Origin of the sequence: Amycolatopsis sp. NPDC024027 (assembly GCF_040638975.1) — a bacterium.
In the GTDB taxonomy this organism is placed as follows: domain Bacteria; phylum Actinomycetota; class Actinomycetes; order Mycobacteriales; family Pseudonocardiaceae; genus Amycolatopsis.
Window position 1 is genome coordinate 502643 of sequence record NZ_JBEZYY010000003.1, and the last position, 57671, is coordinate 560313.

45 protein-coding genes (2 of these 45 running past the window's edge) are annotated in these 57671 nt (G+C 72.8%); 22 read left to right on the plus strand and 23 right to left on the minus strand.

What is annotated here, in order from left to right; all coding sequences use genetic code 11:
- Positions 1-1010, minus strand: the 5' portion of a protein-coding gene (locus tag AB0F52_RS11605; protein WP_360168081.1) for a long-chain-fatty-acid--CoA ligase. The gene continues 571 nt to the left of window position 1, outside the view; 1010 of the gene's 1581 nt are visible here — the first part of the coding sequence; it begins with the start codon at positions 1008-1010; its stop codon lies off the left edge, out of view.
- A gap of 108 nt (positions 1011-1118) precedes the next feature.
- Positions 1119-1559: a hypothetical protein gene (locus AB0F52_RS11610; RefSeq protein ID WP_013225797.1), complete on the minus strand. Its 441-nt coding sequence runs from the start codon at positions 1557-1559 to the stop codon at positions 1119-1121.
- A gap of 65 nt (positions 1560-1624) precedes the next feature.
- Here AB0F52_RS11610 and AB0F52_RS11615 point away from each other — a divergent pair, with 65 nt between their 5' ends.
- Positions 1625-2398: a maleylpyruvate isomerase family mycothiol-dependent enzyme gene (locus tag AB0F52_RS11615; RefSeq protein WP_360168085.1), complete on the plus strand. Its 774-nt coding sequence runs from the start codon at positions 1625-1627 to the stop codon at positions 2396-2398.
- Position 2399: 1 nt separating this feature from the next.
- Here AB0F52_RS11615 and AB0F52_RS11620 read toward each other — a convergent pair whose 3' ends face one another.
- Together AB0F52_RS11620 and AB0F52_RS11625 are read right to left on the minus strand one after the other, a co-directional pair.
- Complete coding sequence (locus AB0F52_RS11620) at positions 2400-3077, minus strand: alpha/beta hydrolase (protein ID WP_360168088.1); 678 nt, start codon at positions 3075-3077, stop codon at positions 2400-2402.
- Positions 3078-3109: 32 nt separating this feature from the next.
- Positions 3110-4318, minus strand: a complete 1209-nt coding sequence (locus tag AB0F52_RS11625; protein WP_360168091.1) for an MFS transporter — start codon at positions 4316-4318, stop codon at positions 3110-3112.
- Between the two features lie 84 nt (positions 4319-4402).
- Here AB0F52_RS11625 and AB0F52_RS11630 point away from each other — a divergent pair, with 84 nt between their 5' ends.
- Complete coding sequence (locus tag AB0F52_RS11630; RefSeq protein ID WP_360168094.1) at positions 4403-5299, plus strand: LysR family transcriptional regulator; 897 nt, start codon at positions 4403-4405, stop codon at positions 5297-5299.
- A gap of 4 nt (positions 5300-5303) precedes the next feature.
- Here AB0F52_RS11630 and AB0F52_RS11635 read toward each other — a convergent pair whose 3' ends face one another.
- Positions 5304-5876 carry a hypothetical protein gene (locus AB0F52_RS11635; RefSeq protein ID WP_360168097.1) on the minus strand — a complete coding sequence of 191 codons (573 nt, stop codon included), beginning with the start codon at positions 5874-5876 and terminating at the stop codon, positions 5304-5306.
- 162 nt (positions 5877-6038) lie between these two features.
- Entirely contained in the window at positions 6039-6707 is a 669-nt protein-coding gene (locus tag AB0F52_RS11640; protein WP_360168100.1) for a TetR/AcrR family transcriptional regulator, read from the minus strand.
- A 129-nt stretch (positions 6708-6836) separates the two neighbouring features.
- Here AB0F52_RS11640 and AB0F52_RS11645 point away from each other — a divergent pair, with 129 nt between their 5' ends.
- Positions 6837-7745 (plus strand): SDR family NAD(P)-dependent oxidoreductase, encoded by a 909-nt coding sequence (locus AB0F52_RS11645; protein WP_360168103.1) that lies wholly within the window; start codon positions 6837-6839, stop codon positions 7743-7745.
- Positions 7746-7894: 149 nt separating this feature from the next.
- On the opposite strand, the gene AB0F52_RS11650 is transcribed toward AB0F52_RS11645, so the two are convergent.
- Genes AB0F52_RS11650 through AB0F52_RS11665 form a run of 4 tightly spaced genes read right to left on the minus strand, consistent with a single transcriptional unit; the run spans position 7895 to position 12119 of the window.
- On the minus strand, positions 7895-9070 hold the full coding sequence (locus AB0F52_RS11650; RefSeq protein WP_360168106.1) for a mandelate racemase/muconate lactonizing enzyme family protein: 1176 nt from the start codon (positions 9068-9070) through the stop codon (positions 7895-7897).
- A 1-nt stretch (position 9071) separates the two neighbouring features.
- On the minus strand, positions 9072-9899 hold the full coding sequence (locus AB0F52_RS11655; RefSeq protein ID WP_360168109.1) for a carbohydrate ABC transporter permease: 828 nt from the start codon (positions 9897-9899) through the stop codon (positions 9072-9074).
- The gene (locus tag AB0F52_RS11660; protein ID WP_360168112.1) at positions 9899-10846 is read right to left on the minus strand and encodes a sugar ABC transporter permease; all 948 of its coding nucleotides are present in this window, start codon (positions 10844-10846) and stop codon (positions 9899-9901) included. The genes AB0F52_RS11655 and AB0F52_RS11660 overlap by 1 nt, the downstream gene beginning before the upstream one ends.
- 4 nt (positions 10847-10850) lie before the next feature.
- The gene (locus AB0F52_RS11665; RefSeq protein ID WP_360168115.1) at positions 10851-12119 is read right to left on the minus strand and encodes an extracellular solute-binding protein; all 1269 of its coding nucleotides are present in this window, start codon (positions 12117-12119) and stop codon (positions 10851-10853) included.
- Between the two features lie 152 nt (positions 12120-12271).
- Between AB0F52_RS11665 and AB0F52_RS11670 the strand changes: the two genes are divergently transcribed.
- Together AB0F52_RS11670 and AB0F52_RS11675 are read left to right on the plus strand one after the other, a co-directional pair.
- Complete coding sequence (locus tag AB0F52_RS11670; protein WP_360168118.1) at positions 12272-13030, plus strand: FadR/GntR family transcriptional regulator; 759 nt, start codon at positions 12272-12274, stop codon at positions 13028-13030.
- Between the two features lie 26 nt (positions 13031-13056).
- The gene (locus AB0F52_RS11675) at positions 13057-13413 is read left to right on the plus strand and encodes an L-rhamnose mutarotase (RefSeq protein ID WP_360168121.1); all 357 of its coding nucleotides are present in this window, start codon (positions 13057-13059) and stop codon (positions 13411-13413) included.
- A gap of 149 nt (positions 13414-13562) precedes the next feature.
- On the opposite strand, the gene AB0F52_RS11680 is transcribed toward AB0F52_RS11675, so the two are convergent.
- From AB0F52_RS11680 to AB0F52_RS11715, 8 genes are all read right to left on the minus strand, one after another.
- The gene (locus tag AB0F52_RS11680) at positions 13563-14759 is read right to left on the minus strand and encodes a glycosyltransferase (RefSeq protein ID WP_360168124.1); all 1197 of its coding nucleotides are present in this window, start codon (positions 14757-14759) and stop codon (positions 13563-13565) included.
- Positions 14756-16219: a serine hydrolase domain-containing protein gene (locus AB0F52_RS11685; protein WP_360168127.1), complete on the minus strand. Its 1464-nt coding sequence runs from the start codon at positions 16217-16219 to the stop codon at positions 14756-14758. The genes AB0F52_RS11680 and AB0F52_RS11685 overlap by 4 nt, the downstream gene beginning before the upstream one ends.
- A gap of 2 nt (positions 16220-16221) precedes the next feature.
- Positions 16222-16908, minus strand: coding sequence for a hypothetical protein (locus AB0F52_RS11690; RefSeq protein WP_360168130.1), 687 nt, complete (start codon positions 16906-16908; stop codon positions 16222-16224).
- Positions 16905-18113, minus strand: a complete 1209-nt coding sequence (locus AB0F52_RS11695; RefSeq protein ID WP_360168133.1) for a cytochrome P450 — start codon at positions 18111-18113, stop codon at positions 16905-16907. Before AB0F52_RS11695 ends, AB0F52_RS11690 begins: the two co-directional genes overlap by 4 nt.
- A 28-nt stretch (positions 18114-18141) precedes the next feature.
- Positions 18142-19014 (minus strand): TauD/TfdA family dioxygenase, encoded by an 873-nt coding sequence (locus tag AB0F52_RS11700; RefSeq protein WP_360168136.1) that lies wholly within the window; start codon positions 19012-19014, stop codon positions 18142-18144.
- Positions 19015-19037: 23 nt separating this feature from the next.
- Positions 19038-27524: an amino acid adenylation domain-containing protein gene (locus AB0F52_RS11705; protein WP_360168139.1), complete on the minus strand. Its 8487-nt coding sequence runs from the start codon at positions 27522-27524 to the stop codon at positions 19038-19040.
- On the minus strand, positions 27521-31345 hold the full coding sequence (locus AB0F52_RS11710) for an amino acid adenylation domain-containing protein (protein ID WP_360168142.1): 3825 nt from the start codon (positions 31343-31345) through the stop codon (positions 27521-27523). Before AB0F52_RS11710 ends, AB0F52_RS11705 begins: the two co-directional genes overlap by 4 nt.
- Before the next feature lie 192 nt (positions 31346-31537).
- Complete coding sequence (locus AB0F52_RS11715; protein WP_360168145.1) at positions 31538-32224, minus strand: SDR family oxidoreductase; 687 nt, start codon at positions 32222-32224, stop codon at positions 31538-31540.
- Positions 32225-32302: 78 nt separating this feature from the next.
- On the opposite strand from AB0F52_RS11715, the gene AB0F52_RS11720 reads away from it, so the two are divergent.
- The gene (locus tag AB0F52_RS11720) at positions 32303-32872 is read left to right on the plus strand and encodes a TetR family transcriptional regulator (protein ID WP_360168148.1); all 570 of its coding nucleotides are present in this window, start codon (positions 32303-32305) and stop codon (positions 32870-32872) included.
- 139 nt (positions 32873-33011) lie between these two features.
- The gene (locus AB0F52_RS11725) at positions 33012-33887 is read left to right on the plus strand and encodes an expansin EXLX1 family cellulose-binding protein (RefSeq protein ID WP_360168151.1); all 876 of its coding nucleotides are present in this window, start codon (positions 33012-33014) and stop codon (positions 33885-33887) included.
- On the opposite strand, the gene AB0F52_RS11730 is transcribed toward AB0F52_RS11725, so the two are convergent.
- Positions 33850-34791, minus strand: coding sequence for a sigma-70 family RNA polymerase sigma factor (locus tag AB0F52_RS11730; protein ID WP_360168154.1), 942 nt, complete (start codon positions 34789-34791; stop codon positions 33850-33852). The genes AB0F52_RS11725 and AB0F52_RS11730 overlap by 38 nt on opposite strands.
- Positions 34792-34908: 117 nt before the next feature.
- Between AB0F52_RS11730 and AB0F52_RS11735 the strand changes: the two genes are divergently transcribed.
- On the plus strand, positions 34909-35772 hold the full coding sequence (locus AB0F52_RS11735; protein WP_360168156.1) for an alpha/beta hydrolase: 864 nt from the start codon (positions 34909-34911) through the stop codon (positions 35770-35772).
- A gap of 24 nt (positions 35773-35796) precedes the next feature.
- Here AB0F52_RS11735 and AB0F52_RS11740 read toward each other — a convergent pair whose 3' ends face one another.
- Positions 35797-36285, minus strand: a complete 489-nt coding sequence (locus tag AB0F52_RS11740) for a MarR family transcriptional regulator (protein WP_360168159.1) — start codon at positions 36283-36285, stop codon at positions 35797-35799.
- A 109-nt stretch (positions 36286-36394) separates the two neighbouring features.
- Between AB0F52_RS11740 and AB0F52_RS11745 the strand changes: the two genes are divergently transcribed.
- Complete coding sequence (locus AB0F52_RS11745; protein ID WP_360168162.1) at positions 36395-37576, plus strand: FAD-dependent monooxygenase; 1182 nt, start codon at positions 36395-36397, stop codon at positions 37574-37576.
- A gap of 5 nt (positions 37577-37581) precedes the next feature.
- Here AB0F52_RS11745 and AB0F52_RS11750 read toward each other — a convergent pair whose 3' ends face one another.
- Positions 37582-38049, minus strand: coding sequence for a hypothetical protein (locus tag AB0F52_RS11750; RefSeq protein ID WP_360168165.1), 468 nt, complete (start codon positions 38047-38049; stop codon positions 37582-37584).
- A gap of 109 nt (positions 38050-38158) precedes the next feature.
- Positions 38159-38356, minus strand: a complete 198-nt coding sequence (locus AB0F52_RS11755; protein WP_360168168.1) for a hypothetical protein — start codon at positions 38354-38356, stop codon at positions 38159-38161.
- 173 nt (positions 38357-38529) lie between these two features.
- Between AB0F52_RS11755 and AB0F52_RS11760 the strand changes: the two genes are divergently transcribed.
- From AB0F52_RS11760 to AB0F52_RS11810, 11 genes are all read left to right on the plus strand, one after another.
- Positions 38530-39732: an ROK family transcriptional regulator gene (locus AB0F52_RS11760; RefSeq protein ID WP_360168171.1), complete on the plus strand. Its 1203-nt coding sequence runs from the start codon at positions 38530-38532 to the stop codon at positions 39730-39732.
- Between the two features lie 324 nt (positions 39733-40056).
- A complete protein-coding gene (locus AB0F52_RS11765; RefSeq protein ID WP_360168174.1) occupies positions 40057-41259 on the plus strand; it encodes an ROK family transcriptional regulator in 1203 nt (400 codons plus the stop codon).
- Positions 41256-42752 (plus strand): sugar ABC transporter ATP-binding protein, encoded by a 1497-nt coding sequence (locus AB0F52_RS11770; RefSeq protein WP_360168177.1) that lies wholly within the window; start codon positions 41256-41258, stop codon positions 42750-42752. Before AB0F52_RS11765 ends, AB0F52_RS11770 begins: the two co-directional genes overlap by 4 nt.
- A complete protein-coding gene (locus tag AB0F52_RS11775; RefSeq protein WP_360168180.1) occupies positions 42749-43768 on the plus strand; it encodes an ABC transporter permease in 1020 nt (339 codons plus the stop codon). The genes AB0F52_RS11770 and AB0F52_RS11775 overlap by 4 nt, the downstream gene beginning before the upstream one ends.
- Positions 43769-43790: 22 nt before the next feature.
- The gene (locus AB0F52_RS11780; RefSeq protein ID WP_360168183.1) at positions 43791-44846 is read left to right on the plus strand and encodes a substrate-binding domain-containing protein; all 1056 of its coding nucleotides are present in this window, start codon (positions 43791-43793) and stop codon (positions 44844-44846) included.
- A gap of 30 nt (positions 44847-44876) precedes the next feature.
- Positions 44877-46025, plus strand: a complete 1149-nt coding sequence (locus AB0F52_RS11785) for a Gfo/Idh/MocA family oxidoreductase (protein ID WP_360168186.1) — start codon at positions 44877-44879, stop codon at positions 46023-46025.
- Entirely contained in the window at positions 46022-47026 is a 1005-nt protein-coding gene (locus AB0F52_RS11790; RefSeq protein ID WP_360168189.1) for a sugar phosphate isomerase/epimerase family protein, read from the plus strand. Before AB0F52_RS11785 ends, AB0F52_RS11790 begins: the two co-directional genes overlap by 4 nt.
- 9 nt (positions 47027-47035) lie before the next feature.
- Positions 47036-47890, plus strand: a complete 855-nt coding sequence (locus AB0F52_RS11795) for a TIM barrel protein (protein ID WP_360168192.1) — start codon at positions 47036-47038, stop codon at positions 47888-47890.
- Positions 47891-47925: 35 nt separating this feature from the next.
- Positions 47926-48894, plus strand: a complete 969-nt coding sequence (locus tag AB0F52_RS11800; protein ID WP_360168195.1) for a multicopper oxidase domain-containing protein — start codon at positions 47926-47928, stop codon at positions 48892-48894.
- On the plus strand, positions 48891-52838 hold the full coding sequence (locus AB0F52_RS11805; RefSeq protein WP_360168198.1) for a ThuA domain-containing protein: 3948 nt from the start codon (positions 48891-48893) through the stop codon (positions 52836-52838). The genes AB0F52_RS11800 and AB0F52_RS11805 overlap by 4 nt, the downstream gene beginning before the upstream one ends.
- 59 nt (positions 52839-52897) lie before the next feature.
- A complete protein-coding gene (locus tag AB0F52_RS11810; RefSeq protein ID WP_360168200.1) occupies positions 52898-54745 on the plus strand; it encodes a copper-binding protein in 1848 nt (615 codons plus the stop codon).
- 539 nt (positions 54746-55284) lie between these two features.
- On the opposite strand, the gene AB0F52_RS11815 is transcribed toward AB0F52_RS11810, so the two are convergent.
- Entirely contained in the window at positions 55285-56223 is a 939-nt protein-coding gene (locus tag AB0F52_RS11815; protein ID WP_360168302.1) for a zinc-binding dehydrogenase, read from the minus strand.
- An 81-nt stretch (positions 56224-56304) separates the two neighbouring features.
- Between AB0F52_RS11815 and AB0F52_RS11820 the strand changes: the two genes are divergently transcribed.
- Positions 56305-56892: a helix-turn-helix domain-containing protein gene (locus tag AB0F52_RS11820; RefSeq protein WP_360168203.1), complete on the plus strand. Its 588-nt coding sequence runs from the start codon at positions 56305-56307 to the stop codon at positions 56890-56892.
- Between the two features lie 60 nt (positions 56893-56952).
- Positions 56953-57671, plus strand: partial view of an alpha/beta hydrolase gene (locus AB0F52_RS11825; RefSeq protein WP_360168206.1) — the 5' portion only. It continues 19 nt past the right edge of the window; only the first 719 of its 738 coding nucleotides appear in the window; it begins with the start codon at positions 56953-56955; its stop codon lies beyond the right edge, outside the window.

Below are 57671 nucleotides of genomic sequence, written 5' to 3' on the forward strand. Positions count from 1 at the left end.
CCGTCGGCGTCGAACTCGGCCGGTGGGCAGGGGCGGCCGGTGTCCGGGTGCAGGATGGCCACGTCGCCGGCCGGCCGGCCCAGCGAGCCCGGCGGGGTGTCGTCGGTGCGGGCGAAGCCCACGCCGCCTTCGGTGGAGCCGAACGCGTCGACGACCTTGCAGCCGAAGCGCTTCTCGAACGCGGCGAGGTCGGCGCTCGCCCCTTCGTTCCCGTAAACGAGGCGCAGGGGGTTGTCGGCGTCGTCCGGAAGCGGCGGCGTGGCGACCACATAGGACAGTGGCTTGCCGACGTAGTTCGCGTAGGTCGCCCCGAACTTCCGCACGTCGGGCAGGAAGCCGGAGGCGGAGAACCGGCGGCGCAGGGCGATGGCCGCGCCGGCCGCGAGCCCGACGGCCCAGCCGGCCATGATGGCGTTCGAGTGGAACAGCGGCATCGTGACGTAGACGGTGTCCGATGTGGACAGCCCGAAGCGCTCGGCGAGCATCGCGCCGGGGAACGCGATCTTGCCGTGGGTGCAGCGCACCGCTTTCGGGTCGCCGCTGGTGCCGGAGGTGAAGATCAGCATCAGCAGATCGTCCGCGGCCGCGGGGACGGGCTCGGCCGGTTCGTTCGACGGCGCCCAGGATTCCAGGTCGCGCACGCCGATCCCGCCGAGGTCCAGTCCGGCCAGCAGGGACCGGTACTTCCGCTCGGCGAGCACGAACTGGCAGTCGGCGAGCCGGATGTCCCGCGCGAGGGCTTCCCCGCGCCGGGTCGGGTTGAGCCCGACCAGCACCGCTCCGGCGAACGCGCAGGCCCCCAGGAGCAGGGAGAACGCCGGCACGTTGTCGGCCAGGACGCCGACGTGGGGCGGTTCGTCCGGGCGCAATGCGTCGCGGAGCCCGGCCGCCCAGCGCGCGGAGGTTCGGACGTGCTCGGCCCAGGAACACGTTTCGTCTTCGAACCGCAGTCCCGGACGCTCGTCTCCCGTGCGGGCCAGCAGCAGGTCGGTCACCGTCGGGACGCTCATCCGCGCACCTCCAGGCGGGCAGAAGTGAAACAGGTTCTACTTCTACCACGGCGGCGGCCGCGGGGTCCACCGCGCCGGTCAGCGCCGATCAGCGGCGGTCAGCGCCGATCAGCGGCGGCCGGTGGCCAGGATGACGAGGAACTGGCCGCCGCCGGGCTGGACGTCGGCGGTGACCGGCAGCCCCGGTACCAGCCGGGAGAACCGGTCCACCAGCCAGTCCGCCGCTTCCCGGGCGTCCTGCTCGGTCGGGCAACGGGCCACCATCTCCCGGCCGCCCTTGCGCTCCAGCCGCCCGGCCACGGTGATCAGCGGCGCGGGTTCGGCCACGTGCAGGCGGTCCGGCCAGGCGATGACCACCTTGACCGCCCCCTTGCGGGTGTTGCACCCGCGGTGCGCGAGCCGCTCGGCGACCTTGGCCTTGCGGTCGGCGGTCCGGCTGTCGACGCTGGGCCCGCGCGGGTCGTTCACCGACATGCCGGGGTCGACCGGCTCGTCGCACACCCAGCAGCGCCAGCCGTCGCGCTCGGCCACGTCATCGAGGAGGCTCACCGGGGAAACCTAGCAAGCACGGTGAGCAGCGGAACACCTGCGTCCCTCCGGGAGTTGACGGTGGCATGACCCAACTCGTGGACCGCACGATCACCGCTCTCCGTTCCGAGCACGACACGCTCGCCGCACTCGTCCGCGGCCTCACCGACGACCAGCTGGCCGCGCCCAGCGGTGCCGCGGAGTGGACCGTCGCCCAGGCCCTGTCCCACCTCGGCAGCGGCGCCGAGATCGGCCGCGCACCCCTCGCGCGGGCCGCCGGCGAGACCGTGGCCGCCGAAGACAACCAGACGATCTGGGCCCGCTGGGACGGGTCCACGCCGCGGGCGCAGGCCGAAGGCTTCCTGGAGCACAACAGCCGCTGGCTCGAAACGGTCGAGGCGTTCACGCCCGAGCAGCACTCGTCGCTGACCGTCGACCTCGGCTTCCTGCCGGAGCCGGTGCCGCTGGTGACCGCGCTGGGCATGCGGCTGAGCGAGGTGGCCAACCACTCGTGGGACGTGCGCGTCGCCTTCGACTCCGGTGCCGGGGTCGATGCGGACTCGGCCGCGGTGCTGGTCGACCTCATGACCGGGCCCATCGGATTCATGCTGAGCTTCCTCGCGAAGCCGGCCGAGCTCGCGGACCCGGTGTCCCTCGCGGTTCCCGGCGCCGGCCTGGTGATCGACGACGCGGTCACCGTGGTGGACCACCTCGAGGCGCCGTCCGCGACGTTCGCCGGGCCGGCGGAGGCGTTCATCCGGCTGGTCAGCGGCCGCCTCAAGGCGCCGTACGACAAGGGCGTCACCGTCGAAGGCGCCGTCACGCTCGACGAGCTGCGCCGGGTGTTCCCCGGCTTCTGAGTCACCGGTAGCTCTCGAGGAGGCCGGCCAGTGCGGCGGGGCGGCTGAGCGCGACGCAGTGACCGGCGGCGATCTCGTCCGGGACGATGCCGAGCCGCTCGGTCGCCAGCCTGCGCAAGAAGTCCGGCGGGAAGCAGCGGTCCTCGCGGCACAGCACGAACCGGGTGGGCACCGCCGGCCACGCGTCCAGCGGCCACGGTTCCCGCATCGCGGTGGGGGACGGGTGGGCCCGCTCCCTGCCCAGCGCTTCGTCCGCGAGGGCCCGCGGGACGTCGTGGTAGAAGCTGACGTGCGGGTCGGCGTGGCCGGTGCGGCCACCGTCGCGCGCCGCCTGGGTCCGCACCGCCTCGCCGCACCCGGTGTTCCGGCCCCAGTCCTCGGGCGATTCGCCGGGCGCCGGGATCATCCCGGCCACCAGGACCAGCAGGCCGGCCGCGAGCCGGTCGGCGACCAGCGGTGCGGTGAACCCGCCGAACGAGTGGCCGACGACGACCAGGTCCGTCCGGTCGCCGACGGCTTCGACCACCGCGTCGGCGTAGTCGGTGAGCGTGGCCGTCGCGTCGTCGGCGGGCAGGTCCGGGGCCACCACCTCGTGGCCCCGGGCCCGCAGCTCGGCGCCGACGAGGTGCCAGGACCAGCCGGCGTCGCCGCCACCGTGGATCAACACGTACGTGCTCATGGGATGGCCTTTCCGTTGTGGTTGTGCGGGGTTCAGACGCGGGCGGCGGTCCGGCGCCGCAGGGCCGGTCCGAGCGCCCGCTGAGCGGCGAACAGGGCGAACCCGCCGACCGCGCAGGCCGCCCCGAGGACGACCGGCCCGGCCGGCTGGAGCAGTGCGGTTCCGGCCAGCGGGCCGAGCACCGCGCCGACGCTCCAGGTCGTCGAAGCCAGGCCCAGGTACCCGCCGCGCAGCTCGGCCGGGGCGAGGCCGGCGAAGGTGTCGCCGAACCGGACGGCGATCCCGATCTGCCCGAGCGTCCAGATCAGGACCGAGCCGGCGAAGGCGGCGGTGCCCGTGCTCACGGCGCCGAGCCCGGCGCCCAGCCCGACCAGGAGCATCGAGGCGGCCGACACCGTGGTGCCGTTGCGGCCGGCGAGCCACCGGACCGCCGGCGGCTGGAGCGCCACGACGCCGATCCCGTTGAGGGCCAGGACTCCGCCGTAGGCCGCCGGGCCGAGACCGCCGGTCGCCATCAGCAGCGGCAACGTCGTGAACGTCTGCAGGAACAGCGTGAAGTAGCCGGTGTGGAGCGCCAGCATCGCGAGCATCAACCGGTCGCGCAGCACGACGGGCAGCAGCGGCCGCCGCGTCCGCACCGATCCCGCCGGCCGGGTTTCCGGTACCCGGCGCCAGACGATCAGCGCCGCGGCCAGCGAGGCCAGCACGTTGATCCAGAACAGCAGCCCGTACCCGTACTTGGCGAGGAACCCCGCGGCGATCGTGGCGACCGAGAAGCCGAGGTTGGCCGCCCAGTAGAGCACGCCGAACGCGCGGATCCGCTGGGGTGCCGGCAGATCGGCCACCGCGGCCGACCCGGCCGGGCGGAACAGCTCGATCGTCAGCCCGACGCCCACGGCGGCCGCCCAGATCCCGGGCAGCGAGTCCGCCGAGCCGAGTGCGGTGAGCGCCGCGGCGGCCCCGATGAAACCGGCCAGCATGGTGTTGCGCCGGCCGATCCGGTCGCCCAGCCAGCCGCCGAGCAGCTGGGAGCCGATGTCGCCCAGCCCGACCGCCGCGACCACCGAGCCGGCGGTCGCGGGGGAGAGGTGCTGCGCCTGCGTCAGGTACAGCACCAGGAACGCCCGCACCACACCGCCGGCCCGGCCGACGAAGTGCGTGGCCGCCAGGGCCCAGACGAGCTCGGGGAGGCGGGGCCGGCCCGCCGTGGTCGCCGGATCGATCGTGCTCGTGGTCGTCATGGGAACCACGCTAGGTCCGTGAAGACATCACGAAAAGCGATGAATTCCGATCGAATCGATCGCCATCGGCTATGTTAGGCCGCTATGGCCGACTTCGAGCTTCGTCACCTGCGGACCATGGCCGCCATCGCCGAGGAAGGCACGTTCGGGCAGGCGGCGGCCCGGCTCGGTTACACGCAGTCCTCGGTGAGCCAGCAGATCGCCGCGTTGGAGAAGGCCGTCGGCGGCCCGGTCTTCGACCGCCCCGGCGGCCCGAGGCCGGTCCGGATCACCCGGCTCGGCGAGGTGGTCCTGGCCCACGGCCGCGAGCTGCTGGCGAAGGCGGCGACGCTGACCGACGCCGTCGGCCGGTTCCGAGCGGGCCACGGCCGCATCGACATCGGCACCTTCCAGAGCGTGTCGAACCTGATCCTGCCCGCCGTCATCCGCCGGCTGCTGGACGAGCACCCCGGCTGCGACATCAGGCTGTCCGACGTGCCGCCGGAGGACCCGCGGATCGGGGAGCTCGACCTGCTGTTCCACGACGGCCCGGTCGACGGCGACATCGAGCACGTCAAGCTGTTCGACGAGCCCTACCTGCTGGTGACGGGCGCCGGTGCGGTTCCCGGCGGCGGCCCGGTGCGGGTGAAGCTGCTCGACGAGGTCCCGATGGTCGCCTGGCCGCTCACCCACCACCAGCGGTGGCTGGAGCGGACGTTCGCCCGCGCCGGCGCGCAGCCGCGGTTCGTGTTCCGCACGACGGGCCACGAAACCATCCTGTCGATGGTGCGGGCGGGCATCGGCTGGGCGGTGCTGCCGTGGCTCGCCCTGCACGGCCAGGACGCCTGGGCCGACGAGCAGCTCGCCATCCACCCGCTGAAGCCGTCGCCCACCCGCGAGCTCTCCCTGCACTGGCCGGCCGGGCGCACCGAATCCCCGCTCGCGGTCCGGGCGCGGGAGATCGCCGTGGAGGTCGCGCGCGACCTCGCCGAGCGGATGTGAGACGTCAGAAGTGGATCAAGGTGCGGGCCGAGGCGGCGGCGTCGGTGAGCTTCGTGCCGGTGCCGGTGACGAAGTAGAGGCCGGCCGGGGCGTTGCACTGGAGGGTCACGCTGAACCCGCCGGTGACCGGGTTCGAGGCGTAGTCGGAGCACAGCTGGCCGGTGCCCGCGTAGATCTGCGCGAGCGTGTGTGCCTCGTGGGCGGCGTCGGTGAGGGTGGTGCCCATGCCCTGCCGGAAGGTGAGGCCGGCCGGGCCGGTGCACTGCAGCGTCACGCCGAAGCCGCCGAGCTGGGTGCTGCTGCCGTTGTAGGACGTGCACTTCAAGGCGGCGATGGCCGGGTCCTGCACCAGTGAGGTGGCTTCGGCGGCCGCGGCGGTCAGCGTGGTCCCCAGGCCGGCCACCACGCGGAAGGAGCTGCCGACGCAGGTCAGGGTCTGCTCGTAGCCACCGAGGACGGCGCGGTTGGTGTAGGCGGAGCAGGAATCGGCGGCGGCCGCGGTGGCGGGGACGGCGACGGCCGAGCCGACGGCGACAGCGAGGGCGCCGAGCGCTCCGAGGCAGCGACGCACGAACATGCGGAACTCCTTTGCCGGGCAAGGCGCCGCCGGTCGGAAATCGGTGCGGCGCGGGTATGTCGGGTCTACCACCCGCGCGCACGGTGTTTTCACGGCATTTGTGACGACACGGCCGTTCCGGCACCCGCACTGGTCCGGACCACCCGCGACGGTGCGGGGAAATCAGCCGTTGCGGGCCATGGCACCGGTGATCAGCAGGGCCAGCCCGTGCTCCAAGGCCGGCGCCAGGTCCAGCCGGAGCGTGGTCAGCGCCGGGTCCGCTTCGTACGCCGCGAGGGCGCTGGGCGACGGGCGGCAGTGGGTCCACAGGCCGCCGGCCAGGATCATGGCCAGCAGGCACACCGATGCCGCTTCGCCGCCGACTTCGGGCACGGCCTGCCGGAGCAGTCCGGCCATCGCGTCCAGCCCGCCGAGGGCGGACCGCTTGAACCGCACCACGACGTCGGTGGACACGTTGTGCTCCAGGACACCCGCCTGCGCGCCGATGAGGTCGCACAGCACCGTGCGGCGGGCCAGCGAGCGGGAGACCAGCGCCGCGAACGCCTCGGCCCGCTCCCGGGCCGGCCGGTCGGCGGCGACCCCCGCGGCCACCTCGTCGGAGACCTCGGCCAGCCAGTCCCGCAGGGCGCGGTCGAGCAGTTCGAGCAGCACGGCCTCACGGGATTCGAAGTAGCGCAGGACGTTCGACTTGGCCAGGCCGACCCGCCGGCTGAGCTCGTTGAGGCTCACCTCGGCCACCGGCATCTCGTCGAGCATCTTCAGCGCCGTGTCGAGGATGGTGCGGCGCCGCTCCTCTCGCTGCTCCGCGCTGCGCGCCCGCTGGAACGTCATGAGACCAGCGTAACGCGCGGGCCGCGAGATTGGAGACCGGCAGTCTCTTGACAATAGACCGGCGGTTCCTTAGCGTCGGAGTCATAACAGACCGACGGTCCGAAAGGGCCGCGACCCGGGAGGACCGTCATGAGCGACAACTGGACCGAGCACGAGGTCCCCAGCCAGCGCGGCCGCGTGGCCGTGATCACCGGCGCCAACACCGGCCTCGGGTTCGACACGGCGAAGGTGCTGGCCGAGCGCGGGGCGACGGTGGTGCTCGCCGTCCGCGACGTCGAAAAGGGCAAGCAGGCGGCCGCGCGGCTCGGCGCGGCGGCCGACGTCACGGTGCAGGAGCTGGATCTGTCGTCGCTGGAGTCGGTCCGGGCCGCCGCGGCCGACCTGCACACCACGCTGCCGAAGATCGACCTGCTGATCAACAACGCCGGCGTCATGTACCCGCCCCGGCAGACCACCCGGGACGGCTTCGAGCTGCAGTTCGGCACGAACCACCTCGGGCACTTCGCCCTGACCGGCCTGCTGCTGGACCTGCTGCTCCCGGTCGAGGGCTCGCGCGTGGTGACGGTCGCCAGCATCGCCCACCGCCTCCGCGCGGGGATCCACTTCGACGACCTGCAGTGGGAGAACTCCTACGACCGCGTCGCGGCCTACGGGCAGGCCAAGCTGGCCAACCTGATGTTCGCCTACGAGCTGCAGCGCCGCCTGGCCCCGCACGGCACGACGGCGTCGATCGCCGCGCACCCCGGCGTGGCCCGCACGGAACTGGTGCGCAACTTGCCGCCGCTGCTGCGCGCGCTCTTCCCGGTGGTGGCCCCGCTGATCACCCAGAGCTCGGAGCGCGGCGCCCTCCCGACCCTGCGCGCGGCCACCGACCCGGCCGCCCTCGGCGGCCAGTACTACGGCCCGGCCGGCCCGGGCGGCTACCGCGGGCGTCCGCAGGTGGTCGCCTCCAGCCCGCAGTCCTACGACGCAGCGATCCAGCGGCGGCTCTGGGCGGTTTCAGAGGAGCTGACCGAGGTCAAGTTCCCCGTCGGCTGAGCCGCGCGTGATTCCGGAGCCGCCACGCGTGATCCGGGAGCCGCCACGCGTGATCCGAGGGTCGACACGGCGGCCGACCCCGTGTCGACCTGCCAATCACGCGTGCCGACCCGTCTAACACGCGTGTCGGCCTTTCGATCACGGGGGCCTCAGGCCTCCACCGTCGCGCGGTCGCCGTTGCCGGACGCCGGGAACAGGTAATGACCGGCGCGGTCCGGGCGGATGTGCGTCCCGTCGGACCCCGGGTCCGGGAGCCGGTGGCCGGCGGCCGCGATGGCTGCTTCGTCGAGGCGGATGCCCAGGCCCGGGCAGTCGCTCAGGATGAACGCGCCGTCGCCGATTTCGTGGGCCAGGGAGACGCCGAGCGGGGGGCGCAGGTCCTGCAGCTCGGTGACCAGGTGGTTGGGCACCGCGGTCGCGGCGTGCGCCAGCCCGACCGGGGTCGTCCCGATCGGGCTGACCGGCAGGTCGTGGGCGTGGGCGAGGGCGGCGACCCGCAGGAAGTGGGTGACGCCCCAGCCCGCGGCCGTCTGGACGATGTCGACCGCGCCGGCCGTGATCAGCGGCCGGTGCTGTTCCAGCCCGGTGAGGTTCTCCCCGGTGGCGACCGAGGCGCGGACGCCGCGGCCGACGGCCGCGTGGCCGTCCACGTCCCAGCGCCGCACGGGTTCCTCGATCCAGGTCAGGTCGAGGGTCCGTTCGAGCTCGCCGACGTGGCGCACCGCCTGCTTGCGCGTCCAGTTCTCGTTGACGTCCAGCATCAGGCCCGGGCGGTCACCGCCGCCGGCCTCGACGAGGACGTCGCGGACGAGGCCGAGGCGGCGGCGGTCGCGGTCGATGTCCAGGCCGCCCTTGAGCTTCGCCGCGCGCAGCCCGTGGCCGGCGTAGGTCCGGTACAGCTCGGCCAGCTCGTCGTCGTCCAGGGCGATGTCGAGACCCGAGGCGTAGGCGGGCACACGGCGGTCCCGCCCGCCGAGCAGCCGCCAGAGCGGTTCGCCCGCCAGCTGCGCCTTGATGTCCCACAACGCCGTGTCGAAGGCGCCGATGGTGCCGAACACCGCGCCGGCGTGCCCGGCCTTGAACATCCGCCGCAGCATCCGGTCGTAGAGCGCGGTCACGCCACGCGGGTCTTCGCCCTCGAGCGCGGCGAAGACGGTCTCCGCCAGCACGTGCGAGCCGAGCCCGACGCCGGTGACGCCTTCGTCGGTCTCGACGACGACGATCGGCATCCGGACGACACCGTCGGCGTGGACGCCGTTGGCGTCACCGATCGGGCGGCCCCACTCCTGCACGGTCGTGAGGGCCCGGAAACCAGTGATGCGCATTTCATCCCTTCGTGGACCCGGCGGTGACCCCGTCGGCGATCTGGCGTTGCAGGAACAGGTAGACGAGCAGCACCGGCACCGCGGCGATCAGCACGCCCGAGGCGAACGTGGGGATGTCGGCCGAATACTGCCCGCGCAGCGCGGTCACCCCGACCATGAGGGTCCGGTGCTCCACCGACGGCATCAGCAGCAGCGAGATCAGCACGTCGTTCCAGCAGAACAGCGCGTTGAGCACCCCGACCGACAGCAGCGCCGGGGCACCCAGGGGGAGCATGATCCGCCAGTAGACGCCGTAGACGGTCGACCCGTCGACGCGGGCGGCGTCGACGATCTCCGCCGGCACGGCCGAGTAGAAGCTGGTCATCAGGAACACCGTGAACGGCAGGAACTGCGCCACGTAGGCGAGCACCAGCCCCGGGTAGGTGTCGATGAGCCCGGTGCCCGCCATCAGCCGCGCGAGCGGGACCATGATCACCTGGAACGGCACGAACAGCGCGGCGAGGATGCCCAGGTAGACCGCGGACGACCCGCGGAAGCGCAGGCGGCCGAGCGCGAAGCCCGCCATCGACCCGAGCAGCAGCAGGACCGCGACCGAGCACGCCACGACGACGACCGAGTTGAGGAAGTACCGGGACATCCCCACGCTCGTCCACGCCCGGCTGATGTTGTCCCAGCGGAGTGCGCCGGCGGGCGCGAACCGGTCGAGGGTGTATTCGCGGCGGTCCTTCATCGCGACGTTCGCGGTGAACACCAGGGGATAGATCGTCGCCAGGGCGAGCGCGGCCATGGGGATGGCGGCGAGCCACTTCGTGAGCCGGGAACCCCGCATCAGTCCTCCTTTCCGGCGCGCCGCAGGATGCCGATCTGCGCCAGCCCCACCACGAGCATGATCAGGAACAGCACCGTGGACGCCGCCGAGGCGAGCGCCGGCTGGTTCAGGTGCCCCTGCTGGAACCAGACGTAGAACTCGGGCAGGTAGGTCGACCCGGCCGGGCCGCCGTTGGTCATCACGTACAGCAGGCCGAACATCGAGGTCAGCATCCCGATCATCGTGGTGACGAAGACGAACTGGATGGTGCGGGACAGGCCGGGGACGATCACGTGCCGGATGGTCTGCAGCAGCGACGCACCGTCCACTTTGGCCGCGTCCAGCAGCGAGGAGTCCAAAGTGGAGAAACCGGCGAGGAAGACGACCAGTGCCATGCCGAACGTCGCCCAGACGTGCACCCCGACGACGGCGAAGATCGCCACGCTCGGATTCCCCAGCCAGTCCACCGGGCCGAGGCCGACGAGGCCCAGCAAGGCGTTCACCGGCCCGTCGAAGGCCAGCAGCAGGTTGAAGATCGCCCCGACGATCACCGGGGACAGCACGGCCGGGAAGAAGTAGACGCCGCGGTAGATCCGGTGCCCGGGGACCTTCAGGTGGATGAAGGTGGCGAGCAGGCCGGGGATGGCGACGGCGACCGGGAGCAGCAGCACGAGCAGCCCGACGTTGCGCACGGCGGTGTGGAACAGCGGGTCGTCGAACAGCGTCGCGTAGTTGTCGAAGCCGACGGCCGTGCCGTTGCGGGCGCCGTCCCCGGTGAAGGAGAAGTTGACGCCGAGCAGCAGCGGCCACAGCCGCAGCAGGAGGACGATCAGCACGGCCGGGGCGACGAGGACGAGCGGCGCGAAGCGCTCGAGCCGCGTTCCGCGGGGGGCGCGCCGGGCCGGCGCGGCCCCTCCGGTGGGCCGGGCCGGAGCCCGGTCCACCGGAGCGGGAGAGTACCCGGTCACGTGGTCAGCCCTTGTCCGACGCGGCCAGCTGCTGCAGCACCTCGTCGACGCCGATCGACCCGCTCAGCAGCTGCTGCGAGAGCCGGCCCATCAGGTCGAGCGTCTTCGAGGAGAGCGCGACGTGGAGCGCGGGCTTGCCGGTCTTGACCTCCGAGACGATCGTCGCCACGGCCGGGCCGCCCGCCGACACGTCGATCGACGTGTCGGCGGCGATCGCGCCGCTGTCGGCGTAGAAGGACTTCAAGGCGTCGGTCGAGCTCAGCGACCGGACCAGGTCCGCGGCCAGCTTGGGATCCTTCGTGCTCTTCGCGACCGCGTAGCCGATGCCGCCGTCGTAGGGGAGGCTCGGGGTGGCGGCCGGGTTGACCACCGGCGTGGTCATCACGCCGACCTTGTCCGCGCCCAGGAACTCGGCGAAGTCCTTCCAGTGCCCGACGTCGGACATCAGGCCGATGACGTTCGCGGCCTTGCCGGACTGGAAGAGCGCGAACGCGTCGTTGAACATCGCGGTGGAGTTCGGGCCGTCGGTGTTCAGCCCGGTGTCGTTGACCTGCTTCCAGAGCTCGAAGACCCGCTTGACGTCCGGGGAGGTCCAGTCGCGCTTGCCCGCGATCCAGTCGGTGGCCTCCTGCGGCGTCAGGGTCGCCGAACCCACGGCCGACAGGAAGAACTGGATCCCGGCGCCTTCCTTGTTGCCCAGCGCCAGGCACTTCGCGCCGGTCTTCGCGGCGATGGTGCCGCAGTCGCGGACGAACTCGTCCCAGGTCCGGGGCGGCGCCTGCGGGTTCAGCCCGGCCTTTTCGTAGAGCGACTTGTCGTAGTAGAAGGGGTGTCCCTGCAAGGTGACCGGCTCGGCGTAGACCTTCCCGTCCTTGGTGAAGGCGTCCCAGCCGCTGAGGCGCGACCGGTCGTCGGCGACGTAGGAGTCCAGCGGCGCGAGGTCGCCGACCCGGTCGCGGATCTGGCCGCCGCCGTTGAAGAGCATGACGTCCGGCCCGCTCTTGGCCTGGATCGCCGCGCCCAGCAGGGTGTAGTACTGGTCGTAGGGCTGGGCCACGAACTCGACGGTGACGCCGGGGTGCTGCTTGGCGAACTCGGCCTTGGCCTTCGCCACGTAACTCGCGGCTTTCGCGTCGCCGGACTTCCAGTCCCAGACCACGAGCTTGCCGCTCGCGTCGCCGGTGGGGGCGGCCGGGCCGGCGGCGCTTCCACAGCCCGCGGTCAACGCCAACGCCGCGACGAGGGCGGCCGAGAATAGTGTGCGCTGCTTCATCGCTGCTCACTTCTCCAGACGGTGGCCGGACGGGGAGTGGCCCGGCTCAGTGCGGCAAAACGTAACTCGTATGACGTATGACGTCAACGCCTGGGCTGTGTAAGCTTCACGTGCGTTCGGCGGAGGTCGGCGCCAGTGCGACCGGAGGAACGATGACGGCATCAGACCGGCCACCCGCTGTTCCCGACTGGGTGCGCCGCCCCGCGAACCTGGCGAGCGCGGTCACCGCCGAACTCGTGGGACGCGTGGTGCGCGGGGTCCACCCGCCCGGGACGTCGCTGCCGGCCGAACCGGTGCTGTGCGAAAGCTTTTCGGTGAGCCGGACCGTGGTCCGCGAGGCGGTGAAGCTGCTGCAGGCGAAAGGTCTGGTCCAGGTCCGCCAAGGCGCGGGCACGGTGGTGAACCCGGCGTCGATGTGGAACATGCTCGACGAGCTCGTCCTGGCCGCGGTGATCGCCGAGGACGAGACCTCCGCCGTCCTCGACGACCTGGTGGTGACGCGCCGGCTGCTCGAAGCGGACATGGCGCTGGTCGCCGCCCGGACCGCCGGCCCGGAGGTCGTCGCGCGGCTGGGGGAGCTGGTGGACCTGATGGACGAGCTCGTCGACGATCCCGTCGCCTACCGCGAACAGGACCTCGCGTTCCACGACACGATCATGCAGGTCTCGGGCAACCGCCTCGCCCGGGGCGTGGTGCGCGCGCTGGAGAGCCAGGTCGTCAACACCGCCCGCTACGTGGGCCCGAGCGAGCGCGCCCTGTGCGTGGCCTCGAACCAGGGGCACCGCCGGGTCTACGAACGGATCGCGGCCGGGGACGGCGAAGGCGCCGCGAAGGCGATGTTCGACCACATCACCGAAGCGTGGCTCGCCCGCCGCCCCGGCTCCGGCGACCCCGGCCGCCTCGAGCGGTGACCCCCATCCCGTCCGAAAGGAGTTCCATGGTCCAGCGCTACGGCATGCTGATCCGCCTGCGCCCGGAGAAGCGCGAGGAATACCTGCGGCTGCACGCCGAGGTCTGGCCCGGCGTCGAGCGGATGCTGCGGGAGGCCAACATCCGCAACTTCAGCATCTTCCTGCACGACGATCTGCTGTTCGGGTACTACGAATACGTCGGCGAAGACCACGACGCCGATCAGGCGCGCATCGCCGCGGACCCCGAAACGCAGCGCTGGTGGAAGTTGACCGATCCCTGCCAGGAATCGCTTTCCGAGCGTGAAGGGGGCGCTTGGTGGACGCCCATGGCGGAGGTCTGGCACCTCGCCCCGGAGTCCCTTGTGGACGAAGAAGCGCCCTGATCGCTCAGGCGTTCTGCCGGTCCGAGCAGTGCCAGTGGGCGTCTTCTGGCGGACGCGGAAGATGGTGACGGGGCTGGCCGAGGTGCAGTGAATGACTCATTCCTGGCGTCGGAGGTCATGAATGAGTCATTCATGACGCCGTCGCCCGCTTACCCGAGGCTGTCGAGCAGCAGGCGGGCGGCCGTCGTGGCCCCGTCGGTGCGGATCCCGGCGCCCAGCGCCGTCGCCCGCGCCCGGGTTTCCGGTGCCAGCGCCGTGTCGACCGCCGCGGCCAGTGCCTCGAACGTCGCCGTCGGGCCGTCGAGGGCCGCGCCGACCCCGCTCGCGGCCACCCGGCCGGCCCAGTACGGGTTGTCCGCCAAGCGGATGGGGACCGCCACCTGCGGGACGCCGGCCCGGGCGGCCGTCTGCGTCGTGCCCGCGCCGCCGTGGTGGACCACCGCGGCCAGCTTGTCGAACAGGCGCTGGTGGTTGACGTCGCCGATGGCGAAGCAGTCGTCCACGGCCAGGTCGGCCCAGCCGCGGGAGACGAGCACCCGGTGCCCCCGCGCGCGGCTCGCCTCGACCGACCACCGCGCGATGTTCGGTGCCGCGCCGATGCTGCCGAAGCCGACGTAGACCGGCGGCGGCCCGGCGTCCAGGAACGCCGTCAGCTCGGCCGGCAGCGGACGGTCGTCCACCCGGGTCCACGCACCGGTTTGGACCACTTCGAGACCTGCGGTTTCCGGCCACGGCCCCAGCGCCGGGTCCGCCGCCAGCCACGGCCGATCGGAGTAGACGTGGTCGCGCACGTTGTCCACCGGCGGCAGGCCGAGGGCGGCCCGGTGCGCGTTGAGCGGTTCGCGGAACTGCGCGTTCACCCGCTGGGCGTCCAGCTCCCACAGCTCCGCGTTGTCCGCGCCCGCCGGCTCCGGCCAGCCGGGCCGCGGTGGCGGCGCGTGGTGCGGCGACGGCAGGTTGACCGCCGCGTAGGTCGCGTAGACGTAGCGGATGCCCGCGGCTTCGGCCACCGACCGCGCGGCGACCTGCGCCAGACCGGCCGCCACCAGCGCGTCGCAGCCGCCGGCCGCCGCCGGGAGGACGTCGAACTGCGTTTCGAGCAGTTCGGTCCGGTACCGGGTCAGCTCCGCCGGGGTCGGGGGAGCCGTCGCGCGCATCAACGCCCGCACCGGCGGCCCGACCGGCACCGACTCGATCCCGAGACCGGCCAGCCGGTCCGTGAACTCCTCGTCCGGCGGGGTGCACATCCGCACGTCCGCGCCGAGCGACCGGAGCTCGACCGCGAGGGCCACCAGCGGTTCGACGTCGCCACGCGTGCCGTACGTGGACAGCAGTACCCGCGTCACCGTGATGCCCCGGCGTAGAAGCCGACCGGCATCGTGACGTCGGCGCCCGCCGCCCCGCACTCCAGCATCCACAGCGCCGCGGCCGGGCCCAGCTCCCGGCCCAGCGCCCCGAGCGCGGCCGGGTCCGGCGCCACCGCGCGCGCCTGTTCCAGGCCGCGCCCGAACGCGGCCGGGTCCCAGCCGTCCGCGTCGCCGTCGCCGAGGGAGCGCGCGCCGGCGGTCAGCGTCGCGACCGGCAGCGGGCCGGGCACGCCGAGCAGGCCGTGGGTGCGTTCGCCCACCAGGACGCCCATCCAGTGCGAGCTTTCCGGCGTGGGCCGGGGACCGGTCCACCGGGGCCGCCCGTCCATGTCCGGGAGCTTCGCCGGCGAGCCGGACACCGCCCAGCGGCCCGCCCACTCCACGGCCAGGCCGGGCGCGCTGCGGCTCGCGGGGTTGTGGAACCTGGCCATGTCCCACCGGTTGCCGACCGCGACCGCGGCCAGGTCGCGGTGCGGCCAGACCCGCGCCTCCCACCAGAAACCCCACGGGAACGCCGCGGTGTGCCCCCACCACCAGTCCTCGCCCAGCGCCGGATCGGCGAGTTCGAGGGTGAGGCCGGAAAACGAGCGGACGCCGTGCGGGCTCGGGCGCTCGGCCCGCGGGGCCACCATGGCCGCGAGCGAGTCCGGCCCGACCAGCCCGCGCTCGCCTCGGGCGGTGCGCAGCAGGGCTTGCAGCAGCCGCGCGAAGTCCGCGGCGCTGGTGTGCATGCCGACGCCCGGGTAGGCCGCGGTGCGCAGGGGCGGGCTCGGCAGGCACCAGTCGCCGAAGGCGGCGTAACCGGTGGCGCCACCGGCGTTCACCGTGCCGTCGTCGATGCTCGTGTCCCGCATCCCGGCCGCGGCGAACACGTCCCGCTCGACGCGGGCCGCGTACGGCTCGCCGGCCAGGTGCTCCACCACACCGCCGAGCACCCCGACCCCGAAGCTGGAGTACGAATAGGACCCCGGTGCCGTCACCAGCGGCAGCACCCCGCCGTACTCGACGGCGCGGCCGGTCTCGTGCCGCCGCCGGACGTAGTCGAGGATCGGCTCGGCCGGCGCCGTGGGCGCGACCGCGGTGACGATGTCGCTGTAGTAGCCGCCCTGGTGGGCGGCCAGCATGCCGGTGGTGGCGGGTGCCGCGCCGGGACCGCGCAGTCCCGCGGGCAGCACCTGGTCGACCGGGGTGTCCAGCCCGGCCATCCCCGCCTCGACGAGCTGCAGGAAGGCCAGCCCGGTCACGGGTTTGGTGAGCGAGCCCGCCGGCGCGACCGTCTCGGCGGTCATCGGCGTGCGCGCGGCCAGGTCCGCGAACCCGGTCGCGGCCGTCCGCAGGTCGTCGCTCGTCGCCACCGCGACGGCGACCCCGGGCGTGCCGGTGACCGCGGCCAGCCGCGGCAGGACGGTGTCCAGGGCCGCCACCACGTCGTCGAGCATGCTCACCCCTCGGTGGTGTTGTAGTTGACGATCCGCGCCACCATCAGGGCGCGCGCCCCGGCCAGCGGGCTGGCCGCGTCCCGCCGCGCCACGTCCGGCAGCCGGTGAGCCTGCTCTTCGGTGACCGCCACCATGCCCCAAAGTGCGTTGAAGCCCGCGGGGTCGGCCGGCTTTTCCGCGGCGGCCTCGACGGTCACGACACCGGCGTCGCCGGTCACCGCCAGGGCGCCCATCTGCCGCAGCACGCCGGGATCCCGCTCCGCGGCGGCCACCACGCTCCAGCCCACGACATCGGCTTCTCGCAGCGCGGAGAGCAGGCTGTCCACGCCGCTGACGACGATGTCGGGCAGGACGAGCGCCACCGTTCCGCGCGTCAGCGGCAGGGCGCACCGGATCGCGCCGTCGAGCCCCGGCTCGGCCACGTCGTCCTGGTAGACGAAGACCAGCTGGAAGGTGCCGGCGTAGCGCGCCAGGTACTTCACCGTGTCCAGCTTGTGCGGGCCGAACACGACGACCACGCGCACGCTGAGCCCGCTCTTCGCCAGTTCCACCACGGCTTCCAGGCTGCGGTCCAGCACGGTGATCCCGGGCGCCAGGCAGTGCAGTTCTTTCGCGTACGGCGCCCCGAACCGCGTGCCCAGCCCGGCACAGGGCAGGATGACCGAAACATCGGGGTCGGGGGTGGTCACCGCAGCCGCACCGCCAACGCGACCCGGTGCCGGGCGCGCGGCAGCGGCACCCACGCGGCCTCACCGACCGGCTCGACCTCCGGGAAGCGCTCGAACAAGCTCCGCAGCGCGACCTCCGCCTCCAGCTTCGCCAGCGCGACGCCGAGGCAGAAGTGCGGTCCCCAGCCGAATCCCACGCTGCCCTCCCGGCCGCCGTGCTCGGCCTGCCGGCGGATGTCCGCCCGGTCCGGGTGGGCGAACTGCCGCGGGTCGCGGTTGGCCGCGCCGAGCACCGCCTGCACCGCGTCCCCCGCCTTGATCGGCACGCCACCGACCTCCAGGTCGGTGGCCGCGTACCGCAAGCGGGCCAGCTGGACCGGGCCGTCCGTGCGGACCAGCTCGCGCACCGCCGCGGGCCACAGCTCGGGCTCGCGGCGCAGCAGCTCCCGCTGCGCCGGGTCGCGCATCAGCGCCAGCGCCGCGTTGGCCAGCATGTTCGCCATCGTCTCGTGGCCGGCCAGCACCAGGAACACGACCAGGGCCACCGCGTCGACGTCGGTCAGGTCGTCCTGGGCGACGACCTCGCTGAGCAGGTCGTCCCGCGGTTCCGCCCGGCGGCGGTCCACGAGGGCGTGGCAATAGGCGAACATCTCGCCCAGCGTCGGCGTGATCCGCGCCGGGTCGCCGTCGACCAGGACCTTGCCCCAGCGGTACCAATCCGCCCAGTCCGCTTCGGGCACCCCGACCTGTTCGCACACCACCGCCATGGCCAGCGGGTAGGCGTACTCGTCGAGCAAGTCCGCCGTGCCGCCCAGGCCGTCGAGCAGCTCGTCGACGATCTGCTGCACCCGCGGCCGCAGCGTGGCGACCCGCGTCGCGCCGAACGCGTGGCTGATGCTGCGCCGCAGGCGCGTGTGCTCGGCACCGTCGAGGCTCAGCAGGCTCGCCCGCAGGTAGGGCAGGTGCTCCCGCGGCGTGCCCAGCGCGAGGAACGCCTCCTCCTGCGCCTGCGCCCCCTGGCCCGGCAGGCCGGCCGGGTCGTTGCGCACGGCCGGATCCGCCAGCACCGCGCGCACTTCGGCGCTGCCGGTGACCAGCCAGCCCTCCGCGCCGTTCGGCAGCCGGGCGCGGCAGACCGGCGACGCGGCGAGGATGCGGTCGTAGCCGCGCATCGGGTCGTCGAGGACGGCCGGATCGCGGACGTCCACCACGGGTTCGGACGACATGGGACAGAGCTCCTCGGGGAAGACGGCGTCAGCCCTTGAGCGGGCCGCCGTTGATCGCGACGCGGTGACCGAAGCGGGTGTGCGGGTAGTAGTCGTACGTCGCGTGGTGCTGGACGCAGCGGTTGTCCCAGAACACCAGCGTGTTCGGTTCCCAGCGGACGCGGCACGCGAGCATCGGCCGGTTCGGCACGACCGAGAACAGCAGGTCGAGCACCGCCTGGCTCTCGTCGGCCGACAGCTGCGGGATGCGCGAGGTGTAGGCCGGGTTGACGAACAGCAGGGGCCGGTCGGTTTCGGGGTGCCGCACCACCACCGGGTGCTCGCTCACCGGCGGCTCGTAGCCTTCGGGGATCTTGTGGCCGCGGAAGGCGTGCGCGCCGTCGTGGATCGCGGTCAGCCCGGCCAGCAGCTCCTTCAGCTTCGGCGACAGCATGTCGTACGCGAGGTGCATGTTCGCGAAGAGCGTGTCGCCGCCGCTGCCCGGCTCGGGCACCCGTGTGATGTGGAGCATCGAGCCCAGTGACGGCTCGGCGTCGGCGGTGCCGTCGGCGTGCCAGCCGTTGCCGAAGACGTTGGCCGACTCCGGCGCGGTCGCGACCTCGAGGATGTACGGGTCGCCGTGCTCGGGCGGCGGGTTCACCGGGCGCAGCTCGCCGAAGCTCGCGGCCAGGCGCTTGTGGTCGGCCACCGAGATGTCCTGGTCGCGGAACACCAGCACGTGGTGGTCCAGGAAGGCCGTCTTCAGCTCGGTGAGCTGCTCTTCGGTCAGTTCCCGCGTCAGGTCGAGGCCGGTGACCTCGGCGCCGAGCACCGGGGTCAGGCCCCGCACCGCCAGGGTCCGGTAGCCGCGCGCCGGCCGCGTCGTGATCCGCTTGACGGCCTCGAGTTCGTACTGCTCCATGGTTTCCTTTCCTCCGGTGGGTCTCACCGTTCGATGGCGGCGGCCACTTCGGTGACGTGCGGGGCGCGCACGATGCCGTAGTGGGTGGCGGGCAGTTCGTGCCAGTGGCTCGGCTCGGGCAGCAGGGCGCGCCAGCCGTCGCGGCCGGTGACCGGCAGGCCCGGCTCGGGTTCGGTGGCGAGCCAGACGCGGCTGGGCGTCGCGGCCAGCCGGGGCAGCTCGTGCCCGGCCATGCTGCGCAGGTTGGCCCGGCACGCCCGGGCCAGCCGGCGCGCGTGCTCGCCGGCGGTGCCGCCGGAGGCGCCCAGCTCGCGCTCGAAGACCGTCTCCAGCTGCGCGTCGCTGTAGTCGGCGGCACTCGCGCCGGGCGGCGGCGGATCGATGAGGTGCAGCGCCCGCACCGGCTGCCCGGCCGCCTCGGCTTCGGCGGCCATGCCGGCCGCGACCCAGGCGCCGAACGACCACCCGGCCAGCTGCCAGGTGCGGCCGGGGAACTGCTTGCGCAGCGCGTCGTAGTACCGGCGGGCCCGGTCCGCGACCGGCCAGCCGGGCGGTTCCGGCCTGCCGAGCGCCGGGTCGGCGATCACGCAGACGCCGAGTCCGGGCGGGAGGGCCTCGACGAGCGGGCGGTAGGCGTGCACGTCCCCGCCGACGGGGTGCACGAGGCAGAGGGCTTGTTCGCCGCTGCCTTCGCGCCAGACCTGCACGACCACTTCGCCGGTGTCGGCGGCTTGGGCGAGCTTCGCCAGCAACGCCGCCATCGTGACCTCCGGGCCGAGCCAGGCGAGGTCGAGGTCGACGCCGTAGAGGCGTTTCACCGAATCGACGACGTCCAGCAGGGTGAGTGAGTCGGCGCCGAGGTCGTACAGCGGGACGTCCGGATCGAGTTCGGCGACGCCCAGGAGGGCCCGGACTTCCTCGGTCAGGTCGGCCGCGGCCGGTTTCGCCGCCGGCGTGGTGTCGCGTTCGTGGAAGGCGCGGGCGGCGTCGAGGCCGGTCGTCGCGACCAGGACCTGCGGAAGCCCCGTCGCCAGTGCGCGGGCGAAGGTCCGCCGGCCCTCGTCGTCGCTCAGGCCGACGGCCAGGTGGGCCTGGTGCCGGGCGTCGGTTTCCAGGGCCGTGACGGCCATGCCGCTGTCGCGCCAGACGTCCCAGCCGATGGCGAGCCGGGCGGTCGGGCCGTCGCGGTGGGCGAGCGCGTCGAGGAACCCGTTGGCCGCGGCGTAGTCGAGCTGGCCGGTGCCGCCGAACTGCGCGGACAGCGACGAGCAGGAGACGGCGAACGCCGGCCGGTCGCGTTCGATGAGCCGTTCCACGAGGAGAGCGCCGGCGAGTTTGCCGCTCGGCGTGCGTTCGCCGCGGGTGGCGATCAGGCCGCCGTCCGGTGTCCCGGCCGCGTGCACGATCCCGGCGAGGGGAGCGGGGATCTCGTCGGCGGTGACGGTGGCGAGGTCGGCGGCGAGCAGGTCGACGCGGTCCGCCCACGGCTTGAGGGCCTCGGGCAGGAAGGGGTGGCGCGCGAGCAGGATGACGCGGCCGCCGGTGCGGGTCAGCAGCTCCTCGGCGATCGCGGTGCCGATGCCGCCGGTGCCGCCCAGGACGAGGTACGTGCCGTCGGGGAGCCCGACCTCGGTGGTGGCGACGGGCGCACTGTCCTGCACCCACCAGAAGCCGGCGCGGAGGGCGACCCGCGCCGGCGGGGGAGGGCCGGTGAGCAGGTCGGCGGTCCGGTCCAGGTCGGGGCTTTCGAGGTCGACCCAGTGGCCGGGCAGGCCGCTTTCCTGCGGGCCGACGGCGGTGATCCCGGCGAGCAGCCCGGCTTCGGGGCGCGTCACGGCGGTGTTCGCGGGCACGGCACCGGCGGAGAGCCACCACGTCCTGAGTGGACGGTCGTGGGCGGCCCGCAGGAGTGCGGCGGGCGTGTCGAGGCAGGCCCGGCGCGCCCGCTCCAGTGACTTTTCGCCGACGGGGCCGGTGATGCCGAGTGGAAGGGTGTGCAGCCAGTCGATTTCGGTGTCCGGCACGGCAGCCAGCACCTGGCGGAGGTGGGTCGTGTCGGCCGGGTCGGCTTCGAAGGTGTCGGGCCCGAGGCGGGCGAAGCGGTCGGCGGCGTGCACCCGGACGACGCGCGGATAGGCGCTGTCGAGGGCGGGGGCGGTGAGCGGGCCTTCGCCACAGATGACGAGGACGCGGTCGGTAGGGGTGGCGGTGGTCGCGCGGCGCAGGCGGACCCAGGTGGGCTGGTGCAGCCACTCGGCTTCGGGCAGCCGTCCGACGGTGGCCCGGCGCGGGAAGTCGAAGTCGCGCGCGGCGAAGGCGGGCGGCGGGAAGTCCCACGGCGCGGGGGTGGGAGCTTGGCCCCAGTCGACGGGAGCGCCGGCCAGCCAGGCGGCGGTCGGCTCGGCCGGGCGGTCTTCCACGGCCGGTCGCGAGTGGTAAGGAGGGTTAGAACCCGCTTTTTCACTCACGACCCCGGCAGGGGCGGGCGATTCGGGCACTTCCCGGGGCTCGGCGGTGCGGAGCCACTCGACCGCCGCGGCCGCGTCCGGGCAGGCCGCCGCCATGCGCCAGCGCTCTTCCGGGCGGCCGGTCTGCAGGTGCCGGAGTACGTCCACATAGGACTCCGGGTGCGCGGCCAGGTAGTCCGCCACCCGCGCCGCGTCGAGGCGCAATGCCGCCGCGCTGCGCGCCGAAAGCACCAGGCACCGCTCCGGATCCGGGCGCGGGGGCGGCACCGGGCGGACCGGCTCCAGCACCACGTGCGCGTTCGTTCCGCCGATGCCGAAGCTGCTCACCCCCGCCACCCGCGGGCCCGCCGGCCACGGCTCCGCCCGGGTCGGCACCCGGAACGGCCCGAGATCGAGCGCCGGGTTCGGCGCGCGGAAATCGACCGTCGGCGGCAGCACGCCGTGGTGCACCGCCAAGGCCGCGCGGATGAAGCTCACCACCCCCGCCGCCGCGCCCAGGTGGCCGAGCTGGCTCTTCACCGAGGACAACGCACACCCCGCCGCGTCGGGCATCGCCTCGCGCAGGGCCGCCACCTCGATCGGGTCGCCGAGGCGGGTCCCCGTCCCGTGCGCCTCCACGTAGCCGACGTCCGCCCCCGAGCGGCCGGCCCGCCGGAGCGCGGCCTGGATCGCCGCGCGCTGCCCGGCCGGGGACGGGGCGCTGTAGCCCTGCTTCACCACGCCGTCGTTGGTCAGGGCGGACCCCGTGAGCACCGCATACACCGTGTCGCCCGCCCGGCGGGCCGCCGAGAGCGGCTTCAGCACCACCACGCCGACGCCGCTGCCGCCCACCGTGCCGTCCGCGTCGTCGCTGAACGGGCGGCAGTGCCCGTCCGCCGAGAAGATGTGCTGCGGCCGGTACCGGTACCCCCCGGCCAGGGTGACGTCGACGAGCACGCCGCCCGCCAGCATCACCTCGGCTTCGCCGCCGCGCAGCATCCCCGCCGCCTGGTGGACCGCGACCAGCGAACTCGAACACGCGGTCTGGGTCGTCAGCGCCGGACCCCTCAGGTCGAGGTGGTAGGCGACCTTCGTGGCGAGGAAGTCCTTCTCGTGGTGCAGGGCCAGCTGGAAGCCGTCGGGCAGCGCCGCCGGGTCGGCCTCGCGCAGCATCTGCTGGAAGTAGGTGCTCTCCCCACCGCCCGCGATCAGCCCGACACCGGCACCCGAAGTGATCCCGGCGTGCGCCAACGCCTCCACGCACGCCATCAGCAGCTGCCGCTGCTGCGGGTCCATCAGGCCTGCGTCGCGGTGGCTGATCCCGAAGTGCTCCGGGTCGAACGCCAGCGGGTCGGCCAGGAGGCTGCGCGCGCCGACCAGGCCCTCGGCCGCCGGGAACTCCTCGATGCCCCGGCGACCCGAAACGACCAGGTCCCAGAACGCGGCCAGGTCCCGCGCGCCGGGCAGCCGCACCGCCATGCCGACGACCGCCACCGGCTCATCGGCGGAATCCCGGCCCGAGGCCCGCGCCGGCGCCGGGCCGCTCTCGAGGTGCCGCGTCAGGTCCCGGAGGGTGACGTGCTCGAAGAGGTCGGCCACGGTGAACCGGTACCCGGCTTCGGCGCAGCGCAGGTGGAACCGCATCAGCGACAGCGAACTGGCGCCGGCGGCCAAGAACGTCTCGTCCGGACCGATCGGGGCGCCGGTCACCTCCTCGAACAACGCCGCCAGCTCGCTCGACGGCCGTCCGGCCGTCCGGTGGAGGTCCGTCCCCGGTACCCGGACCGCGGCGTCCCGGTCGAGCTTCCCGCTCGGCGTGCGCGGCAGCGCGTCGACGACGCGGAAGCGGTCCACCCGCGCGTGCGGCGGCAGCAGCGGCACCAGGAAATCGGCCAGCTCCGCGGCGGAAGGCGTCCGGCGGCACTCCAGGTACGCCGTCAGCCGGTCGTCTTCGGCCGCGACGACCGCGTGGACGACGTCCGGGTGCCGCAGCAGCGCCGCCTCGACCTGCCCGAGTTCGAGGCGGTGGCCGCTGAGCTTGACCTGCCGGTCGGCCCGGCCGTCGAAGTGCAGCAGCCCGGCGCGGTCGAAGTGCGCGAGGTCGCCGCTGCGGTAGTACAGCTCCGGCAGCTCGGCGAACTTCTCCGGCGCCGCTTCGCCGAGGTAGCAGCGGTTCGCCGCGAGCCCGCCGATGAGAAGCTCGCCGACCTGTCCCGGCGGCAGCGGCGTGCCCGCGGCATCGGCGACCCGCAGGACCGCGTTCGCCACCGGACGGCCGATGGCGGGCCGGTCCGGCCAGTCCGCGGGATCGCCGTCCAGGGTCAGCGCGCTGACGACGTGGGTTTCGGTCGGGCCGTAGTGGTTGTGCAGGCGCGCGCCGGGCAGCCCGGCGAACCAGCGGCGGATCGCCGGCGTGCACACCAGCTGCTCCCCGGCGGTGATCACGTCCCGCAGCCGCGCCGGGTACCGCCCGAGCCGGACACCGTGCTCGGCGAGCAGCTGCAACGCCACGTACGGCAGGAAGATCCGTTCGATCCCGGCGGTGTCCAGCTGCGCCAGCAGCGCCGGGACCTCGTGCCGCCACTGCGGGCGGATCAGGTGCAACCGGCCGCCGCCGCACAGCGTCGTGAAGATCTCCTGGAACGACACGTCGAACGACAGCATCGAGAACTGCTGCGTCGCCGCGGGCGGCGCGTCCTGCCACTGCAGCAGGTTGGCCAGCGTGCGGTCCGGGACGCGCACGCCCTTCGGCACGCCGGTCGAGCCCGAGGTGAACAGCGTGTAGAGCGGCCGTCCGGCGTGCCGGGCCGGGACGTCCGGCACCGGCTCGCCGGTGAGCGTGACGAACCGCCGCTCGACGTCGGTCTCGAACGTTTCCCCCGGGGCGAGCAGGACGCAGCGCGGCCGGACGCGGTCGAGCATGGCGCGCAGCAGGTCCGGCGGGTACGCGGGGTCCAGCGGCACGGCGGTGATGTTCAGCCGGGCCAGCGCGAGGAGCGCGACGACGTGCTCGGCCGACGGCCGGAAGTACAGCGCGATGTCGGTGGCGTCCGCGGGCAGCGTGGCGGCGAGCCGGGCCGCGTGCGCGTCCAGTTCGGCGTAGGTCAACGTCGTATCGCCGGTCAGCGCCGGGGCGCCGGGCGTCCGCGCGACCTGCCGCGCGAAGCCGTCCGCCACGGTTTCCCACGTCAGCCCGGCGCGGGCCCCACGGCCGTGGTCGCGGCGCTCCGGAGTCCGGGCGTCGCCGTGCAGGGCGCGGTCGAAGACTTCGCCGAGGGCCGTCGCCTCGGCTTCGGTGAAGTGGCCTTCCCCGTACTCCCACAGGCAGTCGAAGCCGTCGGTGCGTTCCACGACCGACAGCGTGAGCGCGCACTTGGCCTCGGCCGCCTCGATCCACTGTGGACTGATCGAGCAGCCGGGCAGCCGCAGCGCCCCGAAATCGGTGTTCTCGAGGACGAACAGGTAGTCGAAGGTCGCGTAGCCGGGGTCGAGGTCGGCGAACGCGACGTCCTGGTGGTCCAGCGCCGCACCCGCCGCCTCGCCGAGCCGGCGCAGCTGGCCGTCCAGGTCTTCGGCCGGGTCCACGGTCACCGGCAGCCGGACGGTGTTGGCGAACATCCCGACACTGTCTTCGAACGCGCGCACCGGCCGGTTCGCCACCGGCGCGGCGATCCGCGGCCGGGTCCGCCCGGTCACCGCGTAGAGGCTCCAGGCGAACACGCCGAGCAGGAGCTGGAACCGGGTCAAGCCCAGCTCGCCGGCCCATTCGTCGACGCGTTCGCGGTCGATGCGGGTCGTGTGCAGCCGTCCGGCCAGGGACGCTTCGCCGAGCGGCTCGGCGTCGTCGGACCGCTCGGTCAGCTGGGCGCGGTAGCCGGGGGAGGCGAACCAGCGGGACTGCCAGGCGGCGAAGTCGAGTGGCGTGTGCGCGCTCCGCGGCGAAGCGCTGGACAGCTCCCGGAACAGGATGTTGAGCGACCAGCCGTCGACCGCGATGTGGTGCAGGCACAGCAGGAACGTGCCATCGGGACGCCAGGCCGCGCGCAGCAGCCGGCCCGAGGCGAGCTCGAAGGGTGCGGTGAAGAAGTCCTCGCCGGGCTCGGTCCACGGGTCGTACGCCGGTTTCGTCACCTGCCGCAGGCCGTCGGGGGTGGCCTCGAACGCGGTGCGCAGTGCGGGGTGGCGCTCGACCAGGCCGCGCACGTCCCGGCGCAGGGCGTCGAGGTCCGCTTCGCCGGCGACGTGGAACGCCAGCGGCACGTGGTACGCCGTGGAAGCCGGCTTGCGTTGCTGCACCAGCCAAAGCCGCTGCTGTTCACTGGTGGCGGGTGCGGTGGCCGCGGTGCCGGGGGCGCCCGGCTCCGGGTAGGCCGCGCGCCCCGCCCCCGAGATGGCCGCGGCGAGATCGGCGAAGGTGCCGCGTTGCACGACCGACGGCGCCAGGTCCGCGCCCCAGCGTTCCCGGATCGCGAACCGCAGCCGCAGGGCCTTGAGCGAGTCGCCCCCGGACCGCAGCCAGGTGTCCAGCGGCCGGAGGCCGGGCACACCGAGGACGTCCGAAACGACCGCCAGGACTTCGCGCTCCCACGCCGTCGCGTCGCCGCCGGTGTCCGGCCGCCAGGACGAGAACCCGCCCGCCAGCAACGCGGCTTCGTCGACCTTGCCGTTCGCGTTCCGCGGCAGCTCGCCGAGGCGGAACACGTGGTGCGGCCGCATGTAGGCCGGCACCGTCTCGGCCAGATGCGCTTCGAAGGCGGCATAGGGGAGATCGCCGGCCACGACGAAGGCGAGCAGCTCGGCCGTGGCCGCGTGGCGCACGGCCACGTGGACCTGCCGGATCTCCGGGTGGGCCAGGAGCCGCTGCTCCAGCTCGCCCGGCTCGATCCGGAAGCCGCGGACCTTCACCTGCCGGTCGGTGCGCCCGACGTAGGCGTACCGGCCGCCCGGCAGCACCCGGACCAGGTCGCCGGTGCGGTAGAACCGCGCACGGCCCTCGTCGAACCACGGCAACCGGACGAACCGCCGCCCGGTCTCCGCGGGCAGACCGCGGTAGCCCAGCGCGACGCCGGCTCCGGAGAGGTACAGCTCGGCGACCTCGCCTTCGGCGGCCACGCGCTCGTCCGGCGTCACCGCGACCGCGCCGGTGCCCGGCAGCGGGCGGCCGATCGGCACGACGTCGCCGTCGAAGCCGCGCGGGATGGCGTAGCTGAGCGCGAACGTCGTCGTCTCGGTCGGGCCGTAGCCGTTCTGCAGCCGCGTCGGGGCGTCCGGGTTGGCCCGGTACCAGCGGCGGATCAGCGGGGCGTTGAGCTGCTCGCCGCCGATGACGACGCGGCGCACGGTGGCGAAGCTGCCCGGCACGGTCTCGGCGACCGCGTTGAACAGCGTCGCGGTGACGAACATCGTGTCGATGCGCTCGCGGACCAGCGCGCCGGCGAAGGCCTGCGGGTCGCGGACGGTTTCGTCGTCGAGCACGACGCACGTGCCGCCGGTCAGCAGCGGCACCCAGACTTCGAAGCTGAGCGCGTCGAACGCGGGGTTGGCCAAGCAGGCGAACCGCGTGCCGATGTCGAGCCAGCCGGGTTCGGCCAAGCGAAGGATCCCGGCGTCGCGGACCTCGACCCCTTTGGGCCGCCCGGTCGTGCCGGAGGTGGCGAAGAGGAACGACGCCGGTGCGGGCTCGGCGGGCGTGCCCGCTTCGGCGGGTTCGGCCAGCAGCTCGGCCGGTGTGACGCCGGGGACGTCGTCGCTGACGACCACGACCGCGCCCGCGTCGGCGAGGATGGCGTCCCGGCGCGCGGGCGGGCTCTGCCGGTCCAGCGGGACGACCTGGCCGCCGAGGCGCAGCACGCCCAGCATGACCTGGATCAGCTCGGCCGAACGCCGCAGGCCGACGGCGATCGCGTCCCCCGGGCGGATTCCCCGGCGGGACAACGATTCCGAGACGGCGGCGGCGCCCGCGTTCAGCTCGGCGTAGGTGAGGCGGCGGGCGCCGTCGGACACGGCGAGGGCGTCCGGGTGCCGCAGGGCCCGGTCGTGGACGCGGCGGGCGATCGACGTCATCGGGCCGCCAGCTCGGCGGTGATGAGCTTCGCGACCAGCGGCAGCGCGTCGCTTTCCAGCATGTCCCAGTGCCCGCAGTCCGCGGGGACCACCTCGAACCCGCCGTGGGCGCGGCGGCGCCAGAACTCGGCGCTGCCGGGGACGGTGTCCTCACCGACGGCCTGCACGAACACCACGCGCGCCGCCGTCTCTCCCGGATCGTGCTCGCGCGCGGTCAGCCGGTTGTGGTTGTACGTGCGGTGGTAGCGCTCGATCTGGGCGTCCTCGATCCCGGGGTACATCCCGTTGAAGCGGACCAGTTTCTCGCGGAACTCGGCCGCGGGCACCGGCTCGATCGCCGCCTTCGCGGCGGGGTCGTCGGTGGCGGTGGTGTCGAGCAGGACGACGCTGACGCGCGGGTGGCGCTCCGCGAGCCGGCGGCCCATTTCGTAGGCGACCAAACCGCCGTAGGAAAGTCCGCAAAGGACCAAAGTCTCGTCCGGCCCAGGGCCGACCAGCCGCAGGTACTCCTCGGCCATCGCCTCGACGCTCGGCAGCGGCGCTTCACCGGCGTTGAGCCCGGGGGACTGGATGCCGAGGACACCGGCGTCCCCGGGCAGCGCGGCGCTGAGCGGCAGGTAGCAGAACGCGGTGCCGCCCGCCGGGTGCACGCAGACGACCCGGGCGTGCCCGGTGCCGCGGCGGAACTCGATCAGGCTGCCGCTCTCCGGGGGGTGATCCGTGCGCAGCAGCGCGGCCTGCGCCTCGATGGTCGGGTGCAGGATGACGTCCCGGATCGGCAGCTCGCGGCCGAACTCCGCGCCGATCGCGTGCGCCAGCTTGATCGCCGAGATCGACGTGCCGCCGACGTCGAAGAAGCCGTCCGAGACACCGATCGCGGGGTGCAGCAGCAGGTCCCGCCAGATCCGCAGGAGGGCCAGCTCGACGTGGTCGCGCGGGGCCGCGGTGTTGACCGTCGCGGGTGCGCTCGTGCGGGCGCGCGCCAGCACCGCGTCGCGGTCGAGCTTGCCGCTGCGGCTCAGCGGCAGCCGGTCGAACTCGGCGAACACCGACGGGATCATGTAGTCCGGCAGCCGGTCCGCCAGCGCGGAACGCCACTCGTGCGGAGTCCGCGGCTCGTCGCACGCGAGGCCGGCGACGAGCCGGGGCTCGCCTTCGCGGTCCACCAGCACGGCCGCCTCGCGGACGCCGGGGACGGCCAGCAGCGCGGCCGTCACCTCGCCGGGCTCGATGCGGAAGCCCCGCAGCTTGATCTGGTCGTCGCGGCGGCCGACGTACTCGGCCTCGCCGCCGGGCAGCCATCGAGCGAGATCACCGGTGCGGTACATGCGCTCGCCGGGAACGAACGGGTCCGCCACGAACCGCTCGGCGGTCAAGCCCGGCCGGTGCAGGTAGCCGCGGGCCAGGCAGTCGCCGGCCAGGAAGACCTCGCCGGCCACCCCCGGCGGCACCGGGCGCAACCGCTCGTCCAGCAGGTACAGCCGCGAGCCGGGCAGCGGCCGTCCGATCGGGGCCGGGCGGTCCACCGGCTGTGGGTCGAAGTGCGCGGTGGCGTAGAGCGTGGCTTCGGTCGGCCCGTAACCGAAGCAGACCCGCAGACCGGGCAAGGCGGTGGCGAACCGGGCGAGTGCGGCCTCCGGCAGTGGCTCGACGCCGGTGAGGACGTGCCGCAGGGCGAGCCCGTGAACACGCGCTGGATCCTCGTCGATCCAGCGGACGTACGCGGGCGGCAGGAAGGCCTGGACCACCTGGTGTTCCCGCAGCCACGCCATCAGGGCGGCCGGGTCGGGCCGGACGTCCTCGGGCACGACGTGCAGCACGGCGCCGGTGGTCAGCGGCAGCAGTAGTTCGTGCACCGAGGCGTCGAAGCCGATGCTCGACCACGCCGACGTCGCCTCGCCGGGAGTCGCGCCGAAGCGGTCCAGCCATTGGTCGAAGAGCGCGAGAACGCTGTGGTGGGTGACGGCGACCCCCTTCGGGCGCCCGGTCGACCCCGACGTGTAGATCACGTAAGCCGTGTCGCCGCGCCCGGTCGCGACCGGTCTCCGGGTCTCGTCGCCCTCGGCCTCGAGGTCGCCGACGTCCCCGAGGACCAGCACCGGGCACGCGTCCTCGACCATCGCCGCCCGCCGGGCGGCCGGCTGGGCCGGGTCGAGCGGGAGGTAGGCGGCGCCGGTCTTCAGCACGGCCAGCACCGCGGTGATCAGGTCCGCGGACCGTCCACTGAGGACGCCCACGACCCGGCCGCGGCCGGCCCCGCGGGCGCGCAGGGCGTTCGCCAGCTTCGTGCTGCGGCGGTCCAGCTCGCCGTAGGTGCGGGTCCGGCCGTCGCAGACCAGCGCGGGCGCGTCCGGGGTGGCGTCGGCGTGGGCGGTGAACCGGTCGACGAGCCCGCCGGGACGTCGTCGCGGCCGCGGGCCGGTGCTCCAGGCGGTGAGGATCTCGCGGCGTTCGGCGTCGTCGAGGAGCTCGTAGCTCGCGATGTCGGCGTCCGGCCGGGTGGCCAGCTGGTCCAGCAACCGGACGAGGTACCGCGCGTACCGCTCGGCGGTCGGGTGGTCGAAGAGGGCGACGGCGTAGTCGAGGTGTCCGAGAACATCGCCGGCTTCGCCGGCGAGGGCGAGGGCGAGGTCGAACTTCGCGGGGGCGTGCTCGACGTCGAGGGGTGCGACGGCCACGCCCGGCAGCTCCAGCAGGTCGTGCTGGGTCGGCACCCAGGCGAACATCGTCTGGAACAGCGGGGTGTGCGCCGGGCTGCGCGGTGGGTTGACCAGCTCGACGACCCGTTCGAACGGCAGCTCGGCGTGGTCGATCGCGCCCCGCAGGGCCGCGCGGACCTCTTTGAGCAGGACGGCCCCGGTGCGCGAACCGGACAGGTCGGCGCGCACGGCCAGGGTGTTGACGAAGAACCCGAGCGTGTCGGGGTACTCGCCGGCGGCGCCGCGGTTGGCGGTGGGGACGCCGACAACGATGTCAGATTGCGCGGAAAGCCGGGACAGCAGCAGGTACCAGCAGGTCAGGATGGTGGAGTAGAGCGTGACGCCGTGCTCGCGCGCCAACGTCGTCAGCCGCCCGGTCAGGTCCGCTCCCAGCGCGACGGGCACCCGCCCGCCGCGGAAGTCCTGCCGGGCCGGGCGCGGCCGGTCGGCGATCAGCTCCAGCACCGGCGGCACCCCGTCGAGCCGCTCCCGCCAGTAGGCCTCGTGCGGCGCCGGGCCGGCCCCGGCCAGCCAGTCCTGCTGCGCCCGGGCGTGTTCGCGGTAGGGCCGCGCGGGCGGCAGCTCCGCCTCGGTACCGCTCAGCCGAGCGGCGTAGAGGACGCCGAGCTCGCGCAGCAGCAGGGTCCGGGACCAGCCGTCGAAGACGACGTGGTGGACGGTGATCAGCAGGACGTGCTCGTCGTCCCGGAACTGTCGGTGCTCCCCGGTAGCGTGGAGACCGGGGGGCGGCGCCCCGGCCCCGATCAGCAGCCGCGCCCGCGCCAGCGGCGCCCGCGTGAGGTCGAACGCCTCGAGCGGGTCGGCCCGCCGCAGCTCGGCCACTTCGCCCGGCCGCCCGGCGACCTCGGTCACGACGCACGGAAACCCGTGACCGGCGGGTTCGACGACCTGCACCGGTTTGCCGTCCTCGACGACGATCCGGGTGCGCAGGGCTTCGTGCCGGTCGGCGAGGGCGTCGAAGGCCCCTTGCAGCGCTTCGCGGTCCAGCGGTCCCCGCAGGGTGAAGGCCATCGTCTCGTTGTAGGCCGGTCCCGCGCCGTCCAGCTGGGAAACGGTCCAAAGGCGCTGCTGACCGGACGACAGCGGGGCGGACACTCGCATCGAGAACGGGCCTTTCCGGGCGGGGCGGGCGAACCGGTACTGCTTTGTGCCGTCGCAGCCGAGTGGGGGAAACGCTCTCTGTCTGTCGCGCCAGTTAACACCACACCATCGGGTGATGACGAGGGGTGACAGAAGTTTGCCCGGAAGTCCTTTTGGTTGCCCGGAAGTCCCTCGGCGCCGCCCGGTCCGGGGTCACCGGGTGAGGAAACCGCCGTCGACGACCAGGTCGTGGCCGTTCATCCCGCCGTTGCGGAGCAGGAAGCCGGTCGCGTCGGCGATCTCGTCCATGGTGATCAGCCGCCCGATCGGGGTGCGCTCGGCCAGCGTTCCGAGGTCGGCGTCGCGCCAGCGGGGACTGTCGCCGACCAGGCCCGGGTGCAGGGCGTTGACGCGGTGCGGCGCGATCTCGACGGCGAGCGTCTTCACCAGGCCGGTGACGGCGGCGTTGAAGGTGGTGATGACGGTGGAGCCCGGGTAGGGCCGTTCCTTGGCCAGGCCGCCGAAGAGGACGACCGACGCTTCCGGCGTGAAGCGCTCTCGCAGCACTCTGACGGCTTCGGCGTAGCCGACCAGTTTCGTCGTCACCGCGGTGATCGCCTCGGCGATGTCGAAGTCCCGCAAGGTGTTCGGGCGCTGGTGGCTCGCCGTGACGACCAGGTGGTCGAGGGCCGGCACACCGGCGGCCGAGGCGGCGATGGTCTCCGGCCGGGAGAGGTCCAGGCCGAGGCCGACCGCGGTCGGCGCGATCTCCTCGGCGACGGTCTCGGCCCGGTCCGCGTCGCGGCCGGCGATCACGACGGTGCCGCCCCCGTCCGCGTGCCGCTGGGCGATGAAGCGGCCGAGCCCGTCGGTGCCGCCGATGATCATCATGGTGCTCATGCTGTCTCTCCGTCCTGTTGACCAGTTGGTCATTAATCAGCATAAGCCGCTTGCTGACCACTTGGTAAATTGGGCGGCATGACCCGACGCCCCCATCGGCGCGACCCGGAAGGCCACCGCCAGGCCATCCTCGACGCGGCCCGCGCTTCCTTCGGCGAACGCGGCTTCGCCCGCGCGACGGTGCGGGACATCGCCGCCCGCGCCGGCGTCACCCACGGCCTGGTCCTGCGGCAGTTCGGGTCCAAGGAGCAGCTGTTCCTCGCCGCCGTCCCGGGGCACCGGGAGCTCGACGAGGTGATCGCCGGCGACCCGGAAACGCTGCCCGAGCGCGTCGCGCGCGCCTACGTGGAGCGGATGGAGGCCAATGCCGCCGTCGACCCCCTCGTGGTCCTGCTGCGCAGCATCGCCTCCGACCAGCAGACGGCCGCGAAGCTGTACGGCGCGATGGAGGCGAGCAGCATCCGGGCCTACCGCGAAGTCGTCGACGGCGAGGATGTCGCCGTCCGCGTCGCCATGCTCGGTGCGCAGCTCATCGGCGTGACGGTCAACCGGTACATCGCCCGCACCGGGCCCCTCGCGGAGCTGCCGGTGCCGGCGCTGATCGACCACTTGGCCCGCACGCTCCGTCAGATCCTCTTCGCCGCCTGAAGCCCCCGAAGTGCGCCTGAGGCGGTACTGCTCGCCGCCGGGGTGTTAACGCTCACATTTTCGGCCGTGCCGTCGTTGACTCGCCTCCGCGTGCTGTCTAATGTGGACCCTCGATCCGGCACACGGTCCAGGAGGTGCGGTGCCCAGACGTACGGTGATCGGGTCGGTGGTGGCGCTGCTCGTGGTGGCCGCGGCCGTCGTGGCCTTGGTCGTGACCCGGTCGGACGGCACGGTCCCCGCCGCGGCCGCGAACCGATCGGACGCCGCTCCCGCGCTCGGAACGGCCGTCACCACCCCGCTCCCGAGCACACCGCCGCCTTCGCCCTCGACCACGACGACCACCCCCGCGTCCTCCAGCGTCGCGCCCACGACGTCCGCCGCCGTCCCGGCCGACGCGCCGCTCGCCGGGCGGATCAAGCCGGGGGCGAGCCACTCCGGCGTGGCCACCTTCTACGACACGGACGGCACGGGTGCCTGCGGGTACGACGCGAGCCCGGATCCGTTGAACGCGGCGATGAACGTCGCCGACTTCGAGGGCTCCCAGGCGTGCGGGGCCTACGTCGAAGTCCGGGCGGCCGGTGGCGCGAGCGTGACGGTGCGGATCACCAACCTGTGCCCGGCGCCGTGCCGGGTCGGGCAGCTGGACCTGAACCCGAAGGCGTTCGACCGCCTCGGGGCGCGCGTCCGCGGGGAAATCCCGGTCACCTGGAAGCTGGTGAGCCCGCCGTCGGCGAAGCAGATGTCGCTGCGCTACAAGGAGGGCTCGTCCCAGTACTGGTGCGGGATCCAGGTGATCGACCACCGCAATCCGGTGGCCCGGCTGGAAGTCCGCGCCGGCGGCAGCTGGAAACGGCTCCAGCGCACCGACTACAACTACTTCCTGTCGGAGAACGGCGCCGGGTGCGGCGGGGCGGTCGCGGTCACCGACATCTACGGCGAGCGGCTGGTCGTCGATCCGCTGCCGGTCGAGGCCGGCGTCAGCCGGCCGGCGAACCGGCAGTTCGCTCAGCACTGACCACCGGGAAGAACAGCCGCAGGCGCTCCACCCGCCCCGCGGGGTGGGACATCAGCCAGACCACCGCCGGCGGGCAGTGGTGCGGGTCGTGGGGTGGGCTGAGCATCTCCATCTCCCACACCGTGCAGTCGCGGCTGGTGACCGCGTGGACGAACTCCTGGCGCACGCCGGAAGCCAGGTCCGCGTCCATGCCCCGCACCGCCATTTCCACGCCGCCGCGGTAGCCCTGGCCGCTGGTCATGTGCAGGCCGGGTGACCAGCGGTCGGCGACGACCGCGGCGAACTCGCCGCGGCGGGCCGCGGCCAGCGTGTCGGTGGCTTCCTTGGCGCTGGCGGCGTTGCGGGCCGCCGCGTCGTCGTACGCCTCGTCCGCCGTGGCCAGCAGTGCTTCGGCCAGCTTCGCCCGTGCCTGGTTCAGGCGGCTGCGGACCGTGCCCACCGGGAGCTCGCAGGCGGCGGCGATCTGCTCGTACGACGTGATGTCGCTGAAGTGCCGCAACAGCACCACCTGCCGCAGCGCGGGGGACAACCGGTCGATCGCGTGCCAGACCCAGTCGCGCGAGACGTGGTCCTCGAGGACGCGGTCGGGCGTCGCCGGATCGGCCGGCGGCTCGGGGTCCGCGACCGGCACCAGCCCGCGCGCGGCGCGCAACCGCATGCGGCAGGCGTTGCGGACGATCGCCCGCAGCCACGGGCCCGCCGCGGCCGGGTCGCGGAGGGTGCCGATCCGGCGCAACGCGACCAGGGCGGCGTCCTGCACGGCGTCTTCGGCGTCCGGTCCGTAGCCCAGGATGCTCAGCGCCACCGCGCGCATGCCGGCCTGGTGCCGGGCGAGCAGCATGCCCAGCGCGCTCGCGCTGCCGGCCTGCGCGCTGCGCACCAGGCCGATCTCGAGGGGGCTCACGCGGTCGATCTTCGCAGCCGGGGCGAGCTGTGACGCACGCCATACCCGGTCGATCGAACTTCCCGCCGCCGACCCCATCGTGCCGGTGTTCCACCCCCACGTGATTCGGAGAACGCCATGGACATCGGCACCCACACCGTCGAGCTCGGCGGTGTCCGCCAGCGTTACCACGTGCACGGCCGCGGGCCCGTGTGCGTCGTCCACCCCGGTGGCCCCGGCGTGGACTGGGCCTACCTCCGGCTGCCGGCGCTCGAACCGCACCTCACCATGGTCTACGTCGAGCCGATCGGCAGCGGTGGCTCCGGGCGGCTGGCGTCCCACCCGCACGGCTACACCCGTGAACGCTACGCCCGCGCCCTGGTCGCGCTGCTCGACCACCTCGGCGTCGCCACGCCGTACCTCCTCGGCCATTCGCACGGCGGGTTCGTCGCGCAGTACTTCGCCCTGCACCACGCCGATCGCGTCGCCGGGGTGGTGCTGCACGGGAGCGCCCCGGTCACCGGACCGGAACACGGCGCCGAAGCCCAGCGCAACGTCGCGGAGTTCGTCCGCCGCAACGCCGATCGGCCGGAGCTGCCCGAGGTGCTGGCCGCGTTGCAGGCGACCGCGTCGCTTTCGAACGACGAGGAGATGAACGCCGCCCTGCGTGGCCTGCTGCCGGCGTACTTCGCCGACTACTGGGGCCGCGAGGCGGAATTCGCGCCGCTGCGGGCGAGCACCCGCGGCACCCACATCTCCGGGCTGGACGCGGACCTCGTGCCGGACACCATCGACGACCGGGCCGCGCTCGGCGCGCTGACCGTGCCGGCACTGGTGATCGGTGGCCGGTACGACGTGATCTGCGGTCCCCGCTGGGCGCACGAGCTGCACGAGCTCATCCCCGGCGCGCACCTGGTCGTGCTGGAGCACAGCGGCCACTTCGGGCACATCGAGGAGCCGGAGCTGTTCGCGGAGTCCGTGGTGGACTTCGTCAAGGGCTGAGGCGGCCCGGGGTACCGCCGGCCGTCACTCCTCCTCGCCGATCGCCGACAGGAAGGCCGCGAGGTCGTCGGTGAACCGCAGGAGCAGGTCGTAGAAGGTGCGGCGGTCCTCCGGCGCCCAGCCGGCGAGCGCGTCGCCGAACCAGCCGAGCAGCGTGGTGACGTAGCGGTCGGCGATCTCGGCGCCGTCGGGGGTCAGCTCGACCAGCCGGGCGCGCCGGTCGTCGGGGTCGGCCAGCCCGCGCACGAGCCGGCGTCGTTCGAGCACGTGCAGGTGCCGCGTGACGTGCGGCCCGGCGACCTGCATCCGGTCGGCGATCTCCCCGACGCGCATCGCCTTCCCGGTCAGGTGCAGGGCGAGGATGATCGACAGCCCGGGCCGGTCGAGGTCGGCCCCGATCCGCTTCATCGCCCGCTCGCCGAGGCCGCTGCGGTTCATCAGGGTGCCCAGCTGCAGGATCCGGGGCAGCACGGCGCGCAGGTCGGACGCGTCGCCGGCTTCTGTGTCGGCCATCACACCTCTTAGATAGCTAACTTAGGTATATAGTCGGTCTGGTCGAGGGTTGATCAAGCGCATTGTCGCACCCCCCTTTTAGATACCTAACTTAGCTATGGGAGATCTCATGAAGAAGGTGCTGATTTCCGGCGCCAGCATCGCCGGTCCGGCCCTGGCCTTCTGGCTGCAGCGGTCCGGGTTCGCGGTCACCATCGTGGAGAAGGCCCCCGAACTCCGGGTCGGCGGCTATCCCATCGACGTCCGCGGCACGGCCCTGGACGCCGTCGAGCGGATGGGCATCCTGCCGCGCCTGCGAGATCTGCACATCTCGACCCGGCGGTTGACCTTCCTCGACGCCGACGGCGGCGAAATCGTGGCCCTGGCCCCGAACGACGTCATCGGCGGCATCGATGGAGAAGACCTCGAGATCCGCCGCGGCGACCTGATCCAGACGCTGTACGACCTGGTGCGCGACGACGTCGAGGTCCGGTTCGGCGACACCGTCGAAACCCTCGCGGACCACGACGGCGGCGTCGACGTCACGTTCCGCAGCGGCCACCGGGACACCTACGACCTGGTGATCGGAGCCGACGGCCTGCACTCCCGGACCCGGGAGCTCGTCTTCGGCGACGAGGCACCGTTCCACCACTACCTCGGCTACAGCTTCGCCGGGTTCACCATGCCCAACGACTTCGGGCTCTTCCGCGAGGGGCTCGCGTGGAGCACGCCCGGCAAGGGCGCGGCCATGTACGCGGTCCTCGACAGCGAGGAGGTCCACGGCTTCCTGGTCTTCGCCCGGCCGGAGCCGCCGATGGAGGCGTTCCGCGACCCCGAAGCCCAGCGCGACCTGATCGCCCGCACCTTCGACGGCGAGGGCTGGGAGATCCCGCGCCTGGTCGCGGCGATGCGCCAAGCCGACGACCTGTTCTTCGACGTGATCAGCCAGATCCACCTGCCGCGCTGGTCGGACGGCCACGTCGCGCTCATCGGCGACGCCGCCCACGCGCCGTCGTTTCTGACCGGCCAGGGCACCAGCCTCGCCCTCGTGGGCGCGTACGTCCTCGGGCACGCGCTGGCGACCATCCCGGACCACGCGGCGGCCTTCGCCGCCTACGAGAACCGGGTGCGGGGGTTCGTCGAAGCCAACCAGGCGCTGGTGGGCACCGGCCAGTCGACGCTCTTCCCGGCCACGGCGGAAGCCCTCGAACGCCGCAACGCCGCGCTGCGGCAGCTGACGACGGTACCGCGCACGCCGCGGCCGGAGCACTCGGCGTTCACCCTGCCCGACTTCGCCGTGCCGGTGCGGTGAGGCGGTCAGACCCGGATCGCCAGCCAGACGGCCGCCGCCAAGGGCAGGACGGCCACGGCGAACGCGAACAGGAAGTGGCTCACGGCGACGGTCGTCACGGCGAGGGCGCGGCCGGTGGACAGCCGGTCCAGGGCGTCCTCCTCCGCGGGGAAGAACCGCCCGCCCCGCCGCATGGCGGCGACCGCGACCACCCAGAACGCGAGGACGCCGATCGCGATGATGACCACCCGGGCCGTCCCCCGGCCGCCCCCGCCGAGCAAGCCGCCCAGCGCCAGGAACTCGGCCGAGACGCCCAAGGCGATCGACACGAGCATCGCCAGGCTGAACACGACGCTCAGCGACTTCGGCGGCGCCGGTTCGGCCGAGGGCTCGGCGGCCTTCGGCCGGTCGGACCGCTCCGCGAGCACCACGGCGAGCAGGAGCGCGGGGATGACCTGGGCCGTGGTGGCCCAGAACTCGGTCGTGATCGGCACCCGGACAAGGATGCCGCACGCGTTCGCCGCCGGCCCGGGTGCGGGGGTGCTGGTCGTGACCGGCACCCCCGCACCGGAATCCGCAGCCGGACCGCGTGGCCCGGCGGCGTCAGCTGATCGGGATGACGAGGACCGGGAAGTTCCGGTCGACGACGCACAAGGCCGACGTGGCGAACATTTCGAGCGAGCTGCCGACGCACCTGCCCACCGGCCAGGGTTCGGCCTGGGCCGAGGCGGTGCCCGCCGGGCCGAGCAGGACTCCGGTCGTCAACGCCAACGCACCCAGCGCGGTCGTGATCCGTCGCATGGCGATCCTCCTGTCGTAGAGCCGGTTCGCGATGGCGGGAGGCTGCCCCGGAACCGGGGCGGACGAACGGGTTCGCGGCGCAAGGCACCGGCTCGGGTGACCCCCACAGGGACCTCACCGGCCACCTGCGTCGGCCGGCGAAGCGCCGGTTCCGACGCAGTAGGCTGAGGCGAATGAGCACGGTATCCACCCCGGAGCAGTCGATGGTCGAAACCCGGCACCAGACCCGGTTGCTGACCCTGCTCCGGGACGACGGCCCGATGTCGCGGGTCGAGCTGGGGGAGCGGCTCGAGCTGCCGCGCGCCCGGGTGGGCGCCGAGGTGGCGCGGCTCGCCGAGGTCGGGCTCGTCGAGGCCGCGGGGCCCTCGGCCAGCCGCGGCGGCCGGCGCTCGACGCTGGTCCGGCTCGCCGGAGAGCTGCGGGTGCTCGCGGTGGACGTCGGCGCGACGTCGGTCGGCGTGGCGGTCACCGACGCTTCGTGCGAGGTGCTCGCGCACGCCGTCGAGGACTGCGACGTGCGGCAGGGGCCGCACCCGGTGCTGCGGCGGGTGGCCGAGCTCGCGGCGAAGGTCCGCGACGAGGCACCCGGCCGGCTGATCGCGGCCGGCATCGGGCTGCCGGGCCCGGTCAGCTTCGCCGAGGGGATGGCCGTCGCGCCGCCGATCATGCCCGGCTGGGACCGGTTCAACGTGCGCGACCACCTGGGCGGCCTCTGGGGCTGCCCGGTCGCGGTGGACAACGACGTCAACACGATGGCGCTCGGCGAGCGGCACGCCGGGGTCGCGCGCTCGACCGACGACCTGATGTTCGTCAAGATCGGCACCGGGATCGGCTGCGGGATCGTGCTCGGTGGCAAGGTCTACCGCGGGGTCGCCGGGACGGCGGGCGACATCGGGCACATCCGGCTCGACGAGTTCGGCCCGACCTGCGCGTGCGGCGAGGTCGGGTGCCTGGAGGCCTACTTCGGCGGGGCCGCGCTGGCCCGCGACGGGCTGGCCCTGGCGCGCAGCGGCCGGTCGGCGCACCTGGCCGAGGCGGCCGCCGGAGGCGGGGCGGTCACGGCCCGCGACGTCGGCCGGGCCGCCGCGGCGGGCGACTCCGGCGCGGTCAACCTCATCCGCGACGGCGGACGGCGGCTCGGCCAGGTCATCGCCTCCCTGGTCTGCTTCATCAACCCGGGCATGGTGGTGATCGGCGGCGGTGTGGCCCAGCTCGGGCACCAGTTGCTCGCCGAGGTCCGCAGCGCGGTGTACCGCCGCTCCCTGCCGCTGGCCACCGGGAACCTCCCGATCGTGCTGTCCGAGCTGGGCGAGACGGCGGGCGTGATCGGGGCCGCCTGGTCGGCCACGGACCGGGCTTTCACGCTCAGCAGCTGACCCGCCCCGGCACGACGCCGGCACGACGCCGGCACGACGCAGTGAATGACTCATTCCTGACGTCTGACGCCAGGAATGAGTCATTCACTGCGTTGGTGGGCGGCGTTCGGTGACCGCGCGTTGCTGAACGCGTCCACTGTGTAACGTCGAAACTCGACAGACTTTTGCATCTCGCGATCGAAAGTCTGTCCGGTTTCGCACGTCTATCCGGGTGAAAACCCGACTAAACGCGCGGGTATCACCTTGACGAGTGATGGGAGTCACCCTACTTTCGCTGCCTGAGCGACAAAGTGCGTTCAGTAGCCAGCGCAAGATGGGGACACCGTGGCCGTCACCGAAACGAGGCGAGCCGGCTCGGCGAGCCCACGTACGGCGAACCTGGCCGCGGTCCTGCGGGCGCTGCGCACCGGCCCGCTCTCGCGCACCCAGCTGGCGGCCCGCTGCGGGCTCGCGAAGTCCGCGGTGCCCGGCCTGCTCACCGAACTCGCCGAACGCGGCCTGGTCCGGCCCGCCGGGGTCCTCCCCGGCAACGGGCGGCCGAGCCGGCTGGTCGAACTGCACGGCGAAGACGCGTACGCGCTGGCACTGGGCATCGAAGCCGACCGGCTGTCGGCACTGGTCACCGATCTGTCCGGCCGGGTCCTGGCCGAGCGGGCGGAGCCCGTCGACGTCGCCGCGCTCGGGCTGCCCGCCGGGCTGGACGAGCTCGCTCGCCTGGCCCGCGGAGTGCTGCCCGGTCCACCGGTCGGGGTCGCGATCTCGGTGCCCGGGCTGGTCGACTCGGCCGCCGCCGTGCTGCGGTTCGCCCCGGCGCTGCGCTGGCGGGACGCCGAAATCGCCGGCCTCATGGCGGCCCGGCTGGGCGTTCCGGCCGCCGCCATCGCGGTGGACAACGACGCCAACCTCGGCGCGCTCGCCGAATCGGCCGAGGGCACCGCGACCGAGCTCTTCTACCTCGGCGGCGGAACGGCCGTCGGTGGCGGATTCGTCTCCGGCGGCACGATCCTGCGCGGCGCGCGCGGCTTCGCCGGCGAGGTCGGGCACATCGCCGTCGACCCGTCCGGCGAGCGGTGTTCCTGCGGCCGGACGGGCTGCCTGGAGACGAAGGCGAACCTGGCCGCGCTGCTGCGCGCGGCCGCCGCCCCCGGTGACCCGCTGCACGATCCGTCCCCCGGCGTCGAAGGCCGCGTCGCCCTGCTCAAGGACCGCATCCGGCTCGGCGACCAGCGCGCGGTGACGGCGGTCCACGAACTCGGCGTCGCCCTCGGCATCGCCCTGTCCACTGTGGTCGACGTGCTCGACCCGGACGTCGTCGTGCTGGGCGGCTACTTCGCGGAACTGGGCGAGTGGCTGGTCGAACCGGTCCGCGTCGAGCTCGCCGCCCGGCCGCTGGGCCAGGCCCGGGTGGTGGCGTCCGGGCTCGGCCTGCGGGCCCCGCTGCGGGGCGCCGCGCACCTGGCGGCCGAGCGGCTGTTCGCCGACCCGACGCTCGCCGACCCGACGCTCGCCGAGGAGGCCACGGTATGACCCTGCTTTCCGTCCGGGGGATCGTGAAGAGCTTTCCGGGGGTGCGCGCCCTCGACGGCGTCGACGTCGACGTCGAACCCGGCGAGGTGCACTGCCTGCTCGGCCAGAACGGCGCGGGGAAGTCGACGCTGATCAAGGTCCTCTCCGGCGCGCACCGGCCGGACGAAGGGGAGCTCACCTGGGCCGGCGAGCGCGTCGAACTCGGTTCGCCGGTCGACGCCCTGCGCCTGGGCATCGCCACCATGTACCAGGAGCTCGACCTGGTGCCCGGGCTTTCGGTGGCGGACAACATCTTCCTCGGCCACGAACGCGCCCGCTTCGGGTTCACGCGGATCTCCCAGGCCCGGGCCGAGGCCGCCCGCCTGATGGCCCGGCTCGGGCACCCGGACATCCGGCCGTCGACCGAGGTCGGCAAGCTGTCGGCCGCCGGGCAGCAGCTGGTGTCGATGGCCCGCGCGCTGGCCCACGACGCCCGGCTGCTCGTGATGGACGAACCCACCGCGGCGCTGGCCGGCGAGGAGGTCGACAACCTCTTCCGGATCGTCGGCGAGCTGACCGCCGGCGGCGTCGCGGTCGTCTACATCTCGCACCGGCTCGAAGAGCTGCGCCGGATCGGGCACCGGGTGACCGTGCTCAAGGACGGCCGGACCGTCGGCACCGGACTCGACGCCGCCGCGACGCCGACCGCGGACCTGGTCGCGCTGATGGCCGGGCGCAAGGTGGAGACGGTCTTCGGGCCGCGTCACGACGGCCACGGCCGGCCGGAGACCGCCCTCGAAGTCGAGCACCTCTCCCGGGAAGGCGAGTTCGAGGACGTGAGCTTCACCGTCCACGCCGGCGAGGTCGTCGGCATCGCCGGTCTGGTCGGCTCCGGGCGCAGCGAGCTGCTCGAGACGATCTTCGGCGCCCGCAAGGCCGATCGCGGAACCGTGACGGTGCAGGGAAAACCGCTCGGCCCCGGCGTCCGGGCGGCCGTCAAGGCGGGCGTCGGCCTCGCACCCGAGGAACGCAAGAGCCAGGGCCTGCTGCTGGACCTGCCGGTGGTGCACAACGTGACGTTGGCCAGCCTCGGCCGCTACGCGAAGCTCGGGTTCACCGAGCGCGGCCGGGAACTGGACGACGCCGGCGCGAGCCTGCGCCGCCTCGACCTGCGGCCCGCCGACCCGCGGCGGATCGTCCGCACGCTGTCCGGCGGCAACCAGCAGAAGGCGGTGCTCGCGCGGTGGCTGGTCCGCGGGTGCCGGGTACTGCTGCTCGACGAGCCGACGCGCGGGGTCGACGTCGGCGCCCGCGCCGAGCTCTACCGGCTGATCGACGAGCTGGCCGCGACCGGGGTCGCGATCGTGCTCGTGTCCAGTGAGATCCCCGAGGTGCTCGGGCTGGCCGACCGGGTGCTGGTGCTGCGCGAGGGCCGCGTCCTCGCCGACCGGCGCTCGGCCGGGCTGACCGAGGCCGAGGTGCTCGACGTGATTCTCGAGGGGAGCGCGGCATGACCGAAACTCCGCCGCACTTGATGACACCGGCACCGCCCCAGGAAGCGCTGCCCGCCGAACGGAAGCGGCGGTTCTCCTTCGCCGCCGATCCGCGGCTGCTCGGCCTGGCCGGCGTGCTCGTCGTCCTGTGCCTGGTCGGCCAGGTCACCCGGCCCGAGCTGTTCTTCACCGAAAGCAACATCTCGACGATCCTGCGGCTGGCTGCGGCGATCGGCGTGGTCAGCGTCGGGATGACGTTCGTGATCATCAGCGGCGGCATCGACCTGTCCGTCGGCTCGATCGTCGCGCTGTCCAGCGTCTGGCTGACGACGCTGGCCACGCAGTCCTACGGCCCGTGGGTCATGGTCCTCTGTGGACTGGCGGTCGGCCTCGGCTGCGGCCTGGTCAACGGCGTGCTCGTCTCGTACGGCAAGGTCGTGCCGTTCATCGCGACGCTCGCGATGTACGTCTCGGCACGCGGGCTCGCCGAGCGGCTCAGCGGCCGCCGCACGCAGGTGGTCGCCGACCAGGACTTCCTCACCTTCTTCCGCGGCGCCTTCCTCGGCATCCCGGCGCTGATCTGGATCTTCGCGCTCGTGTTCGCGGTCGGCTGGGTCGTGCTCAACCGCACCACCTTCGGCCGCCGGACGTACGCGGTCGGCGGCAACATCGAGGCGTCGCGGCTGGCCGGCATCAACGTCAAGCGCCACCTCGCGCTCGTCTACGGCGTGGCCGGGCTGTGCTGCGGGGTCGCCGCGCTCATGGTCGTCGCGCGGACGACGGCGGGCGCGTCGACCAACGGCATGTTCTACGAGCTCGACGCGATCGCGGCGGTGGTCATCGGCGGCACGCTGCTGACCGGTGGCCGCGGCTCGCTCATCGGCACCCTCGTCGGCGTGCTGATCTTCACGGTGCTGTCGAACATCTTCACGCTCAACAACCTGGACACCGACATCCAGAACATCGCCAAGGGCGTGATCATCGTGCTCGCCGTGCTCTTGCAGTTCCGGGCCAGGAAAGCCAGGACCGGTAGTTAGTTCACCACCGATGGAGGTCAACATGGCCGAACACCCCTTCCTCGGCCGCCGGGGATTCCTGCTGGGCGGGGCCGCCGTCGGCGCCGGTGCCCTGCTGGCCGGCTGCACGGGCAACACACCGGCGAACTCGGCGTCGAACGCGCCGGTCGCCAACGCGGGCAACAACGCCCAGCCGGGCAAGCCGATCACCATCGGCTTCTCCGCGCCGGCCGCCGACCACGGCTGGATCGCGGCGATCACCAAGAACGCCAAGGCGCAGGCGCAGAAGTTCAGCGAGGTGAAGTTCAACGCGACCGAGGGCACCAACGACGTCAACCAGCAGATCTCCCAGGTGGAGACGCTGATCAACGCCAAGGTCGACGTGCTGGTGATCCTGCCCTTCGACGGCAAGGCGCTCACCGCGGCCGGCCAGCAGGCGATGGACGCCGGCATCCCGGTGATCAACCTCGACCGCGTCTTCGACACGCCGCTGGCCTATAGAACGTGGATCGGCGGCGACAACTACCGGATGGGCGTCAACGCGGGCAACTACATCGCCGCCGAGCTCAAGAAGAAGAACGTGGCGAACCCGATCATCGGCGAGGTCGCCGGGATCGACTCGCTGCCGCTCACCCAGGAACGCAGCAAGGGCTTCAAGGACGCACTGGGCCGCGCCGGGTTCAGCGTGGGCCCGCGGGTGTCGGCCCAGTTCACCTCGGAGTCGGGGGAGCAGCAGACCGCGAACCTGCTCCAGGGCGCGCCCAAGCTGGACGCCCTGTGGAACCACGACGACGACCAGGGCATCGGCGTCAACGCGGCGATCGACACCGCGGGCCGCAAGGAGTTCATCATGGTCGGCGGCGCCGGTTCGAAGAACATGATGAACCTGATCAAGGCCGACTCGTCGCCGATCAAGGCGACCGTGCTCTACAGCCCGTCGATGGCCTCGACGGCGGTCGCGCTCGCCCGGTTGCTCGGGCAGGGCAAGGGCATCGGCGACCTGGCCGAGCACGACATTCCCGCCGAGATCACCACGTACTCGGCGGTCGTGACCAAGGAGAACGTCGACCAGTACCTCGACGTCGGCTTCGACTCCTGACCGGTCTGTCCAGCAAGAAGAAGGAGGGGTATGAGCCCGGCACGGGAAACGATCGGGATCGGCATGGTGGGCCACGCGTTCATGGGTGCGGTGCATTCGCACGCGTGGCGCAGCGTCCACCGGTTCTTCGACCCACCGCTGGTGCCGCGGCTCGCCGTGCTCGGCGGCCGCGACGAGACCCGGGCCAAGGCGGCGGCGGAGCGGTACGGCTGGGAAGACGTCGAGACCGACTGGCGGAAGCTGGTCGCCCGGGACGACGTCGGCCTGGTCGACGTCTGCACGCCGGGCGACAGCCACGCGGAGATCGCGATCGCCGCGCTGGCGGCCGGGAAGCACGTGCTGTGCGAGAAACCCCTGGCCAACTCGGTCGCGGAGGCCGAAGCGATGGCCGAGGCGGCGCGGCGGGCCCGGGACCGTGGGGTGCGAGCCATGGTCGCGTTCAACTACCGCCGGGTGCCCGCGCTCGCGCACGCCCGGAACCTGGTCGCGAGCGGGGCGCTCGGGGAGATCCGGCACGTGCGGTCGGTGTACCTGCAGGACTGGCTGTCCGATCCGGAAGCGCCGATGACCTGGCGGCTCCGCAAGGAATCCGCCGGGTCGGGCGCGCTCGGCGACCTGGGCGCCCACATCGTCGACGCCGCCCAGTTCGTCACCGGGGAGCTGATCACCGGCGTCTCCGCGCTGACGAACACCTTCGTCAACCAGCGACCGTCGGAGAGCGGCGGCACGGACGACGTGACCGTCGACGACACGGCGTTGTTCTTGGCACGGCTTTCCGGGGGAGCCGTGGCGAGTTTCGAAGCGACGCGGTTCGCGCTCGGCCGCAAGAACGCGATGCGGCTGGAGGTCAACGGGTCGAAGGCCAGCCTGGCGTTCGACTTCGAGGCGATGAACGAACTCCAGTGGTACGAGGGCACCGGGACCGAGGCCGGGTTCCGCCGGATCCTCGTCACCGAACCGCAGCACCCGTACGTCGGTGCGTGGTGGCCGCCGGGGCACCTCCTCGGCTACGAGCACACGTTCACCCACGAGGTCGCCGACCTCCTGGACGCCATCGGCGCGGGCACCGACCCCGCGCCGGGTTTCGACGACGGCCTGCGCGTCCAGCGGGTGCTGGCCGCCGTCGAGCAGAGTGCTGCCGAAGAAGCGAACTGGACGTCGGTGGAGGAGCCGAAATGAGCCGTCCCGTCACGTTGTTCACCGGCCAGTGGGCCGATCTGCCGTTCACCGAGGTCTGCAAGCTCGCGTCGGAGTGGGGGTACGACGGGCTGGAGATCGCCTGCTCGGGCGACCACTTCGAAGTCGACCGGGCACTGTCCGAAGAGGACTACGTGCCGGGCAGGCTGCGGCTGCTCGCCGAGCACGGCCTCAAGGTGTGGGCGATCTCCAACCACCTCGTCGGGCAGGCCGTCTGCGACGACCCGATCGACCACCGGCACCAGGCGATCCTGCCGTCGCGCATCTGGGGTGACGGCGAACCGGAGGGCGTCCGGCAGCGCGCGGCGGCCGAGATGGCCGACACCGCGCGGGCGGCGGCGAAGCTCGGCGTGGACACCGTCATCGGGTTCACGGGGTCGAAGACCTGGAAGTACGTGGCGATGTTTCCGCCGGTCACGCGCGATGACATCGATGACGGTTACGCGGACTTCGCCCGCCGGTGGCACCCGATCCTGGACGTCTTCGACGAGGTGGGCGTCCGGTTCGCGCACGAGGTGCACCCCTCGGAGATCGCCTACGACTACTGGACGACCAAGCGCGCGCTGGAAGCCGTCGACCACCGGCCGGCGTTCGGGCTCAACTGGGACCCGTCGCACTTCGTCTGGCAGGACCTCGACCCGGTCGGGTTCATCCTCGACTTCGCCGACCGGATCTACCACGTCGACTGCAAGGACACCCGCAAGCGCTTCGACGGCCGCAACGGCCGGCTCGGCTCGCACCTGGCCTGGGCGGACCCGCGGCGGGGCTGGGACTTCGTGTCCGTCGGCCACGGCGACGTCCCGTGGGAGGACTGCTTCCGGGCGCTGAACTCGATCGGCTACTCCGGCCCGATCTCGGTGGAGTGGGAGGACGCCGGGATGGACCGGCTCCGCGGCGCGGCGGAGGCGGTGAAGTACCTGCGCGAGCACCTGTTCGACCAGCCGTCGGCGGCTTTCGACGCGGCTTTCAGCAACCAGAGATGAGGGAGTTCCATGTGCGGTCCCCAAGCTGAGCAGCACTCCCGACGAACTTTCCTGAACGTGGCGACAGCCGCCCTCACGGTGGGTGCGGCGGCCATCGCGTTACCCGGCACCGCGGACGCCTCCCCAGCCCACCGGCGCGTCCCGCTCGACAAGATCAGCATCCAGCTTTACTCGTTGCGTTCCCTGCTGCAGAACGACCCGGAAGGCACGCTGTCCGCGCTGGCCGACATCGGCTACCGGAAGGTCGAGCTGGCCGGCACCTACGGGCGCAGCGCCACCGAGTTCCGCGCCATCCTCGACCGCTGCCACCTGAAGGCGTCCTCGACGCACGTCGGCATCGACGGCGACCTGAACCAGACGATCGCCGACGCCAAGGTCCTCGGCAACCGCTCCGTCGTCGTGCCGTACGCGAATTTCGCCACCATCGCCGAGTGGGAGGCCTTCGCGGGCCGCATGAACACCGCCGCGGCCGCCTTCAAGAAGGCCGGGCTGAAGCTCGGCTACCACAACCACGACCACGAGTTCGCCCCGATCGGCGGCGTCGTGCCCTACGACGTGCTCACCGCGAAGACGGACAAGCGGCTCGTGCACCTGGAAATCGATCTGTTCTGGGCGGTGAACGGCGGCGCGGACCCGGTCGAGCTGTTCCGGCGCAACTACCCGCGCGTCACGCAGTACCACGTGAAGGACCGGACCGCGGACGGGCAGATGGTCGACCCCGGCGCGGGTGTCATCGACTTCCCGCGCATCTTCGCCGCGTCCTGTCACACCATCGGCGAATACATCGTCGAGCACGACCAGCCCACCGACCCGCTGAACACCGCCAAGGTCGGGTTCGAGTACCTCCGCACCGTGCGCTTCTGACCCGGGGGAATCCCATGCGAGTGTCACGTCGGTCGATGCTGGCCGGAACCGCCGCGGGCGTGCTCGCGCCCGCTGTCGGGATGGCCGGGACGGCGTCGGCCGCGGGCCTGACCCGCCAGATCACCATCTACGCCGAAGCCCTGCCCGGCGGCCTCTACGGCTACGGCCTCGAGCCGGGCAAGGCCACGATCCCGGGGCCGCTGCTGGAGGTCTACGAGGGGGACACCCTCGAGATCGAACTGGTCAACCGGACCGACCAACGGCTGTCCATCCACCCGCACGGCGTCACCTACGACACCGCGTCGGACGGTGCCCCGCTCAACGCGTCCTTCAACAAGCCCCGCGAAACCCGGACCTACACCTGGCGGACGCGGACCCGCTACGACGCCGGCGGCGGGTTCTGGATGCCGGGCAGCGCCGGGTACTGGCACTACCACGACCACGCGATGGGCACCGACCACGGCACCGCGGGTCTCGCGCGCGGGCTCTACGGCGGGCTGATCGTCCGCAAGCGCGGCGACCTGCTGCCGAGCAAGCAGTACACCGTCGTGTTCAACGAGATGATGATCAACCACGCGATGGCGCCCGACACCCCGATCCTCGAGGCGCGCCTCGGCGAGCGCGTCGAGTGGGTCTGCATCGGGTACGGCAGCCTGCCGCACACGTTCCACCTGCACGGGCACCGGTGGGCCGACACCCGCACCGGGATGCTCGGCAGCGCGAATGACAACGCTGCCATCGTCGACAACAAGAACCTCGACCCGGGCAGCTCGTTCGGCTTCCAGGTGCTCGCCGGCGAAGGCGCCGGGCCGGGGGCGTGGATGTACCACTGCCACGTCCAGACCCACTCCGACGGCGGGATGGTGGGCCTGTTCCTGGTCCGCAACGCCGACGGCAGCCTGCCCGACGGGGCCCAGGACGCCATCGACCGGTTCAAGCAGCACGACCATTCCGGGCACGACATGAACCCGGACGCACGCACGCACGCAGGAGGGGAGCTATGAAACGACGATGGTTCGGCAGGCGCGGCGCGGTCGTGCTCGCCATCGGGTCGGTCCTGGCGGCCGGGGCTCCGCTGATGGCGATGCCGGTGGCCCAGGCCGCGCCCGCCGCGGTGAACGTGCCGGTGAACGTGCTGGTCTTCCACGGCGCGGCGGCCGGTCAGAAGGACCCGGTCGTCCGCGCGGCGGACGCCATCGCCCGGCTGGGCGCGGACAACGGCATCACGGTGACGGCGTCCTCGGACCCGGGCGTGTTCAGCGCGGCCAACCTGGCCCGCTACCGCGGGGTGGTCTTCCTGTCCGCGCAGGGCGTGACGCTCAGCCGTGACCAGGAAGGTGCGCTGCAGGCCTACATGAAGGCGGGCGGCGGGTTCCTCGGCATCTCCGACGCCGCCCGCGCGCAGGACTCGTCGCCGTGGTTCACCGGCCTGATCGGGGCCCGCCCGGTCGGCGCGCGTCCGACACCCGAAGCGGTGGCGGCGGTGACCGCGAGTGGGGAGAACCCGCCGAACGAAACCAAGGAGAAACTGGCCGACAACAACGAGAACACCAAGTGGCTGACGTTCGCGACGACCGGCTGGGCCGCCTACAAGATGGCGACGCCGGTGGCCGTCAGCAGCTATGCGCTGGTGTCGGCGAACGACTTCCCGGGCCGCAACCCGAAGAGCTGGACCCTGCAGGGGTCCGCGGACGGCGCCACGTGGACCGACCTGGACACGCGGACGAACGAGACGTTCACCGACCCCTTCCAGACCCGGACGTTCACCTTCGCCAACACCACGGTCTACCCGAACTACCGGCTGAACATCACCGCGAACGCCGGTGAGCCGATCATCCAGCTCGCGGACCTCAAGCTGTTCAAGGACACCTCGACGACCCCGCCCCCGCCCGAGCCCGCGCCGCAGCAGGCCGTCGTCGACGTCCTCGACGCCCACCACCCGGCGACCGCCGGGCTGCCGCAGAACTGGACCCGCACCGACCGCTGGCTCAACTGGGAGACCAACCCGGTCGGCACCGTGCACACCGTCGCGCAGGTCGAGGAGAAGGGCTACCAGCCCGGCGTCGGCGCGAACGGGGCGTTCCACCCGATCTCGTGGTGCCGCGACTACGACGGCGGCCGCTCCTTCTACACCGGCATGGGCCGCACCGAGGCGTCCTACGGCGAAGGGCAGTTCCGCGACCACCTGCTCGGCGCCCTGCGCTGGACCACCGGCATGGTGCGCGGCGACTGCCAGGCCGGCATCGCCGCCAACTACAAGATCGAACGGCTGACCGGGAAGAACGCGGCCGGGCAGCTCGACCAGATCGGCGAGCCGCACGGGCTGACCATCGCCCCGGACGGCAAGGTGTTCTACATCGGCAAGGCGGCCTGCCCCACCGGGCCGATGGTCAGCTGGGACGACCCGAACGTCGGCCTCGGCTGCGGCACGATCCACCAGTGGGACCCGGTCACCAAGAAGCCGAAGCTGCTCACGACGTTGCGCGTGATGGGCAACCGCGGCAGCGGTGACGAACTCGTCAAGAACGAAGAGGGCCTGCTCGGGATCACCCTGGACCCGAAGTTCACCGAGAACGGCTGGTTCTACGCCTACTGGATGCCGCACGAGTCGATCGACCGCGACAAGCGGATCGGCAAGCGCACGGTCTCGCGCTTCACCTACGACTCGGCGAAACAGACGATCGACCAGGCGACCCGCAAGGACCTGCTGTCCTGGGACGTGCAGATCCACAGCTGCTGCCACGCGGGCGGCGGCATGGCGTTCGACAAGGACGGGAACCTCTACGTCGGGTCCGGGGACAACAACTCCTCGGGCGGCTCGAACGGCTACTCGGGCAACAACTGGACGCTGGACTACAAGGGCATCTCGTTCCAGGACGCGCGCCGCACCGCGGGCAACACGAACGACCTGGACGGCAAGATCCTGCGCATCCACCCGGAGGCGAACGGGACGTACACGATCCCGGCGGGCAACCTCTTCCCGAACGGGCCGGCGGACAAGACGCGCCCGGAGATCTACGTGATGGGCGTCCGCAACATCTCGCGGCTGCAGATCGACCCGGTGCACAACTGGATGACCGCGGGCTGGGTCGGTCCGGACGCGCCGTCGCCGAGTCCCGAGCTCGGGCCGGCGAAGTACGAGACGGCGACCGTGATCACCGAGGCGGGCAACCACGGCTGGCCCTACTGCATGGGCAACCGGCAGCCCTACCGCGACCGCAGCAGCACGAACGCCGCGGAACTGACCGGCTGGTACGACTGCGACAACCCGGTCAACACCTCGCCGCGCAACACCGGCCTGGTGAACCTGCCGCCGATCAAGGACAACATGATCTGGTACTCGCCGGACGGCGGCGGGCCGGTGTTCCCGAAGCGGCCGGGCAGCTCCATCCCGACCTACAACGCGGCGGACGCCACCTACACCCAGCCGTACCTGCGCGGTGGCGGCCAGGCGATCATGTCCGGGCCGACGTACCACCGCTCGCTGGTCGACACGAACAGCGGCGTCGCGTGGCCGGAGTACTGGGACAACAAGTGGTTCATCGGCGACGAGTCCAACGCGCAGAACCGGGTCGCGGTGACCGTCGACCCGGCGGGCGTGCCGGCGCACCAGCCGCCGGTGTTCGCCGAGACGTTCCGCCAGATCATCCCGGGCGGCTCGGGTGACACCCGGGTGCAGAGCTGGATGGACGCCAAGTTCGGGCCGGACGGCGCGCTGTACGTGCTCGACTACGGCAACGGCTTCTTCTCCCTGGACGCCAACCAGAAGCTGCTGAAGATCAGCTACACCGGCGGCGCACCGACGCCCGCGCCGGCGGCGACGTCGACGATGGTGCAGAACAAGGCGCTCACGGCGGCGTTCACCGGGTCGAAGTCCGGCGGGGTGTCCTACCGCTGGGAGTTCGGCGACGGCTCGGTGTCCACCCAGGCCGACCCGCGGCACACCTATCCGCGCACCGGCCTCTTCACCGCGAAGGTCACCGTGACCTACGCGAACGGTGAGACGGTGACGACCCGGGCGGCGGTGAACGTCGGCTGCGCGGTGGCCGACCCGAGCCCGGTGGTGACCTTGGGCGACACCCTCACGAAGGTGGTCAACCGCAACGCCGGCGGTGGCTGCACGGTGGACGACTTCATCGACGACGAGAGCACGTGGAGCACGCACGCGGCGTTCGTCAACCACGTCGAGCAGGCCACCGAGACGCTGTCGGACCTCGGGGTGCTCAACGACGCCGAGGTGGCCGAGCTGAACGCGGCGGCCGCGGCGTCGCCGATCGGGAAGCCGGGCACGACGGGTTACGACGCGCTCTTCGACGGCACGGCGGAGTCGCTGCGCGGCTGGGAGCAGGCGCCGTCCGGGCAGTTCACCCTCCAACCGGACGGGTCGATCCGCTCGGCCGGCGGGCTGGGCATGCTCTGGTACGCCCAGCGGCAGTTCGGCGACTTCTCGGTGAAGGTGCAGTTCAAGGACATCGCCCCGGACCCGAACCGGGCCAACAGCGGCGTCTTCGTCCGGTTCCCGGATCCGCGGACACCGCTGGCCCAGCGGCCGCCGGGCAGCTGCGGCACGGTCGGGTCGGCGCGTGACTCGCAGGCGTGGGTCGCGATCTACTGCGGCCACGAGATCCAGATCTACGACGGCGACTCCGGCGAGCCGCAGAAGACCGGGTCGGTCTACAACTTCGACCCGCGCCCGCTCGACCAGGCGGGTGCCCGGCCGAAGGGCACGTGGAACGAGTACGAGATCAAGGTCGTCGGGCAGCACTACACGATGGTCCGCAACGGCGTGGTGATCAACGAGTTCGACAACACGCCGGGCCAGCAGTCGTCGCGCGCGGGTGACCCGCCGACCGACCTGCGGCAGTTCGTCAGCGGGTTCATCGGGCTGCAGAACCACAGCGACAACGACCTGATCGAGTTCCGCAACATCCGGGTGCGGCAGCTGTAGCGAGCCGGGGGCCGGGTTTCCGCCCGGCCTCCGGCCTTCCCGAGAAGGGTTCTCCCGCGATGTCCCCACGACTGATCGCAGTGCTGCTGACGGCTTTCCTGGCGGTGCTCGGGCTGGCCACGCCCGCGGCGGCCACGCCCGCGGCGGCGCCGGTCCAGACGCTGACCTGGACCGGGAACAACAGCACCACCGAATACGCGTCCGCGCCGACCGGCGCCCTCCCCGGCGAGACCACCGTCGTCTTCGAGAACAGCGAAGCCACCGGCAACACGACCGGGATGTCGCACACCCTGACGTTCGACACCTCGACGCCGGGCTACAACCACGACGTCTCGCTGAACATCCTGGCCAACCCGTTCGACCCCACCAACGGCCGGCACGAGGCCGTCGTGACGCTGACGCCCGGCAAGTACCGGTACTACTGCACCATCCCCGGGCACACCGCGATGGTGGGGGAGTTCGTCGTGTCCGACGGCACCGGCGACACGACCCCGCCGGCCGTCACCGCGGCGGTGGCGGGGGATCGCGACCCGTCCGGCAGCTACCTCGGGTCCGCCACGGTCACGCTTTCGGCCACCGACGCGGGCTCCGGCGTGGCGTCGGTCGAGTACCAGCTCGACGGCGGCGCGTGGACCACGTATGCCGCACCGGTGGTGGTGTCCACCGCCGGCACGCACATGCTGCACTACCGGGCGACCGACGTCGCCGGGAACACGTCGGCGGAAGGCATGGCGCACTTCACGATCGTCGCCCGGCCGGGGGACACGACCGCGCCCTCGGTGAGCGCGGCGATCACCGGCACCCAGGACTCCTCGGGCAACTACCTCGACGTGGCGACGGCCCGGATCACGGCCACGGACGCCGATTCCGGCGTGGCGTCGGTGGAATACCAGCTCGACAGCGGCGCCTGGACCGCCTACACCGCGCCGGTCGCGGTGACCGCGGCGGGGATGCACATGCTGCACTACCGGGCCACCGACGTCGCGGGGAACATTTCGCCGGAGGGGATGGCCCACTTCACGGTGGTGAGGAGCGACACGACCGCGCCGGTCGTGTCGGCCTCCCTGAGCGGCACCCAGGACGCCGACGGCCATTACGTCGGCAAGGCGGTGGTCACGGTGACGGCTTCGGACGCGGGTTCCGGGGTCGCCTCGGTGGAGTACAAAGTGGACGGTGGCGCGTGGACGGCTTACGCGGCACCGGTTCCGGTGTCCGCGGCCGGCTCGCACACGGTCGGCTACCGTGCCCGCGACGTCGCCGGCAACGCGTCCGCGGAGGGTTCGGTGTCGTTCACCGTGGTCGCCGGCGGGGACACGACCGCGCCTTCGGTCGCGCTCCAGATCACCGGGAAGCAGGACGGCGGCTGGAACTACGTGGGTTCGGCGACCGTGACGGTGACCGCCACCGACGCGGAGTCCGGAGTGGGGTCGGTCGAGTACAAAGTGGACGAATCGGCGTGGACCCGGTACGCGGCGCCGGTCGTGGTGCCCGCGCTGGGGACGCACACCGTGCGGGCCCGGGCCACGGACGTCGCCGGGAACGTCGCGGCCGAGGTGGCGGGATCGTTCCGGGTGGTCGCGGCCGCACCGCCACCGGACGCCTGCCCGTCCTCGGACATCCGGGAGACGGTGGTGATCGGCGGGGTCGACAGCCAGGTCGAGAACATCGACACCGGCAACGGCTGCACGATCAACGACGTCATCGACGAGAACGCGGAGTATGCGTCCCACGACCGGTTCGTGAAGCACGTGAAGGCGGTGACGCAGGAGCTCGTGGCCAACGGAGTGCTGTCCCCGGGCGACCGCAACCGCATCGTGACGGCGGCGATCGAGTCCGGCATCGGCGGCGACGGCCGTTCGGTGCCGGCGGAGGGGAGTGCGCGGAAGGCGTCAGTGCGCATCGGTTGAGCGGAGCCTGACGCCCCGGACCTCGCCGCGCGCCCGTGCCACTGCGGACGCGACCGGCGGGCCGGCCGTGCGGACGCGGAGACTTCGCGCTCCGCGTCCGCATGGCGCCGGCTGCCGGTGGGTTGCTCCGGTTCGGGATCGCTCCGGGGGCCGGGGCTCACTCGGGGACGAGGGCGATCCGGCCGAACACCGTTCCGGCGCCCAGGTGCCGGTGGGCGAGTTCGGCGTGCGCCAGCGGTAGCACGTCGTGGACCACGGTGGTCACTTCGCCTCGTCCCGCGGCGGTCAGCAGTTCGGCCGCGGCAGAGCGCCGTTGCTCCGGTTCGGGATCGCTCCGGGGGCCGGGGCTCACTCGGGGACGAGGGCGATCCGGCCGAACACCGTTCCGGCGCCCAGGTGCCGGTGGGCGAGTTCGGCGTGCGCCAGCGGTAGCACGTCGTGGACCACGGTGGTCACTTCGCCTCGTCCCGCGGCGGTCAGCAGTTCGGCCGCGGCAGAGCGCCGTTGCTCCGGTTCGGGATCGCTCCGGGGGCCGGGGCTCACTCGGGGACGAGGGCGATCCGGCCGAACACCGTTCCGGCGTCCAGGTGCCGGTGGGCGAGTTCGGCGTGTGTCAGTGGCAGCACGTCGTGGACCACGGTGGTCACTTCGCCGCGGCCCGCCGCGGCGAGCAGGTCCGCGGCCACCGCCCGGCGGTCCTCTGTGGACACGGAGTCGGCGCTGAAGATCGCGAACGACAGTGACTTCCGGAACGCCGTGAACATCTCCGCGACCAAGCGGGCCGGTGGCGGGCCCGCGACCGCGCCCACCGTGACCAGCCGCCCGTTGGGGTTGAGCTTGGCGAAGAACGAAGGCAGCTCCTCCCCGGCGACGATGTCGATGACGACGTCGTACCCGCCGGCGCCCTCGCCGGCGCGGTCCAGCACCTCGGTGGCGCCCAGCGCGCGCAGGTGGGCGCCGCGCTCGGGGGAGGAGGTCGTGACCGCGACCGCGCCGGTACGCGCCGCGAGCTGGACCGCCATCACGCCGATGCCGCCCGCCGCGCCGCGGACCAGCACCGATTCGCCGGGCGCGAAGCGGGCGTGCCGGAGGCCGAAGTGCGCCACCACCCCGGAACCCGCCACGGTCACCGCGTCGACCGGCGATACCTCCGGCGGTAGCCGTACCAGCGTCGCGGCGGGGACGAGCGCCTGCTCGGCATAGCCGCCGCCCCCGTCGGTGGGGGCCCAGACGCGCGCGCCGGCCCACGACTCGTCGACGTCCGCGCCCAGCGAGGTGACGGTTCCCGCCACCTCGCCGCCGAGGACGTGACCGGCTTCGAAGCCGAACGCGGCGAGGGCGCCGCGACGGATCAGCACGTCGACGCCGCCGACGCCGATCGCCTCGGTGGTGATCACCACCTGCCCGGCGGCCGGGCGCGGGTCGGGAACCTCGACGACGGCCAGGCCGCCGGGCTCCCCGAAAGTCTGCACTGCCACTGCTTTCACGGTCATCTCCCTGAGTTCGAGGCGGCGGCGACCGTACCGGACGCACCCGTCCGGTTCGGCTAAACTGAGACGGTGACCGGCTCTTTGCCTCGGATCCGGCGATCGGATGCCCAGGACAACCGTGAACGCCTCCTCGAGGCGGCCCGGACCGTGTTCGCCACCGCCGGCCTGACCGCGCCGATGCGGGAGATCGCCCGGCACGCCGGCGTCGGCCCGGCGACGCTGTACCGGCACTTCCCGACCAAGGAACAGCTGTTCGCCGAGGCGTTCGCGGAGCGGCTGCGTGCCTGCTACGCCATCGTCGACGACGGCCTCGCCGAGGCGGACGCCTGGCGGGGCCTGCGCACGGTGATCGAGCGGCTGGGCGAGCTGTACGCCCGGGACCGGGGGACGACCGCGGCGCTGGTGTCGGCCTTCCCCGGCACGCTGGACTTCACCGCCGACCGGGAACGGGCGCTGAAGTCGCTCGCCGAGCTGGTGCGCCGGGCGAAGGACGCGGGCCGGGTGCGGCCCGAGACGACGCTGGACGACATCGTCCTGGTGCTGATGGCCGCCGGTGGTATCCAGGCGGCCTCGCCGGTGGCGCGGGCCGCGGCCGTCCGGCGCTTCATCACCATCGCGATCAACGGGCTGCGAGCCGTGCCGACCCTCGACGACTAAGTGGGACACTGTCCCGTATGGTAACCGGGACAGTGTCCCACTTGAGGAGTTGAGTTCCCCATGGCGATCACGTACGTGCTGGTCCACGGCGCCTGGCACACCGGGCAGTGCTGGGCGCGGGTCGTGCCGCGGCTGGCCGCGAGCGGGCGGCCGGTGTTCACCCCGACGCTCACCGGCTACGGCGAGACGAAACACCTGCTGAACCCGGACGTCGGGCTCCGCACGCACACCGCCGACGTCGTGCGGCTGCTCGTCGAAGCGGACCTGCACGACGTCGTCCTGGTCGGGCACAGCTACGCCGGCCTGGTGATCTCCGCGGTGGCCAACGAGGTGCCGGAGCGGATCGCGCGGCTGGTGTTCCTCGACGCGATGGTGCCCGCCCACGGGGAGAACGGGATCGATGTCATGCCGATCACCCGGAGCATGCTCGGGACCGGCTGGCGGGTCCCGCCGCTGCCCGAGCTGCCCGCGCCCTTCGGCCTGTTCGGGGTGACCGATCCCGGGGACGTCGCGTGGCTGCGGACCATGCTGTCCGACCAGCCGATCCGGTGCCTCGAAGAGCCGGTCGCGCTGGACAACCCGGCGCTGCGCGAGATCCCGCGCACGCACATCCACTGCACGGTGAAGCCCGACGGGTTCGACCGGCGCCCGGTGCCCGCCGTGCAGCCGAACGGCGAGCCCGCGGACGTGCGCGAGCTGGCCGCCGGGCACGACTGCATGATCACCGCGCCCGGGGAGCTGGCCGAGCTGCTGCTGGACGTCGGGGAACCGGTGGGGGC

Bases quoted from the DNA above. Each gene is read 5' to 3' on its own strand.
- AB0F52_RS11615 (WP_360168085.1), top strand. From the start codon at position 1,625: ATGACCCAACTCGTGGACCGCACGATCACCGCTCTCCGTTCCGAGCAC.
- AB0F52_RS11620 (WP_360168088.1), bottom strand. From the start codon at position 3,077: ATGAGCACGTACGTGTTGATCCACGGTGGCGGCGACGCCGGCTGGTCC.
- AB0F52_RS11625 (WP_360168091.1), bottom strand. From the start codon at position 4,318: ATGACGACCACGAGCACGATCGATCCGGCGACCACGGCGGGCCGGCCC.
- AB0F52_RS11630 (WP_360168094.1), top strand. From the start codon at position 4,403: ATGGCCGACTTCGAGCTTCGTCACCTGCGGACCATGGCCGCCATCGCC.
- AB0F52_RS11635 (WP_360168097.1), bottom strand. From the start codon at position 5,876: ATGTTCGTGCGTCGCTGCCTCGGAGCGCTCGGCGCCCTCGCTGTCGCC.
- AB0F52_RS11640 (WP_360168100.1), bottom strand. From the start codon at position 6,707: ATGACGTTCCAGCGGGCGCGCAGCGCGGAGCAGCGAGAGGAGCGGCGC.
- AB0F52_RS11645 (WP_360168103.1), top strand. From the start codon at position 6,837: ATGAGCGACAACTGGACCGAGCACGAGGTCCCCAGCCAGCGCGGCCGC.
- AB0F52_RS11650 (WP_360168106.1), bottom strand. From the start codon at position 9,070: ATGCGCATCACTGGTTTCCGGGCCCTCACGACCGTGCAGGAGTGGGGC.
- AB0F52_RS11655 (WP_360168109.1), bottom strand. From the start codon at position 9,899: ATGCGGGGTTCCCGGCTCACGAAGTGGCTCGCCGCCATCCCCATGGCC.
- AB0F52_RS11665 (WP_360168115.1), bottom strand. From the start codon at position 12,119: ATGAAGCAGCGCACACTATTCTCGGCCGCCCTCGTCGCGGCGTTGGCG.
- AB0F52_RS11670 (WP_360168118.1), top strand. From the start codon at position 12,272: ATGACGGCATCAGACCGGCCACCCGCTGTTCCCGACTGGGTGCGCCGC.
- AB0F52_RS11675 (WP_360168121.1), top strand. From the start codon at position 13,057: ATGGTCCAGCGCTACGGCATGCTGATCCGCCTGCGCCCGGAGAAGCGC.
- AB0F52_RS11685 (WP_360168127.1), bottom strand. From the start codon at position 16,219: ATGCTCGACGACGTGGTGGCGGCCCTGGACACCGTCCTGCCGCGGCTG.
- AB0F52_RS11695 (WP_360168133.1), bottom strand. From the start codon at position 18,113: ATGTCGTCCGAACCCGTGGTGGACGTCCGCGATCCGGCCGTCCTCGAC.
- AB0F52_RS11700 (WP_360168136.1), bottom strand. From the start codon at position 19,014: ATGGAGCAGTACGAACTCGAGGCCGTCAAGCGGATCACGACGCGGCCG.
- AB0F52_RS11705 (WP_360168139.1), bottom strand. From the start codon at position 27,524: ATGACGTCGATCGCCCGCCGCGTCCACGACCGGGCCCTGCGGCACCCG.
- AB0F52_RS11710 (WP_360168142.1), bottom strand. From the start codon at position 31,345: ATGCGAGTGTCCGCCCCGCTGTCGTCCGGTCAGCAGCGCCTTTGGACC.
- AB0F52_RS11715 (WP_360168145.1), bottom strand. From the start codon at position 32,224: ATGAGCACCATGATGATCATCGGCGGCACCGACGGGCTCGGCCGCTTC.
- AB0F52_RS11720 (WP_360168148.1), top strand. From the start codon at position 32,303: ATGACCCGACGCCCCCATCGGCGCGACCCGGAAGGCCACCGCCAGGCC.
- AB0F52_RS11735 (WP_360168156.1), top strand. From the start codon at position 34,909: ATGGACATCGGCACCCACACCGTCGAGCTCGGCGGTGTCCGCCAGCGT.
- AB0F52_RS11740 (WP_360168159.1), bottom strand. From the start codon at position 36,285: ATGGCCGACACAGAAGCCGGCGACGCGTCCGACCTGCGCGCCGTGCTG.
- AB0F52_RS11745 (WP_360168162.1), top strand. From the start codon at position 36,395: ATGAAGAAGGTGCTGATTTCCGGCGCCAGCATCGCCGGTCCGGCCCTG.
- AB0F52_RS11755 (WP_360168168.1), bottom strand. From the start codon at position 38,356: ATGCGACGGATCACGACCGCGCTGGGTGCGTTGGCGTTGACGACCGGA.
- AB0F52_RS11760 (WP_360168171.1), top strand. From the start codon at position 38,530: ATGAGCACGGTATCCACCCCGGAGCAGTCGATGGTCGAAACCCGGCAC.
- AB0F52_RS11770 (WP_360168177.1), top strand. From the start codon at position 41,256: ATGACCCTGCTTTCCGTCCGGGGGATCGTGAAGAGCTTTCCGGGGGTG.
- AB0F52_RS11775 (WP_360168180.1), top strand. From the start codon at position 42,749: ATGACCGAAACTCCGCCGCACTTGATGACACCGGCACCGCCCCAGGAA.
- AB0F52_RS11780 (WP_360168183.1), top strand. From the start codon at position 43,791: ATGGCCGAACACCCCTTCCTCGGCCGCCGGGGATTCCTGCTGGGCGGG.
- AB0F52_RS11785 (WP_360168186.1), top strand. From the start codon at position 44,877: ATGAGCCCGGCACGGGAAACGATCGGGATCGGCATGGTGGGCCACGCG.
- AB0F52_RS11790 (WP_360168189.1), top strand. From the start codon at position 46,022: ATGAGCCGTCCCGTCACGTTGTTCACCGGCCAGTGGGCCGATCTGCCG.
- AB0F52_RS11795 (WP_360168192.1), top strand. From the start codon at position 47,036: ATGTGCGGTCCCCAAGCTGAGCAGCACTCCCGACGAACTTTCCTGAAC.
- AB0F52_RS11800 (WP_360168195.1), top strand. From the start codon at position 47,926: ATGCTGGCCGGAACCGCCGCGGGCGTGCTCGCGCCCGCTGTCGGGATG.
- AB0F52_RS11805 (WP_360168198.1), top strand. From the start codon at position 48,891: ATGAAACGACGATGGTTCGGCAGGCGCGGCGCGGTCGTGCTCGCCATC.
- AB0F52_RS11810 (WP_360168200.1), top strand. From the start codon at position 52,898: ATGTCCCCACGACTGATCGCAGTGCTGCTGACGGCTTTCCTGGCGGTG.